Raw genomic sequence first — 57,671 nt, forward strand, 5'->3', positions numbered from 1 at the left:
GGCTGGCAGGGTGGCGACAACTTATCCAAGCCAACAGCGCGCTATTTGTTCGTACCTTACTATTGCTCTTTGCTATTGCATTCTTTACCTCTCAAGGCGCTCGCCTGGGCGAATTGACCCTTGCCGCCAATGCCATCCTGTATCAGCTAGTTGCTGCGAGTGCCTTCGCGCTGGATGCCTTTGCTCATGCTACCGAGAGCTTGGCCGGCAGATTCATTGGAAACAAGGACCAACGCGCTTTCAGGACCCACACGGGCGCAGCGCTAGTTTGGGCGCTGGTGTGTGCGCTAATAATCAGCCTAGTGTATTACTTAGCGGGCAGCGAGATCCTAAACCTTTTCACCCAGCAGGCAGACATCCTGGAAGTGGCGAACGAAGCGCTGCCCTGGGTTGTTTTGATACCACTGGTATCCATCCTCAGCTATCAACTTGATGGCTTATATATCGGCGCGGGTGAATACGCCGCGATGCGCAATATTATGATAGTTAGTGTAATCATTTATCTCAGCGTTTTTTACGTCAGCCAAACTTGGGGAAATGATGGCCTTTGGCTGGCATTTATCGCACTAAACGCTAGCAGAAGCGCGTTGATGACCGGGCACTGGCTTAAGGCTAGACAGAGATGGTTTTTCGTCGCTGAGGGCCGAGGGCTAAGGGCTAAGGGCTAAGGGCTAAGGGCTAAGGGCTAAGGGCTAAGGGCTAAGAAATCAGCATCAACCCAGAAAATGCCAAAATCCCCAGCACCGCAGCCAACAGTGTTCGCTTGGTTTTGAACGCCACGGCGGCGGTGACGAGCGCACCGACCAAGTAAGGATTGAAGAGCGAGACCACTAGCTGCTGCTCTTGAATAAAAACAATGGGAGCCCAAATAGCTGTCATTACCGCTGGAGCGGTGAAGGAGAGGAAACGCTGAGTTCTGGTTCCTAGCCGGATGGGTAGTCGAGGCTCCAGAAAGACGTATCGGCTGGCGAAGACAATAGCCAGCATGGCAAGGATGATCAGCCAAATCATTGCTTTCGCTCCCAGCTATCTACTCCGTAGGCGCAGGCCATTGCAAGCAAACTTGCCAACACAATAGCGGCAGGTATCGCGAAGAAACTAAATACTACCGATAGCACTAGGGAGACAATCACCGCGGTCATCGCAGCCCAAGTTTTTACCCCCGGCGCGACCATGGCGATAAAGATGGCAGCAATGGCAAACTCCAAGCCATACTCGGAGAGCTCCGGTACTTGAGAGGCCAAAACAATACCCGCCATGGTTGATAGATTCCAAGCAATATAGAAGCTCAATCCAGCACCTAGGGCAAACCAATGATTGAAATCTTCATCACGCTGCATACCACAGACTGCAAACAGCTCATCGGTTAGAAGAAAGCCCAGAGAGAGGCGCCACTTCAACGGCCTGTTAGCTATTTTTGATCGCATTGCCACGCCATAGAGGAAGTGCCGAGAGGTAATGAACAGCGTAGTGAGAAGGATGGTAAAGATCCCTGCGCCGGCTTTGATTAACCCCAGGGCTACCAATTGCGCGGCGCCGGCGAACACCAGCAGGCTCATCGCCGCGGCACTCAATTCGCTTAGCCCCGCATCCATTGCCAGTGAACCGGTAAGCACACCCCAAGGCAGCACAATGAGGCTTAGCGGCATCATCGCGAGTGAGCCGCGCTTAAACTGTTGCGAGTTGCTTTGCATTGATTCCCCGTTCGCCCTCGGTCTTAGACTTCAGTCAGCGGTGGTTGGCGATAAGCTGCGCTGCCCGCTATTTTTTCAATCCCGAGAGATCAATAATCTGCACCGCTGACTGCTTCTCTTCTTCGGTACGATTTACCCGTGTTTCTAACTCGCCACCGGCAGAATGTATATGCATCTCATCCTTAAAACCACACTCTATGCATTCGCGATAGTTAGTTTCATCCTCGCGATACATTACCAGTCGATCCTGCGCCTTACATTTAGGACACACGGCACCCGCAATGAAACGCTTATTTGACTTAAACATGAGCTTCCTCAATTCCGCTATGGCGAAGTAGGGCATCGATCGTTGCATCGCGACCTCTAAACTCTCGATAGAGATCCGCTGCTGGTTCCGATCCACCCCGGCTTAGAATGCAATTAAACAATTGAGCTGCGGCTGCCTCGCTAAAGATCCCCAACTCCTCGAAAAGCGAATAGGCGTCTGCTGACAACACTTCAGCCCACTTATAACTGTAGTAGCCGGCCGCATAACCACCGGCGAAAATATGCGCAAATGACAGCGGAAAAGCATTCTCCGCCACGGCAGGAACAATGGATAAGCGCGAGCGAATTTCCGCCAACTTTGCCATCGCATTTGGTGTTCCGTCAGCCCGCGTTTCTGCATGCAGCTCGAAGTCGTAAATAGCAAATTCCAACTGGCGTACCATGAACAGCGCCGACTGAAAGTTCTTCGCCGCGAGCAGCTTCTCCAGCAACGGTTGAGGTAAGGCTTCGCCACTCTCGTAGTGAGCTGAAATGAGCGGAATGACCTCTGGCTCCCAGCACCAGTTCTCAAGTAGTTGCGAGGGAAGCTCAACCGCATCCCATGCTACGCCGTTAATACCTGATACGGCCGGCACATCAATTTCGGTCAACATATGGTGTAAACCGTGGCCAAACTCATGGAATAGCGTGGTGACTTCGTCGTGCGACAACAGGCTCGGAATTTCATCACTTGGCGGCGTGAAGTTACAGGTTAAGTAGGCCACTGGAAGCTGTGTGCCGCTTGAGTCCACACGGCGCACTCGGCAATCGTCCATCCAGGCACCACCACGCTTACCTTCACGGGCAAAAAGATCGAAGTAGAAGCTGGCGATGGGCTGCCCCTGTTTAACGAGTTGGTAATAGCCCACGTCCTGGTGCCAAGTCGCTACGGTGTCGTCACGCTGGATATCCACATTGAACAAACGCTTCACTACTGCGAACAGACCACTTACTACCCGATCAACCGGGAAATAGGGGCGAAGCTCTTCCTGTGACAGTTGGTAGTTCTGTTGACGAATCTTCTCCGAAACGTAAGCCACATCCCAGGGTTGAACCGGCGTCAAGCCCAGCTCTGCCGCGAAATCTTCGACCTCGGCGAATTCTGTCTTCGCCTGCGCAGAAGAACGCTGCGCAAGATCATTTAGTAGGTTGAGCACCTGCTCCTCACTTTCGGCCATTTTGGTGGCCAGGCTGAGTTGCGCATAGTTGTCAAAACCTAACAGCTCAGCGAGCTCGCCACGGGCGGTTAGGATCTGCTGTACGTTGTCACTGTTATCGGTTTTAGCATCATGATGTGGTGCACTTGAAGCACGGGAAACAAAGGCTCTGTGCAACCTCTCGCGCAGCGCGCGATGGTCAGCAAACATCATGACTGCCATATATTGCGGGGCATCTAGAGTCAGGAGGTAGCCAGCTAATGATTTGGCTTCAGCCGCTGCCTTGGCTACTGCCAGGTTGGCCGCGGGCAGGCCCGCTAGTTCGCTAGCATCCTCATGGTGCTCGGTCCAAGCTTGGGTACAATCAAGCAAATTGTTGGAGAAGTCATTACTCAGTTGAGCCAAGTTTTGCTTAATCTGGGCAATGCGTTGCTGTTGTTCAGCGGGCAAGCCGATGCCCGAGAGCTTAAACCCACGAAGCGCATGCTCAACCGTGGTGCGTTGCGCCACGGTGCCGTCTGTCCGATCCGCCAACTGTTGATAACACTTGAACAGCTTTTCATTTTGACCGCGTTCGGTGTGCCAAGCTGTTAATGCCTGAATGCAGTTATCGTGAGCGCTACGTAGTTCATCGGTAGAACAGACATTATTGAGATGAGAGACGGGCGACCAAGCTCGGCTCAGTTCGTCATCGAGCGCCTCTATACGTTCCAACCAATGCCAATCAATGGTTTGCTCCACTTCAAACTTCGCTACCTGCGCGCGCGCATCGCTGAGCATTGCGTTAATAGTCGTCTCTACCTGATCAATTGGGAATTGATTGAAGGGAGGTGTTGCTTGCGGACCAATGAGTGGATTCGTCATAAACAGCCTTTTCAGTTTTTTGTCGTTTGCTTACAGGTTATTATGGGGGCAATTAGTCAGCTTACAATGGGTGCAGCATGAAAGAAGCCATAACTAGCCACAAAGGTAGCCAGCCCGTGTTGGGAGCACGTGTATTGGTTGATGATCGCTCACGAATTATCGGTGATGTCATACTCGGTGACGATTCCTCGGTTTGGCCGATGGCCGTTATTCGCGGCGATATGCATCGAATTCGTATTGGCGAACGAACCTCGGTTCAAGACGGCGCAATTCTGCACATCACCCACGCTGGGCCCTTTAACCCCGATGGTTACCCGCTTACTATAGGGAGCGACGTCACTATTGGTCATCAAGCGTGTTTACACGGCTGTACCATTGGCAATGAGGTACTGATAGGCATTGGTGCAACGGTGTTAGATGGCGCGGTGGTCGAAGATCAAGTGGTAATTGGTGCCGGTACCTTGGTGCCACCGGGGAAGCGACTTGAATCAGGCTATGTGTACATGGGGAGTCCCGCCAAGCAGGCGCGCCCCTTAACTGACAAGGAGCGTAAATTCTTCAAGTATACTGCCGGTAACTACGTCAAACTGAAAGATGACTACTTAAATGAGCTCGCTGCAGGTAATTAAAGCTTAAGTTCTTTGCGGATAATATCAAAGACAGGGCGAGTATCCGGTGCTTGGCGGTGCCAAATGTTGAACGATAATGCAGCCTGCTCAACCAGCATACCTAATCCATTGCTAACTTCATTCACACCACAACACTTCGCCCAAGACATAAATGGCGTCTCAGCACTCTGATATAGCATGTCATAGCACTGTGTATGTGCCGCCACGATGGTAGCCGACAATGAAATATCTGAACCGTCCAAACCGGCACTAGTGGCATTGATAATTAGGTCAAAACTTCCTTCAATCTGATCGATTGGCTGGGCGTATACGCCAAACTCAGCTGCCAACCTCTGCGCCTTTTCGAAGGTGCGGTTTACGATAATCACCTCTTCCGGGCTTGCCGACAGCAATGGCTGCAAAATCCCTCGCACAGCGCCGCCAGCGCCGACAATCAGGATGCGCTTGTCGCGCACTGACCAGCCTAAACGGTGAGTGATATCCTGAAGCATGCCTCGCCCATCAGTGTTATAGGCATGTAGCTCGCCATTTTTCATTTTTAAGGTGTTCGCCGCCCGAGCGGCCTTCGCACTAGGGCTAACAACATCGGCTAGGGCAAATGTTTGCTCCTTGAAGGGCAAGGTAACATTAAGCCCCTCGCCACCTTCGGCAAAGAAGGTTTTCACAAAGTTGGCGAAGTCATCAAGTGGCACTTCGGCTTTGTCATAGCTGATTTCCAACCCCAATTGCTGAGCAAACTGCTGGTGAATAGCAGGCGATTGCGAATGTTTGATTGGGTTTCCAAGAACAAGAAATTTTTTCATGACACCTTTAACCAATTTTGTGGTTTTAAGAAATACTCGGTTAGTTTCGCTTCCGCTGAGTCAGCTTCCGGCTGGTAATTATATTCCCAGCGAGCGAGCGGCGGTAGAGACATCAAGATGGACTCGGTTCTGCCGCCCGACTGCAAGCCAAACAACGTACCACGATCGAACACTAAATTAAATTCCACATAGCGCCCACGACGATACAGCTGGAAGTCGCGCTGGACTTCGGTGAATGGCATCATGGCACGTTTTCCGAGAATAGGTACAATAGCCGGGATATAGGCTTCGCCCACGGATTGAGTGAACGCAAAGGCCTGCTCAAACCCTCCTCGGGTCCAATCATCAAAGAACAACCCGCCGATTCCTCGGGTTTCGTCACGATGCTTTAAATAGAAGTAGTTATCACACCAGGTCTTCAATTCGGGATAAATGTCCTCACCGAACGGATCACAGGCATCTTTCGCCACTTGGTGCCAATGAATACAGTCTTCCTCGAAGCCATAGCTTGGGGTGAGATCAAAACCACCGCCAAACCACCAAACCGGCTCCTCGCCTTCCTTTTCAGCAACAAAGAAACGGACATTCGCATGTGAGGTGGGCGCTTTCGGGTTATGCGGGTGAATGACCAAGGAAACACCCATGGCCTGAAATGATCGTCCAGCTAATTCTGGCCGCGCTGCGGAAGCGGATGGTGGTAGGTTGTCACCAAATACGTGGGAGAAGTTTACGCCACCCTTCTCAATAATATTGCCGTCCGTAATGACACGAGTACGGCCACCGCCGCCGCTGGGCTTAGTCCAGGCATCTTCTTGAAAGGTCGCTTTTTGGTCGCAAACCTCTAGGCCTTCACAGATAGAATCCTGCAGGGCAAGCAGCCACTGCTTGACCGATTCAATGTTGATTGAGTTGTTCATAGGTCTCCTAACTCAGCTGCGTATAATCGCGCCGGATTGACTATCAATAATCTGTGACGGGCGGGGATCATCTCCCAGGCTGCCCCCCACGTAGTAATCTAAACCTTCACCGAAATAGGCCTTTGCCTCGGTTTCAGTCAATGCTTCTGCCAATCCAGCTGGATTGGCCGAGGTTGAAATGATGGGACCAGCCACGCTTTCACACAACAATTTTACTAGCGGGTGGGTGCTAAAGCGAACGGCTACTTGAGTGTGTGCGCCGCGAACCCAGTTTGGCATAGACGCCGAGCAGGGGACCAACCAGGTGGTTGAGCGCACCTGTGCAGTGGTGATGCGAGCTACGATTTCTGGCGTTAATTCAAGATGCGCCTCAAGCTGAGATAACTCGGCCGCCACAATAATTAAGCCCTTATCCACTGGGCGTTTTTTTAGTGCCAGAATCCGCTCCACCGCAGTACGACTGAAGGGGTTACATCCCAACCCCCAAACGGCTTCCGTAGGGTACGCGAAGACCCCATCAGATTGGTAGAGCTCAATAATTCTCGCCCGAGTAGAGGCGCTTAGTGGGGTGCTACTCATACTTGCTGTTGTCCGTCATTCTGGTACTCAATCTTCGCCGATGTGAGATTGTAACACCTGTTGCGGGTTTGTGGGCGATGGTCGAATTGCGTTTCATCGATGAACACACACGCGGTGCCGATCTCATCCGGGGTTCGGCGGTGAGCAAGCTGCTCATACGCTAGCCCACATGCGTTGGAAACCACAAACCGCTTCGATGCTCAACCTTCCCTTCGGCCTCTAATGTTGCCAACTCAGCGATGACATCAGGCATTGTTAAGGCAGTGTGATTGGCAATCTCATCGCTTGAAACACCACCAGAAGCCAAGGCGAGCAAGAGTTGTTGGGTGGGTTGATTGTTCCAATGCCCCTGCTCGATGACACTTTCAATTAGGCATTCTGGGGATAGCGCTGGGCGGGCGCCGCTCCGGATTAGTTCAAGACATCCTAACGCCGCGGCATCAAGTGGGCTGGCACTCACTGCCAGAACTTCTCGTCCAAAGCGCGCCGCCAGATCAGCAGTGATTAAACTACCGGATCGAAGTCTCGCCTCTACCACTAAGGTACTCGCCGCTAAGCCCGCAATAATGCGATTACGACGAGGGAAGTCAAAGTGCCGGGGAGGAACGTCACCCAGACGCTCACTCACCAGACAACCGGCTTGAATAATACGATGATAGAGATCCTGGTGCTGAGGGGGATAACAGTAATCGATGCCTGAGCCCATGACCGCGATGGTTGCCCCGCCGGCCGCTAACGCAGCTTGGTGAGCAAGACCATCAACACCTAGGGCCATTCCACTAGTGATAGCGATATTTGCCTGGCTGACCATCGGTAACCAGCGTCGGCAAACTGCCGCAGCATGGGCGCTGCAACGCCTACTTCCCACTACCGCTAACTGCGGCAGGCTTAGTAGCTCCGCATTACCTCTGACGAAGAGTGCTACCGGTGCATCACTAAGACGGGCTAACTGAGACGGGTAAGCTGGCTCACCCAAAAATAGGGCGCTCAGTGTTCTGCCAACTATCTCGTCAGCGGCTTTGCTTAGTAGTGGATAGAGCGGATCGTTTTCCGGGTTTCGCAGCCAGCCAAGATAGCGTTTCTTAAACGCGAGTGGGACGTAGGGCAAATAGCCCAAACGAAAAAATTCCCGACGCAGAGCATCGGGAATTTTGGGAACAGTGCACACCCAAAGCTTCGTTAGTAGTAAGTGGCTCATAATCTCTCCGAGCCACCTGCAACTAGAACCTAAGGGGTACGGACAAAATCACCCACCTTGAGGGGACGATCGGCCTCTAGCACTAGTGCGTAGCTCATTTTATCAAAGGGTTTAAAGATCATTAATACGCCAGCGTATTGCTCTGGAAGTTGGACAGCATCGCCGGTGACGGGATCACGAACTACTTCACCTGCTTTCCAAATTGCCAAAACATGACCTGGCTCTAAGCCTTCACGAGCACCTTTGTTCACCGTCACTACACTCATGTTACCTACCTGGCTTACACCGCCATCAACAGCCAGTATCATCGCGTCGATATCGGCATCGGGTGCTGTGGGATAGTAGAGTGGTGTCAGGTCTTCTTGGTTTAGCTCAATAACGCGATCTGCTGGGCGCATTTCCATCCGACTTCGCGTGACCTCTAGCCGCGCAATGTCATCACCTTCATCTAATACGCTTAGGGCGCCAATCTCTACTGCCTCAAAGCCTAGAATTTCTTCGGTGACTGGATCGATTAAAGTATTACCACCTCGATATACACCGTAATGCTGAGCTTCCGCCGCCCATCCCGATTCGCCGCGAGCAAATACCTGCTGCCCAACACCAACAATCAAGTTCTGTTGCGCGCCTTGAACCATGTAAGGCTCAGCTAGGAAGCTTTCCTCATCGGAAAATATCTGAGCTCCTTGAAGGAAGGCTTCAATGTGTTCGAGCGGGATAGTAGTCACTGGCGCCTCGGATTGAACAACACGAACTTCAGGACTCATTTTGATAGTTCGAACTACTTCAAGAACCGGTTTGCCATCACGATAAACCAAGCGCAACTGGTCGCCCGGGTAGATGAGGTGAGGGTTTTCAATTTGGTCATTGGCAACCCAAATCTCGGGCCACTGCCAAGGTTGATCAAGAAAAACTCCGGCAATATCCCAGAGCGTATCGCCCTTCACTACCGTGTAGGTGTCGGGGTGGTTATCAGCTAGATCTAACGCTGCGGCGTTAGCCCCTAGAAGAAAACCTGCTGCTAATGCTAATGCTTTCGCTTTCATTCAGTCATCCTGTTATTGCAATAGTCCGCGATGGTTGGGATTAGTGTATAATGCGGTAGAGACAATTAATGTCGTTTAATTCGCAATTCGCCAACTACATCTTGGCTTAATTAATACCATGTTAGCAACGCCAACGGCGTATTTACTAGGAGTTTGTCACAGAGTTTATGGCTATCTTAGATATTTTAACGTTTCCAGACCCTCGTCTACGGACTATTGCAGCGCCTGTTGAAGTTTTTGGCGAGGCATTAGAGACGCTTGTTCAAGACATGATCGAAACCATGTATGAAGCGTCGGGAGTCGGCCTTGCCGCCACTCAAGTTGACGTTCATCAGCGCGTAGTAGTCATCGATGTGTCGGATGAGAGAGATTCACCGCTGGTTTTTATCAATCCAACTATTGAAGTGATGGATGGCCCCGAAGCGCCCTATGACGAAGGCTGCCTCTCCGTTCCAGGTTTTTACGAGGAAGTAGAGCGCCCCGAGAATATCATAGTGAAAGCCTATGACGCTAAGGGAGAGCCCTTTGAAATCAAGCCGGATGGACTGTTAGCAGTCTGTATTCAGCATGAGCTTGACCACCTGAACGGTAAGCTTTTCGTTGATTATGTCTCCGCAATGAAGCGCAACCGCATTCGCAAAAAACTTGAGAAGCAGCAACGTTTGGAAGCTAACTAAGCATGCGCATTATTTTTGCCGGTACGCCGGATTTTTCAGCTGCGCATCTTCAAGCGCTACTTAATCTTAGTGACGTTGAGGTGGTGGCCGTCTACACGCAGCCCGACCGTCGTGCCGGGCGAGGAAAGAAACTGGTACCCAGTCCAGTGAAGGCGCTAGCTCTGGAAGCCGGCCTGCCCGTAGAACAGCCACTTAACTTCAAAGCGGATGAAGACGTCGCTCAACTGGCGGGATATCAAGCTGATTTGATGGTCGTTGTTGCCTATGGCCTGCTGTTGCCTCAGCGGGTACTAGATACGCCAAGATTAGGATGTATTAACGTGCATGCCTCACTCCTACCGCGCTGGCGCGGAGCGGCACCGATTCAGCGCTGCATTGAAGCCGGCGATCAGCAAACTGGCGTAACCATTATGCAAATGGAGGCCGGCTTAGATACCGGTCCGATGCTAAGTAAGTTAGTGGTGGATATATCCGCGACTGAAACGGCTGGGAGTTTGCACGACAAGCTGATTGCTGCGGGAACCGTAGAACTTCAGCACGTGGTAAACAAGCTATCGAGCTGCCCGCTGGCGGGAGAAGTTCAAGATGATACTCAGGCCAATTATGCTCATAAGTTAAGCAAGGAAGAAGGCGAGATCAATTGGCAATTTACCGCCAGGGAAGTTGAACTCAAGATCCGGGCCTTTAACCCATTCCCCATTGCTTGGACCTCATTTGAGGGCGAGGTTATTCGTGTCCATGCGGCCTCAATGCTAACCAACACTAGCTCCGAAACCGACATTCCCGGTACCGTGATCTCGGCCGATAAGTCAGGATTAGTAGTGGCCACGGGGCAGGGGAGGCTTAAACTTACTCAACTTCAGCGTGCCGGAAAGCGAGCTATGGCGGTAGCAGATATTATTAACGGCTCACCTGAGTTATTCACGGCAGGTAAACACTTTGGCTAAATCCTCGGTTCGGCTGCGCGCCGCGCGTATTATTAGCTCTATTTACCAACACAAAGGTTCACTTACTGGGCTATTAGCTAACGCGACAGGTGATTTAGAAGGGCGCGACGCCTCGCTACTGAAGGCCCTTTGCTATGGCACGCTTCGGCACTATCGAGAACTTAGCTACCTCATTAATCAGCGTCTCGATAAGCCACTTAAGCCGAAGGACTCAGATGTCCAGGCGCTATTAATGTTAGGCGTCTACCAACTACTTCATACCGATGTCCCCGCGCATGCGGCTATTGGCGAAACTGCTGGCGCTGCGAAAGCGCTGAAAAAGCCCTGGGCAACCGGCCTCATAAATGGGGTACTGCGGGGTATGCAACGCGACCCAGTGGCGGCCCCTAGCCGTGACAAGATGCCCGGTTTCTTCCACAATCATCCCAATTGGTTAGCCCAAGCTATCGAGGCCGATTGGCCATCACAGGTAGCGGACGTTTTCGCCGCCAATAATGGTAGAGCACCCATGACGCTAAGGGTGAATGTACGCCACTGCCGTCGTGACGAGTACCTCAAGTTGCTTTCAGAGGCCGAGATAGCGGCTGAGCCTGCTGAGCACTCTCCGGAGGGTATTTACCTCGCAAGCCCTGTTGGAGTGGAGCAACTGCCCCACTGGCATGATGGCTGGGTATCCGTTCAAGATGAAGCTGCTCAGCTTAGTGCCGCGTTGCTTAACGTGCCAGAAAACTCACGCGTCTTAGATGCCTGTGCCGCACCGGGTGGTAAGACCTGTCATTTGCTAGAACTGCAACCCAACCAACACCTTCAAGCTATTGAACTTGAGCCTCATCGCGCCGTACGGATTGATGAAAACCTTCGTCGGCTTGGCTTGGAAGCTCAAGTGAGCATCGCCGATGCTGGGGATCTGGATGCTTGGTGGGATGGTGAGGCCTTCGACCGAATCCTGCTTGATGCTCCCTGCTCGGCAACAGGTGTACTTCGCCGCCACCCCGATATCCGTATCCTCCGACGCAAGGCTGACATCCAAACACTCAACACGCTGCAGTTAACCATTCTCGAAAAAGTTTGGACTACATTGAAACCGGGCGGCAAACTCCTCTATGCCACTTGCTCGGTACTCAAAGCTGAGAATGAGCAAACTATTGCAACTTTCTTAAAGAAGGCGGATGATGCTGTTGAAGAGGCAATTATCGCCTCGTGGGGCGTCGCAGCTCGGCATGGAAGACAGCTATTTCCTGTCGATGGCGGCCACGATGGATTTTACTACTGCCTGTTACAAAAGTGTGCTCAGTAGGCTAGGCTACTAAATCATGAAAATTATCATTTTAGGCGGCGGTCAGGTTGGCGGTACTTTAGCCGAAACTCTGGCGAACGAACAAAACGACATCACCATTGTCGATACCAATGAAAAGCGACTTCAGGAACTGCAGGAGCGTTTCGATATTGGCGTGGTAATTGGCTGCGGCTCGCACCCTGACATCCTCCAGGCAGCCGGTGGCGCCGATGCAGAGATGCTAATTGCCGTAACTAATAGTGACGAAGTTAATATGGTCGCTTGCCAGATTGCTCATTCTCTTTACCGAACCCCGACAAAAATTGCGCGAATTCGCAGTACCGCCTATACCCTAAAAGATGAAATTTTTTCTGAGGCCAACATTCCAATTGATGTTCGTATTGCACCGGAAGATCTGGTCACACAGGCTATCCACCGCCTGTTGATTAATCCTGGAGCGCTGCAGGTACTCGATTTCGCCGACGGCATGGTCTCATTGGTGGCTGTAAAGGCTTATTACGGTGGTCCGCTAGTTGATCAGAAATTGCGTAGCATTCGCGATCACATGCCTTCCGTTGATACCCGTGTAGCAGCGATTTTCCGTCGCGGTGAAGCCATTATGCCAGAAGGCGACACCATTATTGAGGCGGACGATGAAGTCTTCTTTATTGCTGATGCGAAGGATATTACTGCCGTAATGAGTGAGCTACGCCGGCTGGATAAACCATACCGACGAATTACAATTGCCGGTGGCGGTAATATTGGCAAGCGCTTAGCTGAACTTATTGAGAAGGACTTCCACGTTAAGCTTATTGAGTTTGATACTGATCAGGCCTATAGCTTATCCGAAGACCTCTCCAAAACCGTCGTCCTTTCTGGTAGTGCTACCGACGAGAAGCTCCTCAAAGAGGAGCATATACAGGACACTGACGTATTCTGTGCACTAACGAATGACGACGAAGCAAATATCATGTCTTCCATGCTCTCCAAGCGTCTGGGGGTTGGGAAAACTATCACCTTAATCTCCAATCCATCCTATGTGGATCTGGTCCAGGGTGGTGAAATTGATATCGCCATCTCTCCACAATTAATCACGATTGGTAAATTGCTTCGTTATGTTCGCCGCGGGCACTTTGTAAATGTTCATAGTTTGCGCCGCGGGGCTGCTGAAGCCATTGAAGTGGTTGCTCACGGTGATCAGCACTCTTCAAAGGTTGTCGGTCGCAAACTCTCAGAACTGAAGCTTCCCCCTGGCACAACTATTGGGGCGCTAGTGAGAAAGATTGAAGGAAAAAAGGAGGTACTCATTGCGCATGATCACATTAGGGTGCAGTCTGAAGACCACGTGATCATGTTCTTGGTAAATAAAAAGAATGTGGCAGATATTGAAAAGCTCTTCCAGGTGGGCTTTAGCTTCTTTTAGGTGAATAGATGCGATTTGCAGTGATTGGACGTATTCTTGGTTTAATGATTTGGCTGTTTTCAGCCGTCGCCTTCCTTCCCGCAATCGTGGTTTCGGAACTTTATGATGAAAGTCATACCTCGCTTTCCTCTAGCTTCTACATCTCTATTTTTGTCGGCGGAATACTCTTTGGCGCCGCGTCAATCATGCGTCGCAGGATGAGAAAGCAAATTCAACGCTATGAACTCAGGGTTCGCGACGGGTTTATCATAACAGTACTCTTTTGGACCACTTTGAGCCTGCTAGGCACCCTGCCGTTCGCGTTATCAGAGGAGCTTAACATCTCCTGGGTGGACGCTATCTTTGAATCATTTTCTGGTTTAACCACAACTGGTGCTACGGTCATTTCAGGACTTGATACCATGGAACGCGGTCTACTTATTTACCGACAGCTACTTCAGTGGATAGGTGGTATAGGGATAATTGTAATCGCCGTAGCCGTTCTCCCTGCTCTTGGCGTGGGTGGACTTCAGCTATATAGAAGTGAAACGCCAGGGCCAGTCAAAGACTCCAAACTCACTCCACGTATTGCCGAAACCGCCAAATCGATGGCATCAATCTACATCGCTTTGACCGTCGCATGCGCGGTATCGCTTTATATTTCTGGCATGTCCAGCTTTGACGCTATCGCCCATGCTTTGAGCACCACTTCAATTGGCGGCTTCTCTACGCATGACGCGAGTATCGGTTTTTATGACTCCAATACCATTCTATGGGTGATGACCATTTTTATGGCGCTATCAGGCATGAACTTCGCGCTTCATTTTATCACCTGGCAAGAGAATAGCCTTCGACATTATTTCCAAGATAGCGAATGTAAGTTCTACCTCTCACTGTTAGCAGCAGGAACTGTCATTACGGTTTGGTACCTCTGGCTAACCGAAACGCTGCCGATTGACGATGCGTTTTACCATGGAGCTTTCATGTTGGTATCCATAGCGACCACTACAGGATTTGCCACCCAAGACTTTACAAGTTGGCCGCTATTCCTACCTTTCCTACTCTTTTTTATGGCCTTCGTCGGCGGTAGCTCCGGCTCCACCGGGGGGGGGATAAAAGCTATGCGCTGGGTCCTATTAGTCCGCCAAGGGCAGCGTGAGCTTTATAGGTTGGTGCACCCCAATGCTATTCGCCACATCAAACTAAACCGAAAAGTTGTTCCTACTCGGGTTTTAGAATCGGTGTGGGGCTTCATCGCAATCTACATGCTGACTTTTGTCATGACTTGGTTAGTTCTCATGGCCATGGGTTATGACTTCCTTACGGCCTTCAGCGCTGTGGCCGCATGCATTAATAATTTGGGTCCTGGCATGGGTGCTGTTGCAGCTAATTATCAGTCATTGGGAGATGGCGCTAAACTACTACTCTCGTTCACGATGTTACTGGGGCGCTTAGAGGTTTTCACCCTATTAGTGCTATTTACCCCAACATTCTGGCGGGACTAGAAATATCGCTGATAGGGGTATTTTGGAGTTTACGATAGCGTTTATATTCCCACTGGTACTGCTCCGGATGGTAATTCACTAGCTTCTCAATTGAGCGATTCATCGCGGCGACAGAGGTGTACAGATCATCACTGTAAATCTCAGGGTCGGCTTCTTCTAAGACAATATCCCAACCCTTGTCACCTTGAAATCCGGCAGCCATAACTACCTTACATCCCGTTCTAGTAATTAATCCAGCCGCGAGTTTCATTGTGAACGCATTGACATTAAAAAACGGTGCATGAATACCACCCGCGTCGGCGGGGACTTGGTCGGGAAGCATGAAGACGCTCTCATTATTCTTCAGAGCACGGGTAAGGCTAATCACACCTTTCGCTGTAGCAGGAACCATCTTCACCCCAAAACGCTCTCTAGCATTGCGAATTATTGGCTCAAGAAAATCCTGCTTAGGTGGCGAATACATGGCCGTCATGGCGACCTTAGTAGCAAGTACCTGGCCCATCGCCTCCCAATTACCTAGGTGCGGTGCCAAAATAATAACGCCTTTTCCTTTAGGGCAAACTAAGAGTTCCTCACCTTGAAAAGAGTGTACCTGACTGTTTAGCCACTCAGAGCTTGCATTCCAAGTGATAGCAAATTCAGATAACAAGCTAAACATATGCTGCAGCGAGCGCTTCGCCAATTGTTCCTTGGCTGTTTGATTCATAACGGGATAGGCGCGATCCAAATTTTCCAATGTAATCTTCTTTGGGCCACCATCGATTTGCCAAACTAGTGATCCTAAAATTCGCCCAAGCCATCGGGCTTGCCGTAAATTAAGCTTCGAGAGCAATTTAAGAAGTGTGTTTATGATTATTTTTTGTAATTTCATCACTTTACTAGCCGATAATGAGTCATTTATTAGGTGGTAGCTGCCATCCTAAGTATAATGGCATCACTTTTTCAAAACTATTTTACTAGGAGGCGGCGAAGTCTGTGTCTGCCAACAACCGCGTCGATAATAACACATTTCAAGGTTTAATCCTTGCCCTTCAACAATATTGGGCTCAGCATGGCTGCGTCATCATGCAACCTCTTGATATGGAAGTTGGAGCGGGAACATTCCACCCAGCTACCTTTCTTAGAGCAATTGGCCCCGAATCATGGAACGCCGCTTACGTGCAGCCATGTCGGCGACCAACTGATGGACGTTACGGTGAGAACCCGAATCGCCTCCAGCATTACTACCAATTCCAGGTGGTCATGAAGCCCTCGCCGGACAACATCCAAGAGTTGTACCTTGGCTCACTCGAGGCATTGGGCGTTGACCTAACTGAGCATGACATTCGTTTTGTTGAGGATAACTGGGAGTCACCAACTCTTGGTGCATGGGGCCTTGGCTGGGAAGTTTGGATGAACGGGATGGAAGTCACTCAGTTCACCTACTTTCAACAGGTTGGCGGTCTCGAGTGCTACCCCGTCCTTGGCGAAATCACCTACGGGCTAGAACGCATAGCGATGTATCTGCAGGGTGTAGATAGTGTTTACGACTTGGTTTGGACTGAGAGTGCCGAAGGCGTTGTGACCTATGGCGACGTGTTCCTACAAAATGAAGTCGAAATGTCGACCTACAACTTTGAGCACGCGAGTGTGGATAAGCTTTTTCAGCATTTCGATGATTATGAAGCCGAAAGTGCTAAATTAATTGAAGCGTCTCTGCCGTTACCAGCTTATGAATGCGTAATGAAGGCCTCACATGCGTTTAACCTTTTAGACGCTCGCCATGCGATCTCAGTTACCGAGCGCCAACGCTATATCCTCCGTGTTAGAACGCTAGCTCGGGCTTGCGCGGAAGCCTATTTCGCCGCCCGCAAAGCAGCGGGTTTCCCATTGGCTCGCCCGGATCTCCGTGACGAAGTGCTCGCCGCGCTAGAGGAGGGGAAATAGATGACTACCCAGAATATTTTACTTGAGCTTGGTACCGAAGAGTTACCGCCGAAGTCGTTAAAGGCGCTCTCCGTCGCCTTCACTCAAAGCATTCAGGACAGCTTAAAGGCTGCGGAGTTAAGCTTTGAACAGGTTGAAAGCTTCGCTGCGCCTCGCCGCCTTGGCATCCTAATTCACAACGTGCAAGCTACTCAAGCTGACACTGAAGTTGAAAAGCTCGGACCGAATGTAAAAGCAGCTTTCGACAAAGACGGCAATCCATCCAAAGCAGCTCAAGGTTTTGCTCGCTCCTGTGGTACTGAATTCGATCAACTGATTGAAGTCGATACACCAAAAGGTATCCGATTGGCTTTCCGTAGTACCCAACAGGGGCAGTCCACAACATCGCTACTACAGAGCTTTGTAGAAAAGGCACTGCAACAACTCCCTATTCCAAAACGCATGCGCTGGGGCGCTAGTCGCGCTGAGTTCGTTCGCCCAGTAAAATGGTTACTCGCCCTAGCTGACGACGCCGTTATTCCTATGAAAGTCCTTGGTATTGATAGTGATAACGTGACCCGAGGTCATCGTTTTCACTCCAAAACTGACCTTACTGTACCGACTGCGCTCGCCTACGAGAAGCTACTTCGTGATGACGGGCATGTCATAGCGAGCTTTGAGAAGCGTCGCCAGCTTATTAGCGATGGCGCCGAAGAGGTCGGCGCAGCCGCTCAGGGTAATACGGTAATTGGTGCCGAGCTATTAGATGAGGTGACGGGCCTAGTTGAGTGGCCGGTGCCCATGGCTGGCTCCTTTGAAGAAAAATTCCTTGAGGTTCCCGCAGAAGCTTTGATTTCTAGTATGCGTGAGCACCAAAAGTACTTCCATGTTGTAGACGACAATGGTGCTTTGTTGCCACTGTTCGTATTTGTATCAAATATAGTTTCGTCGAAACCATCGTCGGTAGTAGAGGGTAACGAGAAAGTTATTAGGCCAAGACTTGCCGACGCCGATTTCTTCTATAAGACAGACCTTAAGACAACGCTTGAGTCTAAGGCCGAAAAGCTTGCGAAGATTGTATTCCAGAAACAACTCGGTACCATCGCCGATAAGTGCGACCGTATCGCCTCTTTGGCCACTTCGATTGCCAGCGTGGTGGGTGCGCAGGTTTCGGATGTGCAGCGAGCAGCAAAACTTTGTAAAGCTGACTTAAGCTCCGAGCTAGTATTGGAATTCGACGATCTTCAAGGCCTTGCCGGTGAATACTACGCCCGTCATGATGGTGAAACGGATGAGGTTGCTAGTGCAATGAACGAGCACTACATGCCAAGGTTCGCTGGTGACCAGCTGCCTAAGAGTGCAACGGGCACCGCCATCGCTATCGCTGATCGGATGGATACCCTTGCGGGGATCTTTGCTATAGGTCAAATTCCTAGTGGTTCGAAGGACCCTTTTGCTCTGCGCAGAGCGTCTATCGGGCTGCTTCGCTTAATTGTAGAGAACAACCTCAACTTAGATCTACTAGAGTTGACGACGTCTGCGTTAAATGCGTTACAACATGTAGAGTTCGACCAACAGCAAGTGAGCAAGCAGATTGTTGAATATGTATTTGAGCGGTTTAAGGCTCGATACATTGAAGAGGGCATTAGTGCAGACGCTGTGAATGCCGTGCTGGAAAAGTCACTTACTAGCCCTGTGGATTTTAACGCTCGTGTGCTAGCCGTTACGGACTTCGCTAAGATTGACGCCGCTGAAGCGCTCGCCGCAGCCAATAAGCGGGTAGGGAACATTCTCGCTAAGGTCGATACGGTTAAGGACGAGATCGATGCTTCGCTAATCAGTGAAACTCCCGAGCAAGCGCTTTATGATGAATTGCTTCGTATTGAGCCGGTTGTCCAGCCGCTACTTGCACAGAAGCGCTATACGGAATCGATGCTAGCACTCGCTGAACTCAGAGGCCCGGTTGATGCATTTTTCGATGGAGTAATGGTGAATGCAGAGGATGAAGCCATTCGTGGCAATCGCCTAGCCATTTTGAAAAAGCTGTCGGGGCTGTTTGGCGCAGTCGCTGATATCTCTCGCCTAGTTTAAGCTTTGAAGAAGGGGGGGGGTTACCCCCCTTATTTTACCTTGGTTCTTACGTCAAAAAATGGCATTCTATGCCAATATAGAACTGATTGGTCACAAATTGAAAATTTAAGTTTGTGACTACTTACAAACCTCGTAAGGACTGATAATGCTGTTCCGATCTACCATTTTTTACATAGGCCTAGCAATAATAACTATTATTTACGGCACGGTCGCTCCTATCTCAGCACCGCTAATGAGCTATCGTATGCGATTGCGTGTTGGCTGTCTTTGGTGCTGGGCAGTAGTAGGTTGGCTTAGACTTTCCTGTAAGGTAAAACTTGAAGTGATCGGCAGGGAGAATATCCCAAATGATGGAAGTACAGTGTTGGTTATGGCTAACCATCAGAGTAGCCCTGAGACATTTGTACTTCAGTCGCTATTTTTTCCCGCTGTTCCAATATTGAAGAAGGAGTTACTCAAAATTCCATTCTTTGGTTGGGGAGCTTGGGTTAGTAAGCCAATTGGTATCGATAGAGCGAAACCAAGACAAGCATTAGCTCAGATGATGGATAAGGGTGAAAAGCGACTAGAATCTGGGACTTGTGTGATCATCTACCCCGAGGGCACTCGCAACGATTACCCGACCATCGGGAAGTTCGCTCGCGGTGGTGCCCAATTAGCCAAACGCGCAGGAGTGAGAGCTATCCCGGTTGCTCATAATGCGGGGTCAATTTGGCCAGCCCGCACATTTATAAAATCTCCAGGCGTATTTAAAGTCATTATCGGAAAGGCCATTGAGACCGACGAAGCCTCGGTAGCGGAGATAACTCAATCCGCGCGCGATTGGATTGTCGATCAAGACCTTTAACCCTGTCGCCTTCGACTAGCAGCTGCGTTCCGCTAGCGTCATATTGATGAGTGCCAGTTCTACTGTTTAACTCTCAAGCTAGTCGGTAATCATCTTAGCAATACCGCTGAGCGCTCGCTCGCCTGGGAGCTAAGCAGATAAGCAAAGACCTTGACTGCTATTAACAACGAAGCTTGTTAGGCCAGATGCTTATAACGCCTCGCGTCCATTATCTCCCCCTCAAAAAAAAGCCATCTACTCTAATGAGTAAATGGCTTTTTTATAGAAGACGCGGTGGTTTAGGCACTGCTATAAAGAAGTGTTAACTATTAAACGTCTAGGTTTTCTACCATCAGTGCATTCGATTCAATAAATGCTCGACGTGGCTCAACATGATCGCCCATCAAAGTATTAAACATTTGATCAGCGCCAATCGCATCGTCAATGGTGACGCGTAACATTCTACGAGTACTAGGGTCCATTGTGGTCTCCCATAGCTGCTCAGGGTTCATCTCACCCAACCCTTTGTAGCGTTGGATATATAAGCCCTTGCGAGAATCACCGAGTAGCCAATCGTAGACGTCGCTAATATGCTGAACATCGATGCGACGCTCACCACGCTTAACAAACGCTCCGCCTTCAATCAAGCCAGCCAAGCGCTCCTGTAGAGCAACCATCTCCCGATAGTCCTTACCCGATATAAATTCACGAGTAATAACATATTCACGATTAACACCATGCTCAAGAAGATCAATCACAATAAGGTGCTCGCTACGCTCCGCGTCAAGCCTGGTAGAGATACTCCAACGCACATTATCAGTGTTAGCAGAGAGCGCTTCCTCAAGTGATTCAGCCCACGCCGTCATGAATGCTTGATCCTTAAGCGCATCAAGGGTCAACGGAGCTTGATCGATCAGTTGCAGCAACATCTGTTCTGGATACAAACGGCTTAGTTTTTCTACACGACCCAAATTATTGCGATATGCCTTAACCAAGGACTCTAGCGCCTCGCCAGCAATAGCTGGTGCGTCTGCATTGACGAATAGCTCCGCGCCCTCAAGTGAGTTTTGCGTTAAATAGTCAGTTAACGCTTCGTCATCCTTGAGGTACTGTTCCTGTTTGCCTTTACCCACCTTATATAGTGGTGGTTGAGCAATAAAGATATGACCGCGCTCAATGAGCTCTGGCATTTGACGGAAGAAGAAGGTGAGCAGAAGCGTACGAATGTGCGCTCCATCCACGTCGGCATCCGTCATGATGATAATTGAGTGATAACGCAACTTCTCGATGTTGTAGTCATCTTTACCAATACCCGCACCGAGCGCAGTAATTAGCGTTCCGACTTCCACGGAAGATAGCATTTTATCGAAGCGAGCCTTCTCTACGTTAAGAATCTTACCCTTAAGTGGAAGAATCGCTTGTGTCTTACGCGCACGCCCCTGTTTTGCAGAGCCCCCCGCTGAGTCACCCTCCACAATGTATAGTTCAGATAACGCAGGGTCTTTCTCTTGGCAATCAGCCAACTTACCTGGCAGCCCGGCGATATCTAGCGCACCTTTACGACGGGTCATTTCCCGCGCTTTACGTGCAGCTTCTCGGGCTCGAGCAGCCTCAATCATCTTATTGATAATTTGTTTTGCCTCAGCGGGGTTTTCAAGGAGGTGATCGGCAAGGGCGCGCCCCATCTCCTGCTCTACAGCTGACTTAACTTCCGAGGAAACTAATTTATCCTTAGTCTGAGAGGAGAATTTTGGATCAGGAACTTTCACTGAGATGATTGCCGTCAAGCCCTCACGTGCATCGTCACCCGTAGCGGATGTAACTTTTGCATTCTTACCAAAACCTTCATTCTGAATATATTGGTTCAGCGTTCGTGTTAGCGCAGCTCGGAAGCCTGCCAAGTGGGTACCGCCGTCACGCTGTGGAATATTATTGGTATAACAAAGAATATTTTCTGCATAGCCATCATTCCATTGAAGTGCTACTTCAACGCCAACACCATCTTCATGGTCCGATTTAATATGTATAATTCGGTCATTAATGGTGGTTTTATTTTGATTGAGATACTCAACAAAGGCCTCTACACCACCTTCATATTCATAGGCTTCTTCCTTTCCAGTTCGCTCATCGTGAAGCACGATACGAACACCTGAATTAAGGAAGCTTAATTCACGTAGACGCTTAGCTAGGATGTCATAGTGATATTCAATATTCGTGAAGGTATCTTCAGAAGGCTCAAAATGAACCTTCGTTCCACTGTCAGTACATTCGCCAATAACCGCTAGCGGCGCTTGAGGTACACCGTGAACATAGGTCTGTTCATGAATCTTATTGTGACGCCTTACTGTTAGCGTTAGCTTTTTCGATAGCGCATTCACTACCGAAACACCAACCCCGTGCAAGCCACCAGATACTTTATAAGTGTTGTCGTCGAACTTACCGCCGGCGTGCAACACAGTCATAATTACTTCTGCCGCCGAGACACCCTCGTCATGGATATCGACAGGAATACCGCGACCATTATCCGAAACAGAAACACTGTTGTCTGGATGAATCGTTACACGTATTTCTGAGCAATGCCCAGCTAGTGCCTCATCAATCGAGTTATCGACGATTTCAAAAACCATGTGGTGAAGGCCTGTGCCATCATCGGTATCACCAATGTACATGCCTGGACGCTTGCGTACCGCATCCAAGCCTTTTAGTACCTTAATACTCGACCCATCATATTCTTGTTCGCTCATAGGAACCTCAATGTCGGTGCTTTCTCAGAAGCATTTAATTTATTATTTAATACTACCATGTTCCACGTGGAACACAGCTAGGTTTGTCTCGATATCAGACGACCTCAAACCTTCGGCAACAATCGATTCAAGCGACTCATCGACGCCAGTAAGAAAGATCTGTTCACCCAATTCGGCGAGAAGTGGTATGAGCTGCGAAAAATTTCGCGCATCAAGCTCACTCGACAGGTCATCTAACAGAAAAATAGGCTTCCTTTGATGCGCATCAAAGTAGACGCCCGCCTGTGCTAACTTCAACGCAATGATTAGCATCTTCTGCTGACCACGCGACAGTACCTTCTCTGCACCAAAACGTCCGCTCCGAAGCCTAATATCAGCTCGATGAGGCCCGACCGACGTATACCCTAACTGCCCATCTTTTTGTCTATTTGCAACAAGCAGCTCAGCTAAGTCTCCTCTATAACCCTGTGAGAAACTTATATTCGGCAAGTCCCAACCCGTAATGCGCTCAACAATTACCTGAAATCGCTCAAAGAGCTTTTCGAAGTAGGCCTCTCGAAGATCCGTTATAGAAGCCCCACAGGCGCTCATCTCAGCTTCCCACGGTGCGAGTTCTTGCTCGGATAGTATACCACTTTTAAGGAGCTTATTCCGCTGATTTAACGCCCTTTGATAGCGTTGCCATAATTTCAGGAATGTATGTTCCACGTGGAACACACCCCAATCTATGAAGCTACGTCGAACCACCGGCCCCCCATCCATCAAAACGAACAGTCCAGGTTCAATTAACAAAATAGGCAGCGTGCGTGCCAGCTCCGAAGGACTCCTAAAATTGACCTCATCAATCCGATAGAGTGACTCATCGGACCGACTCTTCTTAACAGCAAGTTTATGAACTCGATTGGCGTCTACAACAACCTCAGCAAAGCATACCGTCTCCGACTCTTCGTGCGCGATAACCGGCTTTATCTGCCTGCTTCGAAAACTTCGACCCGTTGAGAGAAGATGGCAAGCCTCAAGAAACGAGGTCTTACCCGAACCATTTGGCCCAATAATGAGATTAAAATGAGAAAAGCCCCGAACATCTGCGTTAGCGATATTACGGAGCCCCTGGATAATAAGACGATTTAAATGCATTAAGTGTCTTGCTTAAAGGCGCATTGGCATTACAACATACTGAGCGTCAGTCGAATCACCCGCCTGAATAAGGACGCTTGACGTTGAATCGGCCATGATAAGCTTAGCTTCGTCGCTACCCAACACCGCCAATACGTCAAGAACATAATTAACGTTGAAGCCAATCTCAATAAAGTCGCCATCAAAATTAACTTCTTCTTGAACCTCGGCCTCTTCTTGCTCTGGGTTGTTGGCCACCACCGTCATAAGGTTATCTTTAACGCTCACTCGAACCCCTCGATACTTCTCGTTCGATAGGATGGCAGCGCGAGAAAAGACCGAACGGAGTGATTCACGATCTCCCAACACAATATTCGTCCCACCCTTAGGCAGCACACGGTTATAATCAGGGAACTTTCCATCGACCAATTTAGAAATAAAGGAATACTGATCTGAAACCATGTGAATGTGCGAAGCGCTAAAATACAATTCAACAGTCTCATCCGAGTGATCAACAAGGCGTACTAATTCCATTACACCCTTGCGAGGAAGAATACATTGAGACTCTTCACTCATACCTGTCGACATAGGCTCTGTCGCGACCGCCAAACGGTGCCCATCAGTCGCAACAGTTCGAATGAACATAGGTGTTAACTCAAACAACATACCATTGAGGTAGTAGCGAACATCCTGCTGCGCCATAGAAAATGCCGTCGCGTCAATAAGTCTGCGAAGCACGCGTTGCGCTATGACCAACTTACTCCCATCTTCTCCCGCTTCCACCTTCGGAAACTCCGAAGCAGGCAACGTAGACAGAGTAAAACGACTTCGACCGCAACGAACAACAACTTTAGCGTCATCTTCAGCGAAGTGGATTAACTGATCATCGGGAAGAGCCTTACAGATATCGAGTAGTTTTTTGGCGGGAACCGTCACCGCGCCAGCCGCCTCACAACTCTCGATTTCCACTCTACCACTCATCTCAACTTCAAGGTCCGTACCAGTAAGTGAAAGCGATTGTCCTTCAGCCGAAAGCAAAACATTTGCAAGTATCGGCAACGTTTGGCGCTTCTCGACAACACTTGCAACCTGCTGAAGTGGCTTAAGTAAAGCATCACGCTGAACTGTAAATTTCATTTAAATGAACTCCCCTGTGAATCTATTCATACTTAAAGCTTTAACTTGTTAAACTGCGATGAAGCGTCTCAAAATCATCCCGTACATCCGAATCAGATAACTTCAGCTCTTTAATTTTTTTACAGGCGTGCAAAACGGTAGTGTGATCACGCCCTCCGAAATATTCGCCGATCTCCGGAAAACTATGACTAGTGAGCTCTTTAGCTAGTGCCATAGCTAGCTGTCGTGGTCTGGCAATCGATCTAGTACGACGCTTCGACAACAGCTCCGATAACTTCAATTTATAGTACTCAGCGACGGTCCGCTGAATATTATCAACGCTCACCTGCTTATCTTGAATAGCTAAAAGATCTCGCAGGGCATCGCGAATAAGCGCTATAGATATCGGCTGACCAACAAAGCGGGCGTGAGCCACGACACGAGTCAGCGCTCCCTCAAGTTCACGCACATGAGAGCGTATTCGCTGAGCGATAAAGAACGCAGCGTCATCGGGAAGAACCATTTTCTGCAGGGCCGCTTTCTTCATTAAAATAGCAACGCGAGTCTCAAGCTCTGGAGGCTCTACCGCAACCGTCAAACCCCACTCAAAACGACTCTTCAAACGCGCCTCGAGACCACTGATTTCCTTAGGGTAGCGGTCGCTCGTGACGATAATTTGTTGACCGCCTTCAAGTAACGCATTAAAGGTGTGAAAGAATTCTTCCTGAGTTCGATCCTTACCTGCGAAAAACTGAATATCATCAATCAGTAGTGCGTCCATTGAGCGGTAGTAACGCTTGAATTCGGACATTGCGTTCAACTGAAGCGCCTTCACCATATCAGCAACAAAGCGCTCTGATCGGAGGTATAGTACTTTTGCATTAGGCTTTTGACGAACAATCTCGTTACCCACAGCTTGCATAAGGTGAGTTTTCCCCAAGCCGACATCGCCGTAAATAAACAATGGGTTATATTGGCCAGCAGCCCCAGGGTTCTCGGCCACCTGTCTCGCTGCTGCTGCTGCCAGCTGGTTAGATTTACCAATAACGAAACTATCGAAATCAAATAGCGGGTTAAGTAATGAATTATGTGAGTCAGGAGTTGTCTTCGGCGAAGGTATTGTCACTGAAGCGGATGGTGTTAGCTGGAAGACATCGGCTTCCGGTAGAATCTCTTTCGGCTCATTGACCTCACCAAGCTCCAGTAAACCTCTACTAATGGCGGCCACATCTAAATCTGAACTTAACGGTCCGATACTAGGTGATAAAACCACCTTTTCCTGCTTGAGCTCTAAGCTAGACTCACCGGGTTGGTTATCGCTAACTAACCCCGATAACCGCTTCTTAAGGGCACTCTTACCTCGGTTTCTCCTAAAAACAGGTCGTTTACTCGACGATTTTTCTATCGCTGCAACAGTAAAAATCACCTGTTTAGGCTGTCCCAAAGAAATCAAAACAGCCTCAACGTGAGCACTAAACTGTTGTGTTGCCCAATCCTTAACAAAACGATTAGGCGCCGCTAAAGTTAAGGTGTCGTCGGTGGAAGAGACACAGGCAAGCGGAGCCAACCAAGTTGTGTACTGCTGTTTGGGTATCTGTGCCTGCAATTGTTCCAGGCATGACGCCCACAAAGAAGAACTCACTTAACAACACCTTAATTATTATTCTGGAATAACTTACCCACAATTGTGCCACAAATGTTCAGGTTTATACACATTTAATACGGTAAAAAAGGGCCCAAGATAAGGGGTTTGCGCTACTGTTATCCACAACCACTTGTGAGTATACTGTGGGGATTCTGTGCACGAGTTGTGCATGAAATATTTGCTGTTTTTATCAACAAAGTCGTTGCGCTGGTCGGTAATCTGCCATACAATGCGCGCTCAATTTTTGAGCTTCGCGTGATTCGCAACTATAGGAATCTATTATGAAACGCACATTTCAACCAAGCGTTCTGAAGCGCAAGCGTACTCACGGTTTCCGTGCTCGCATGGCAACAGCCAACGGTCGTCAGGTTATTAACCGTCGCCGTGCGAAGGGTCGCAAGCGTCTCACTGTCTAATTTCTTTAGACATTTTAATCGCTAATTGAGTAGGTAGAACAGTGGCCGAATTAAACTTTGGTAAGCAGCTCCGTCTACTCAATTCAGCCGATTATCAATCCGTTTTCGATACTGTAAAACACAAAGCCTTTACTAAAGAGGTGATGTTGCTTGCAGCCGAAAACGGTTTTGATACTCCCCGCTTAGGTATCATCATCTCTCGAAAAGTCTCTAAACGCGCGGTTGATAGAAACCGAATAAAGCGTCAGATTCGTGAACACTTCCGCTTAAAACAACATGAATTGCCCGCAATGGACGTCATTGCGTTGGTTAAGCCACCTGCTAAAGGCGCTGATAATGCCTTTCTTCAACAGCAACTTAACTATCTTTGGCGAAAGTTGAACAAAAATGTGCAAAAAGAAGTCAAAACACCGCATAATTAAGCGCTTGTTCGCGCTCTATCGCTATCTATTTAGCCCCTGGGTTGGGAACAGCTGTCGATTCTATCCTACATGTTCTGCTTATACAGAACTTGCAATAGACCGCCACGGCCTAATAAAAGGCAGTTACTTGGGTTTTATAAGAATCCTAAAATGTAACCCTTGGCACCCTGGCGGATTCGACGAAGTACCAGATAACAAAAAACTCACTAACAAAGAGCAGTAGTATTTTATGGATTGGTTACGTAACACTTTACTAATCGGCATGGTTGGCGTTGTCATGGCACTGGTTTTCCAGTGGTCAAACTTCACCCCGCCTGAATCAGCCGTAGCGCAGTCGACCAATAGTGCAGCAATGCCTAGCGACACCCCAGCGACCAATAGCGCTAGCGATGTGCCAAGTGCCATTAGCAATGAACAACAACCTGAGATTCTGGTATCAACGGACCTCATTAAAGTAACTACTCCTCAGCTTTACGTGGAAATCAACCCCGTAGGTGGTGATATTGAAACGGTCTCCCTGATTGACCATACCCTGGATCAAGAAACTGGCGATCCATTGCCTCTGCTTCTTAACCGCCCGGGGAATGTTTATATCGCTCAAAGCGGTTTAATTGGTGCTAATGGTACCGATGGCGCTGGCGCTCGCCCCACTTTTGATAGTGAAGCGCGCGAGTACACATTAAGTAGTGACTCACTCTCAGTTGATCTGACGTTTGAACAGGCATCAGGCGTTACCATTATTAAGCGATTCACCTTCACTGAAGGTGAGCACACGATTGATGTTAACTATCTAGTCGATAACCGAGCTTCCACGGAATGGCGCGGTTACTTTTATGGCCAGATAAAACGCGATACCTCAGCACCGTTAATCGACAATGATGGCGCGATGCAGCCCTTCTTAGGAATGGCGACGACTAAACAGGATGAGAATTTCGTTAAACGCGACTTCGAAGACCTTAGCGAAACCAAATACAGTGCCAATGTTAATGGTGGTTGGGTTGCTATGGTTCAGCACTATTTCATTAGTGCTTGGGTACCAACAACGGAAGGGACTAATCGTTTCTATGGCGAGCCGATGGCCAACGGTTTCTATCGCTTAGGGTTCACTAGTGATCAGCAAATCATCGCTGCCGGTGAATCCGCTACTTTTGGTGCTACCTTCTATGCTGGACCAAAAGATCAGGAAAAGCTCTCTGAACTTGGCGAATACCTTGATCTCACCGTGGATTATGGTTGGTTGTGGTGGATTGCTAAGCCGTTATTCGCAGCATTGGACCTATTCCATGACTTACTTGGCAACTGGGGCTTCGCAATTATTGCGCTAACTATCCTGATTAAGGGCTTGTTCTACTACCCGTCAGCAATTAGTTACCGGTCGATGGCGACCATGCGTAAGTTCACCCCTCGTATTCAAGAAATTCGTGAACGCTACTCCGATGACCGTCAGCAACAGCAAAAAGCTATGATGGAGCTATACAAACAAGAGAAGATCAACCCGATGGCTGGTTGCTTGCCCATTCTCTTGCAGATGCCCGTATTCATTGCCCTATATTGGATGCTTGCGGAGAGTGTCGAGCTTCGACATGCACCGTTTGTACTTTGGATTCAAGATTTATCAATTAAGGACCCTTACTTTGTATTGCCAGTAGCAATGGGCGTAGTCATGTTCTTACAGCAACGCTTAAACCCAACTCCTCCTGATCCGATGCAGGCAAAGATTATGCAATTTATGCCAATTATCTTTACCTTCTTCTTTATGTTCTTCCCAGCGGGTTTGGTGCTTTACTGGCTGTTCAATAGCTTGATCTCAATGTTGCAGCAAATCTACGTCTATCGCGGCATTGAAAAGGACGCTGCGAAGACATAGCGGTATCAGCTACACTGAACGAATAAATATAAAGCCGCTTCATTAGCGGCTTTTTTACACAGGTACCAAAGTTAACTATGAATTTAGATCACGACACTATCTGCGCTATAGCCACGCCACCTGGACGAGGTGGAGTGGGCATTGTTCGATTGTCAGGTCCCCATGCAAGGGAGATTGCCTCTGAACTAGTGGATCATGACCTCAAGCCTCGACACGCCCACTACGGCCATTTTAAAGACGATGAGGTACTCGATACCGGCATCTGCATTTTCTTCCCGGGACCTAATTCGTTTACCGGAGAGGATGTCGTGGAGTTTCAGGGGCATGGCGGACCAATCCTGCTAGATAGGGTCATCCGAGCACTTATAAAGCGGAATGCTAGAGTGGCTCGCCCAGGTGAATTTAGTGAGCGTGCGTTTTTGAACGGTAAACTCGACTTAGCTCAAGCTGAGGCGGTAGCTGATCTAATCAACGCTTCAACCGAACAGGCTGCTCGAGGAGCATTACAGTCATTAGACGGCGTGTTCTCCAATAGAATTAATGCCCTGGTAGCGCAGCTCACTTATCTTCGCGTTTACGTTGAAGCTGCCATCGATTTTCCCGATGAGGAGATCGACTTCCTAAGTGATGGAAAAATACAGGGTATGGCCGAAGCGCTTCGCGATGAATTTAATAGTGTGTTAGCTACAGCGAGGCAAGGCGCGCTGCTACGTGATGGCATGACGGTTGTGATAGCCGGCCGACCCAATGCTGGGAAGTCCAGCTTACTCAATGCGCTCACCGGCAAGGATAGCGCCATTGTAACGAACATCGCAGGGACTACCCGAGACGTGCTCCGCGAAGTAATCGACCTTGATGGTTTGCCGGTGCATGTTGTTGATACTGCAGGACTCCGCGATGCACCAGATGTGGTTGAGAGGGAGGGGATTAAACGCGCCTATGACGAAATTGAGCGAGCTGACCACATCCTCCTAGTTCGTGACCTAACTACCCCTAGTGAAGAGCCTGACTGGCCTAGCGACATCCCTCAACCTCAGCATATACCGCTAACAACCGTTCTCAATAAGTGTGACCTAGCAGGAATTCAGCCTGGCATCGAATATAACAACCAGCAAGCGGAGGTTACCCTCTCGGCTGCAACAGGTGGAGGTGTTTCTCTGCTCCGCCAGCATCTCAAAGACTCAGTTGGCTTTCAAACGGCTGGAGAGGGCGCTTTTATGGCTCGACGACGACATATCGACGCACTAGAAAGAGCATTACGAAGCGTTGAAGACGGACTATTCCAACTCTTTGAAGCGCATGCTGGTGAACTGCTCGCCGAAGATCTTCGTTTAGCTCAGAAAGCACTCGGGGAAATCACCGGCCAAGTGACGAGCGACGACTTACTGGGCCACATATTTGGTTCGTTCTGCATCGGAAAATGATGGGATAAGCCAGGTATAACTCGGTCGTTTAGCTGTGAACTAAGCGAGGATGAAAATGTGCACAACTTCTGGGTCTCGCAAGGTTGTGTATAACCCCCCATTCCATCCCCAGCTTGTACCCGCTTATCACCAGTTACTCAGATAGATTAGCAACAGGGTAAATAGCGCTGAAGGAATCTATATTGTTAGCTTTTAGTTAATTATCCACAGAAAAAGTGCCCCTTAATAACAACAACAATAAAAACTAATCAATAATCCTTAAAAATAATCTTACTTAATAGTGTATTTACAGATTATGTGCATCTTCGAGCTTAGCGTATAATGAAATCCCAAAACCTCATGGATTGATATCGTGATACACCCAAAGTCATTTGACGTTATAATCATTGGCGGTGGCCACGCTGGCACCGAAGCCGCTTTAGCTGCCGCCCGAATGGGCTGCGCTACGCTGCTCCTAACCCATAACATTGAAACGCTGGGTCAGATGTCCTGTAACCCAGCCATTGGTGGGATTGGCAAATCACATCTGGTCAAAGAGGTCGACGCACTCGATGGCGCCATGGCGTTAGCTACCGACAAGGCGGGTATTCAGTTTCGCGTGTTGAATTCACGCAAGGGTCCAGCGGTTCGTGCTACTCGTGCGCAAGCGGATAGAACCCTCTATCGAAACGCCATTCGCGAGCAATTAGAAAACCAAGAAAACTTAACGATTTTCCAGCAGGCGGTTACTGACCTAAGAATGGATGGTAATCGTGTCGTGGGCGTTGAGACTCAAATGGGGTTGAGTTTCAACGGTAAGACCGTTGTGTTAACAGCTGGGACCTTCCTCGGCGGAACAATCCATATTGGTCTTCAGAATCAATCGGGTGGTCGCGCGGGAGATCCGCCATCCATAGCCTTGGCTGAACGTTTACAGGCAATGCCGCTGCGAGTGGATAGACTCAAAACGGGTACACCTCCACGGATAGATGCCAAGACTGTCGATTTCTCAAAAATGGCTCAACAGTGGGGCGATACACCAACGCCAGTTATGAGTTACATGGGAAATCGTGGCATGCAGCCAGAGCAAATTTGCTGTTACATCACTCATACCAATGAGCGTACTCACGAAATTATCCGTGATGGACTTGACCGCTCTCCCATGTACACAGGGGTAATTGAGGGTGTAGGACCACGCTATTGCCCGTCAATTGAAGATAAGATTATGCGTTTTGCGGACAAGGATTCGCATCAGGTATTTGTTGAGCCAGAAGGGCTTACGACGCACGAACTTTACCCGAACGGGATATCAACTAGCCTGCCGTTTGATATTCAGTTGGCTGCAGTTCAGAGTATGCTCGGTTTCGAAAATGCACATATTACTCGCCCAGGTTATGCCATTGAATATGACTTTTTTAACCCGCAGGACCTCAAGCCAACGCTAGAAACCCGCTGTATTGAAGGTTTGTTCTTCGCGGGGCAAATTAACGGTACCACCGGCTATGAAGAGGCTGCCGCCCAGGGGCTTCTCGCTGGCGCTAACGCAGCGGGGCAGGTGAAGGGCTACCAGCCATTGATTTTCCGTCGGGACGAAGCATATACCGGGGTGTTGGTAGATGATTTGATTACCCAGGGAACTCGCGAGCCGTATCGTATGTTTACCTCACGGGCAGAATATCGATTACTGCTGCGCGAAGATAACGCCGATCAGCGTCTAACCGATATGGGAAGGCAATATGGGTTAATTAGTGACGCCCGTTGGGATGCGTTCTCGCGCAAGCGCGATGCAGTTGCTAGCGAGATGGAACGTCTTAGAACGACTTACGTTCACCCCAATACGCCAGCTGCCACCGATCTTGCTGAGCGTGGTGAGGCAATTCAGCGAGAGCAGAGCCTACTCGATTTGTTAAAGCGCCCCAAGCTTAACTATGCGGCTGTCGGTTCCCTAAGCGGTGAGTCGGTTACCGACGAACAGGTTGCAGAGCAAGTCGAGATTGGCGCTAAGTATGCCGGTTATATTGCGCGCCAACAGGAAGAGATAGATCGCTTACATCGTTCGGAGGACATTAAGATTCCTGTGGAATTTAATTATGATACTGTTGATGGGCTTTCGAATGAGATTCGGCAGAAGTTAAATGACGTCAAGCCGTTAACCTTAGGGCAAGCTGGACGAATATCTGGCGTAACCCCTGCTGCGGTTGGCTTGCTGTTGATTTACATAAAGCGTGGAGCAAAGCGCAGTGCGTGATGTGATTCAGCGTCAAATCGAGGTGGGTCTAGACCATCTGAAACTAGCCGTACCTGCCACTGACAAGCTCGCTCAGTTTGTGACATTAATGGATAAGTGGAACAAAGCTTATAATCTCACTTCGGTGCGAAATGCTGAGGCAATGGTGCCGAGACATATTCTCGATTCACTTGTGGTAATGCCCCACTTAGAGGGTGCTCGATTTATCGATGTTGGCACGGGCCCGGGCCTCCCTGGGTTACCGCTTGCGATTGCTATGCCTGATAGCCACTTCACTTTGCTTGATAGTAACGGTAAGCGCACTCGATTCATGTTTCAAGCGGTGTTGGAATTAGGATTGAAGAACGTCGAGATTGTAAACTCGCGAGTGGAGGCGTATCAGCCGGAAGTGCCCTTCGATGGCGTATTGAGTCGCGCCTTTGCAAGTTTGAGTGATATGTTACGGTGGTGTGCCCACTTACCCGCTCCCGATGGTAAGTTTTTCGCCCTAAAAGCACATTTAAGCGAAGATGAGTTGAGTGAAGTTCCGAAAAGCTTTAAGGTCAATAAACAAATTCAGTTGTCAGATTACGATACCGATCGCACCCGTCAGATGGTTGTGCTCGAGTCGCTTTAGGGAGTAGTGTTTGGCTAGATTATTTGCGATCACCAATCAGAAGGGCGGTGTTGGCAAGACGACCACCAGTATTAACTTGGCTGCGTCGCTTGCGGCCACCAAAAAACGCGTACTGTTGGTTGATATGGATCCGCAGGGTAACGCCACCATGGGAGTGGGCGTGGATAAGTACGACTTATTTCTCTCTGTCCTCGATGTGCTTGTTGGTGAATGCGATGCCAAAGAGGCTATCCAGCGTGATGGTTCGAAGCAGTTTGATGTGTTGCCTGCCAATGCTGATCTGACGGCAGCAGAGGTCGAGTTGCTAGATATTGACCATAAAGAAACACGTCTAGCCAGAGCACTTACCGGTATTCAAGCAGACTACGATTTTATCATTATTGATTGTCCACCGTCGCTGAATATGCTGACGGTTAATGCCCTGGCCGCTGCAGATTCGATTCTCGTGCCAATGCAGTGCGAATACTATGCACTAGAGGGATTATCCTCCCTCGTTGATACCATCAACAAAATACAGCGCGTCATTAACCCGAACCTCCATCTTGAGGGGATTCTGCGGACCATGTATGACCCAAGAAACTCGCTGACTAATGAAGTTTCTCAGCAGTTAAAAGATTATTTTGGCGATCGTTTGTATCGAACAGTCATACCGAGGAATGTCCGCCTGGCCGAGGCGCCGAGCTATGGCCTTCCGGTGTTGAACTATGATCGGCAGTCAAAGGGGGCGATAGCCTACCTCGCGTTAGCGGGAGAAGTTATCCGAAGGGCTGAACAAATAGCGATGAGTGCATAGGATATGGCGCAAAAAAAAGCAAAACTTGGACGTGGTTTGGATGCCCTATTAGCGGTGAAGTCTGCAGTGGATCAGCCTGTAGAGGATGCCACTGAGCCCACCATTGCGAGTGAGCTAAAGCAACTTCCTATCGAGATGATATCGCGATCCCCCTATCAACCTCGTAAAGAATTCGACGAGCAGGCGCTTGAAGAGCTTGCAATGTCAATCCGTGAGCAGGGGTTAATGCAGCCAATTGTGGTTCGCAAAACCGCAACGCAGTATGAGCTAGTAGCTGGCGAACGCAGATGGCGCGCTTGCCAAGCGTTGCAAATGGCCACCATTCCCGCACTAGTTCGCAATATCGACGACAACGAAGCGGCCGCGATGGCGCTCATTGAGAATATTCAGCGCGAAGACCTTAATGCGATGGAGCAGGCGGTTGCCTTCAATCGACTCAAAGACGCCTTCGATTTGACTCATGCCGAAGTGGCTGAAGCGGTAGGTAAGAATCGCGCTACGGTAACTAATTTACTTCGCCTTCTGACCTTGGCCGGAGATGTACAAACCTTTTTAGAGAATGGTGATCTAGAAATGGGTCATGCCAGAGCATTACTCGCATTGGATGTTGATAAACAACGCGATGCTGCAGAGTTTGTTATCGCTAAACGCCTCTCGGTTCGACAAACTGAGGATCATGTCAGAGGGTTGTTAGCGGGGAAGTCTGTTAAGTCAGTTGAAGTAAAGTCGGATCCCGACGTGATACGTTTAATGGAGTCGCTGTCGGAACGCATTGGTGTTCCTGTGAAAATCACTCAGCGCAAAGGTGGTAAGGGTAAGCTTGAGTTAAGTTATGCGAGTTTAGATGAGCTCGACGGTATTCTAGCGCGCATAAAATAGTCCGTTGGTCGAAAAGCATAATCTTGGTTCGCTTTACGGTTGAATCGCATTCGCGACTCACCTATAATTTGCGCGCTTTGAGCGCAATTACCCACACAGATTAGGTTCGACTTAAGTGGTATTTACAAATAGCAAGAAAATTCGCGAGTTCCCTTGGCGACAATGGCTCGTCCTGCAATCTGTAATAATCACTCTGGTTGCCGCTGTGAGTATTGTTCTCTATTCGGTCGGTCACATGTTGGCCGTCCTTGCTGGCTTATTAATTGCTTTGGTACCCAATGCGATTTTTATCTGGTTTGGTTATCGATTTCAGGGAGCAAAAAACGCCCAGCAAATGGTTGGCTCGTTTTATCAGGGTGAGAGCATAAAGTTCATCTTAACCGCAGTGCTTTTTGCGGCAGCATTTATGTTGGTAGACGGCATCTATGCAATACACATCATCGTTGGATTTATTATTGGCGTTGTTGTGGGATGGGTTGGTTCTATTCGGTTGTAATCCAACTGGGTAGGTAAATAACGGTGTGAGAGAGTACAACATGGCTGGTGAAAACCAAACTCCGCAAGAGTATATACAACACCACTTGCAAAATATGACCTATGGCTTGTTAGAGCCTGGTGCATGTGAGGAAACCTCAGTAAGTTGTGTTGATGGTGTCGAGCCTTATGTTCGCGCTGATGGCACGGTCATTACTGAGCCTACCTGGACGATGGCGCATAGCGCGCAAGAGGCCAAAGACATGGGCTTTAATGCCATTCATGTCGATTCAATGGCTTGGTCTTGGGTGTTGGGATTGTTGTTCATTTTTGCATTTCGAAGTGTCGCTAAGAAAGCAACGACGGGTGTTCCGACGGGCTTTGTTAACTTCGTGGAGATGTGTGTAGAGTTTATTGACTCAACCGTGAAAGATACCTTCTATTATCGCAATCCTTGGATTGCTCCAATGGCGCTTACGGTGTTTTTCTGGATTTTGCTGATGAACACGATGGACTTGGTTCCGGTTGACTGGTTGCCTGGCTTAGCTATGGCGATTGGTGGTGAGCATACCTTTTTCAAGGTTGTGCCAACAACGGATCCTAACGTAACACTAGGTATGGCACTGGCAGTATTCGCTATGGTGATTTACTACAGTATTAAGGAGAAAGGCATTCTTGGCTTTGCTAAAGAATTGGGCCTGCATCCGTTCAACCATATCTTAATGATCCCAGTAAACCTTGTACTTGAGCTAGTGAACTTAATAGCAAAGCCTATTTCTTTGGGCTTGCGTTTGTTCGGTAACCTCTATGCAGGTGAAATGATCTTTATTCTGATTGCTATTATGTTTGGTGCAGGCCTGTTTATGGGTATCTTCGCCGGTGTATTGCAGTGGGCGTGGGCGGTTTTCCACATCCTAGTTATTGTGCTTCAGGCGTTTGTATTCACGGTGCTAGCCGTGGTTTACCTCGCAATGGCGCACGACAGCGAAGAACATTAATTTTTTAACGATAACCTAGCGTCATATATACGCTTAACACTCTACGGGAGTTTTTTTATGGGTCTTCTATACATTGCAGCAGCGCTAATGATTGGTTTGGGTGCTTTAGGTACCGCAATCGGTTTTGGTATCTTGGGTGGTAAGCTACTTGAAGGTGCTGCACGTCAGCCAGAAATGACACCAATGTTACAGGGTAAGATGTTCCTTATCGCTGGTCTGCTTGATGCGGTACCAATGATCGGTGTAGGTCTTGCTATGTACTTGATGTTCGCGGTTCAGATTTAATCTTTGTTAGCAATGAATAAATCTGTCACCAATTTAATGAGAAATGGGGTGGCCCTGTGAATATCAATTATACAATTATCGGTCAGACGATTACTTTCTTCATTTTCGTGGCTTTCGTATTCAAATACGTATGGCCGCCAATTATGGAAGCGATGAAAGAGCGTTCTGAAAAAATTGCCAATGGCCTTGAAGCTGCAGATCGCGCCGAGCGTGATTTGGAGTTGGCACAAGAAGAAGCTGGTAAGAAGTTGCGCGCTGCTAAGCAGGAAGCGCAAACTATTATCGACTCTGCGAATAAGCGCGCTAACCAGATCCTCGATGAGGCGAAGGAAGACGCGCTAGCTGAAGGTGCTCGCCTTAAGGCAGCAGCGGCAGCTGAAGTGGAGCAGGAAGTGAATCGTGCACGTGAAGAGCTTCGCGCTCAAGTGGCTACTCTAGTCATGCAAGGTGCCGAGGCGGTTCTTGGATCTTCAATTGACGCCAAGGCTCATAACGAGCTTGTCAACAAATTGGCTGGTGAGCTGTAAGCGAGGGACAACATGGCAGAACTAAGTACCCTAGCACGCCCATATGCCCGCGCAGCTTTCGAGTTTGCGCAGGAACAGGGTGATTTGGCTGGTTGGGAAGCCATGCTTAACCAAGCGGCCGCGGTTGCTCAAGAAGATGTGGTGGTAAAGCTTTTCAGCTCGCCATCACTTCCGAGTGACCAAATTGCCAAGCAGTTTATCGAGCTTTTAGATAGTGAGCTCAGCGACAAAGGTCAGAATTTTGTTTCGACACTTGCCGCCAATAAGCGTCTTGGTTTGCTACCTGAAATTGCTGCGTTGTTTGCAGTGATGAAAGCGAATATCGAGCGCGCAGTAGATGTTAATGTTAATTCAGCTTTTGAACTAACAGACGATATCAAAGCTAAGCTCGAGAGTGCGTTGGCTACGAATTTAGACCGCCAGGTTCGAGTAACTTCTGACGTCGATCAATCTTTGATCGGTGGTGTTGTTATTAGAGCTGGTGATACCATTATTGACGGTTCCGTGCGTGGGCGTTTAGCTAAGCTCGCCGAAGCGATGAACTCCTGAAGCGTTTAGGACTGAGGGAAAGAGCATGCAGCAACTGAATCCATCTGAGATCAGCGAAATTATTAAGAAGCGCATCGATAGTCTTGATGTTGCAACCGAAGCCCAGAATGAGGGCACAATTGTCTCGGTATCTGACGGTATCGTACGTATCCACGGTCTACAGGACGTGATGTACGGTGAGATGATTGAATTTGAAGGCGGTATCTATGGTATGGCACTTAACCTGGAGCGTGACTCCGTTGGTGCAGTAATCCTAGGTAGTGCAATGAGCTTGGCCGAAGGCCAGCGAGCTCTTTGTACTCGTCGTATTTTAGAAGTACCTGTTGGTACAGAATTACTTGGTCGTGTTGTTGACACGCTAGGTAACGCTATCGACGGTAAAGGTCCAATCGATGCTAAGCAGACATCACCTGTTGAAAAAGTTGCTCCGGGCGTCATTGCACGTGAGCCAGTAGATCAACCTCTACAGACAGGTTTGAAAGCTGTTGATGCAATGGTTCCAATCGGTCGTGGTCAGCGTGAGCTTATCATTGGTGACCGTCAGATTGGTAAATCAGCTGTTGCGATCGATGCGATCATTAACCAGAAAGGTACCGGCGTTAAGTGTATCTATGTTGCGATTGGCCAGAAGCAGTCTTCGATTGCCGCGGTTGTTCGTAAGCTAGAAGAACACGGCGCTATGGACCACACCATTATCGTTGCCGCAGGTGCAGCGGATCCTGCAGCAATGCAGTATCTTGCGCCTTATGCAGGTTGTGCGATGGGTGAATACTTCCGTGACCGCGGTGAAGATGCACTAATTGTCTATGATGATTTGACTAAGCAGGCTTGGGCCTACCGTCAGATTTCATTGCTATTGAAGCGTCCGCCGGGCCGTGAGGCTTACCCTGGTGATGTTTTCTACCTTCACTCACGTCTACTAGAGCGTGCTGCTCGTGTAAACGCGGATTATGTAGAACAGCTAACCAATGGTGAAGTTAAAGGTCAAACGGGATCATTAACAGCACTACCGATTATTGAAACACAAGGTGGTGACGTTTCGGCGTTCGTACCAACTAACGTGATTTCGATTACCGATGGTCAGATCTTCCTTGAGACAAGCTTGTTCAACTCTGGTATTCGTCCGGCAATTAACCCAGGTATCTCGGTATCTCGAGTGGGTGGTGCAGCGCAGACCAAAATTGTTAAGAAATTGTCTGGTGGTATCCGTACCGCTCTAGCACAGTACAACGAACTTGCAGCGTTCTCTCAGTTTGCGTCTGACCTCGATGAGGCTACACGCTCGCAGTTAGAGCATGGTGAGCGAGTTACTGAGCTTATGAAGCAAAACCAGTACTCTCCAATGTCAATTGCAGATATGGCTGTATCGCTATTTGCGGCTGATAAAGGCTATTTGAAAGACGTACCTGTCAACAAGGTATTGGCTTTCGAAGCGGCGCTTCTATCGTACATGGGTACTGAGCATGGCGAGCTAATGGCTCAGATCAACCAGAAGGGTGATTACAACGGCGAGATCGAAGCACAGTTTAACGCGGCGATCGAGAAGTTTAAGGCTACCCAAACCTGGTAATGTGATAGGGGCGAAAGCCTCTATCCCTGATTAAGGAGCAAGGTAACGACATGGCAGGCGCGAAAGAGATTCGTGGTAAAATTGCTAGTATCCAAAGTACGCAAAAAATTACGAGCGCAATGGAAAAAGTTGCCGCAAGTAAAATGCGTAAGTCGCAAGACTTAATGGAACGAAGCAAGCCCTACGCAGAGCGTATTCGATCTGTTATTGGTCACTTGGCCAATGCAAATCCAGAATATAAACATGTTTACATGCATGAACGTGAAGTAAAGCGTGTCGGTTACATCGTGGTATCTTCAGATCGTGGTTTGTGCGGTGGCTTAAACGCTAACGCATTCAAACAGACGATCAAATCGATGCAAGCTTGGTCTAACCAAGAAGTCGAAGTAGATATCTGTGTAGTTGGCGCGAAAGCACAGGCGTTCTTTAAAAGCGTTGGTGGCAACACTGTTGCCTCTGTACGCGACCTGGGTGATGAGCCGGACGCCGCTAACTTAGTTGGTAGTGTTAAGGTTATGTTAGATGCTTATAAGGACGAGAAAATTGATCGTCTATTCATAGTTTCTAACCGTTTCATCAACACAATGACGCAGCAGCCTTATGTTGCGCAATTGGTTCCGCTTGAAAAAGAAGAGTCGGATCAAATGGCGCATCACTGGGATTATATCTATGAGCCAGACGCACAGGCGTTGTTAGATGGCTTATTGGTTCGCTACGTTGAGTCTCAGGTTTACCAGAGTGTTGTCGAAAACAAAGCGTGTGAGCAGGCATCTCGAATGCTGGCTATGAAGAACGCGACCGACAACGCCGGTGGATTAATTGATGATTTGCAGCTGGTGTATAACAAGGCCCGTCAGGCTTCGATTACACAAGAGCTTTCAGAAATTGTTGGTGGAGCGGCTGCAGTTTAATCTGCGGCAGCATTAAGAATTCAGGTTTTGATAAGAGGAAACGGATAATGAGCAGCGGACGTATCGTTCAGATTATCGGTGCCGTGATCGACGTGGAATTCCCGCGTGATTCCGTACCGAAGGTCTACGACGCATTGTTAGTCGAAGAAACTCAATTAACAATCGAAGTTCAGCAGCAGCTTGGTGACGGTGTAGTACGTGGTATTGCCATGGGATCGTCAGAAGGTTTGCGTCGCGGACTAGTAGTTACAAACACAGGTGAGCCGGTATCGGTACCTGTTGGTTCGGCCACACTTGGTCGTATCATGGATGTATTAGGTAATCCAATCGATGAGAAGGGACCTATTGGCGAAGAGGAGCGTTGGGCAATTCACCGTGACGCACCTTCCTATGCTGATCAGTCTTCTTCTGCAGAGCTATTGGAAACTGGTATCAAAGTAATTGACTTGGTTTGCCCATTCGCTAAAGGTGGTAAAGTTGGTCTATTCGGTGGTGCTGGTGTTGGTAAGACCGTTAACATGATGGAGCTTATCCGTAACATCGCAGCTGAACACAGTGGTTACTCTGTTTTCGCCGGTGTTGGTGAGCGTACTCGTGAAGGTAACGATTTCTACCACGAAATGACTGAATCTAACGTTATCGATAAGGTATCGTTGGTTTATGGTCAGATGAATGAGCCACCAGGTAACCGCCTACGTGTTGCACTAACTGGCTTGACCATGGCGGAGAAATTCCGTGACGAAGGTCGTGACGTACTGTTGTTCGTTGACAACATCTACCGTTACACCCTAGCGGGAACTGAGGTATCGGCACTATTGGGTCGTATGCCATCGGCGGTAGGTTACCAGCCAACATTAGCTGAGGAAATGGGCGTTCTTCAGGAACGTATTACCTCAACTAAGACAGGCTCTATTACGTCTGTTCAGGCGGTATACGTACCTGCGGATGATTTGACCGATCCATCTCCAGCAACAACCTTCTCGCACTTGGATGCAACGGTAGTACTTAGCCGTAATATTGCCTCTTTGGGTATTTACCCTGCGGTTGATCCATTGGATTCAACTTCACGTCAGCTTGATCCTCAGATCGTTGGTAACGAGCATTACGAAGTTGCCCGTGGCGTTCAGCAGACTCTTCAGCGTTACAAAGAGTTGAAGGACATCATTGCGATTCTAGGTATGGATGAGCTATCTGAAGAAGATAAGATGGTTGTAGCCCGAGCACGTAAGATTGAGAAGTATCTTTCTCAGCCGTTCTTCGTTGCAGAAGTATTTACTGGTTCACCCGGCAAGTACGTTCCGCTGAAGGAAACAATTCGTGGATTTAAAGGCATTCTCGATGGTGAGTTTGATCACCTTCCAGAAGGTTCTTTCTACATGGTTGGTTCTATCGACGAAGCTGTTGAGAAAGCAGCTAAAGCATAAGCCGATCGGAGGGCTGGAACATGGCAATGACAATCCACCTCGATATCGTCAGCTCCGGTGAAGCTATCTTCTCTGGACTGGTGGAATTGCTAGTTGCTTCGGGTGAGATTGGTGATTTGGGGGTGATTTATGGTCACGCCCCATTACTTACTAGTCTTAAGCCGGGTCCGGTTCGTGTTGTTAAGCAGGGCGGTGAAGAGGAAATTTTCTTCCTAACAGGCGGCTTCTTAGAAGTTCAGCCTCACACTGTAACCGTCCTTGCTGACGTAGCGACTCGTGCAGCAGATCTTGATGAATCAGAAGCGGAAAAAGCCCGTGATCTGGCTCGTGAAGAGATGTCCGGAACAGCATCTGGTGTTGATTATCAGTTAGCGGCTAACCGCCTTGCGAATGCAGCTGCGCAATTGCGCACTATTGAGCAAATTCGTAGCATGAAACGCTGAGACTGATTTCAAGATCTCAATAAAAAAAGGGTAGCTTAGCTACCCTTTTTTTATTTGCGTAAACAACTAAATGCTATAAAATTCTAACTACGAGTCAGTTAGTTATTACGAATGAAGGATTTATCGCCATGCCTCTTGATATCGTTGTGCTTGCTGCCGGTAAGGGCACGCGAATGTGCTCCGACCTTCCGAAAGTTCTTCATCCCATTGCGGGTAAGCCGATGCTCGAGCACGTGCTTGACGTTGTCGTCGATATAGAAGATGCCAAGACCACCATTGTCGTTGGTCACGGCTCAAAATCCGTCCGTGCCGCGTTTAGTGATCTGAACGTTAATTGGGTCGAGCAATCTGATCAGCTTGGTACCGGCCATGCAGTCATGCAAGCCATACCGCATTTGCGTGATGATTCAACGGTGTTAATTCTCATGGGCGATGTACCGCTAATTAAGAAACAGACTTTAGTCGACTTATTAGAACGAGCTAACGCAACATCGTTTGGTTTATTAACCCTGAAGATGGAAGACCCTACCGGTTATGGTCGCATAGTTCGTAACGCGAATGGCAAGGTCGAAGGTATCGTTGAACAGAAAGATAGTTCAGCTGAAGAGCTTTTGATCGACGAAGTAAACACCGGTGTCATGGCAATTAACGGAGCTAAATTAAAACGTTGGCTATCGTCCTTGTCTAACAACAATGCCCAAGGTGAATACTACCTCACTGACGTCGTAGCGACCGCAGTAGATGAGGGGATTGAAATAGCCACCCAGGCAGCACAATCACTCCACGAGGTGATGGGGGTGAACAACCGAATTCAACAGGCAGAGTTAGAGCGAGCCTACCAGACAGGCTACGCTTCAAAGCTGCTTGCAGCAGGGTTATCTCTCGCGGATCCTGCGCGTATCGATGTACGGGGCAAACTGCTTCACGGCAAAGACTGTTTCATTGATATAAACAGTGTATTCGAAGGCGAAGTGGTTATTGGTAATAGTGTTGTTATTGGCCCTAACTGTCATCTTAAGAATGTCACGATTGGTGATGATGTTGTTATTAAAGCTTTTACGAGTATTGAGGATAGTAATTTAGCGGGTGAGAATGACGTGGGCCCATACGCTCGGCTACGTCCTGGAACAGAGCTCGGAACGGGTGCAAAGATCGGTAACTTCGTAGAGACTAAAAAAGCTCAAATCGGTGACGGTAGTAAAGTTAACCATTTGTCTTATATCGGTGATGCGGTGTTAGGTAGCGGCGTTAATATTGGAGCTGGAACGATCACCTGTAACTACGATGGCATCAATAAACATCGAACCGAGTTGGCAGATGACGTTTTCATTGGCTCTAATAGTACTCTTGTAGCGCCGATTAGCGTTGGTAAAGGTAGCTTCGTAGGTGCTGCTTCGGTTATTACTAAAGCAGTTGATAAGAACTCTTTGGCTATTTCTCGGTCAAAGCAAAAGAATTTATCCGGATGGCTACCCCCTAAAAAGCGTAATTAACCCACAGGAGTTAATAGAATGAAGAAATATATCCTCTTACTCATTGCGACGGTCGTGATATCGGGTTGTAGTAACACTAGTCAGATGACCAACACTGAAGATGAAGTTGGCCGAGTGCAATCTATGTACGAGTCACTCCCTGAGCGCTATAAAGTCCCAGGATTGGAACCCTTGGAGCGCGTTAATGCAATGAATATAAGTGGTTGGGCAGCGATTGATCAACGTTCTTTTATTCTCACTATGGGCCCATCTACTCGTTACTTGGTCGTGCTTCAACGGCAATCATCCGAGCTACGCTTTGCTAACGCCATTACCATTGATAACTTCAGCAGCTCTATCCGCCCTGGCTTTGATAGCGTGAACGTAGTGGGTGATACACTTGCGGCACCTTACCAAATTGAAGCCATGTTTGAATTAGAGGATAGAGAGGCGGCGAATGCTGCTCGCGACTACATACGGGATTGGCAAGAGCCGGAAGTGGTTGAGTAAGGTCAGGAGTAGTAATTTCCTATTCCAAGAAGCAAAAAGCGCCAACTAGGCGCTTTTTTATTGTCGATCAGTTGCCAAGCTTTCAGATTCTAATTACTTGGAATACTTGGCTCGTGATAGTTAATCCGATGGCCTCTGAGGCTCTGCTTGAGTTTAGCAATATGCGTTTTACCTCCGTCACCCATGTGCTGGGCAACCCCCGCAGCAATAGCATCAATGATGACAAGATGAGCGATTCTCGATGATAGTGGCGAGTAGACATCAAAATGATCGTTGACATCAATCTTGATCTGTACGTCGCCCTGGCTCAATACTGGGGTATCGCTTGGAGAAAGAGAAATGATTTTTGCGCCGCGGCGTTTCACCTCTCGAAGACTATCTAATAACGCTTTCGTTCGACCACTTTGTGATATCGCAATAACTACATCGTTACTACGCAAACTCATTGCCGCCATGGTTTGAATATGAGGATCACTATAGGTGTGCGTGGCCAATCCTAGGCGTAAAAGGCGATGTTGAGCGTCCGCGGCAACTGGGGCGGAGCCTCCGAATCCAAAGAAGTCCACCCGCCGTGCATTGAAAATGAGCTTAACCGCTTCATCGATGACAGCCGCATTAATTTGATCTCTCACCTTAATTAACACATCAATCGAGGTATCAAAAACCTTGTTAGTATAGGCCGACGATGAATCACTATCGGTTACCGCTATCTGGCCAATGGTCGGGCTGGAGGCAAGTTGCTGTGCAAGTTTTAGTTTGAAGTCCTGGAAGCCATCGCAACCTATCGCCCGACAAAAACGGACAACCGTGGGCTCAGACACTTCAGCTTCTGTGGATAAGTCCACGATGCGCATTTGAATAACCGATGTTGCATTGGCTAAAACGTAGTCGGCAACCTTGCGCTCCGAGCGTCGGAGCTTATCAAGATTATCTGAAATATGTTGCGTGAAGCTAGTAGCCATTAATATCCCTAAAAAAACCAATAACAGAGGTCTCGTTCTACTGTAGGTGATGTTAAACTGATTAACCCAATAATAAAAGTAAGCCTGCTTTGGATTTAGTATGGACGTTTCGCAATTACTCGACAAATTAAATGATGCTCAGCGCCAGGCCGTCTCCGCCCCCCTGCAAAATATGTTGGTATTGGCAGGCGCTGGTTCTGGTAAAACGCGTGTCTTAGTTCACCGTATAGCTTGGTTATTGCAAGTAGAGGGAGTGTCACCTTACGGAATTCTGGCAGTCACTTTTACCAATAAGGCCGCCAAGGAGATGCGAGGTCGAGTAGAAGAACTTGTCGGGCCCAGTGAGAGAGGGATGTGGATCGGCACCTTTCACGGTATCGCTCACCGACTACTTAAGCAACATTGGTTAGAAGCAGGTTTGAAGCAGAACTTTCAGGTCATTGATAGTGATGATCAAGTCCGACTCCTCAAGCGAATCCTCAAAGAACAGGGAATCGACGAAGCGCAGTTCCCGCCAAAGCAAATGGCCTGGTTTATTAACGGCCAAAAGGATGAGGGGCGCCGTGCCGAGCATATGAGTGCACGAGATCCGATTTCGCGAACCCAGCAGAAAATCTATCTAGCCTACGAGGATGTTTGTCAGCGGAGTTCACTGGTAGACTTCGGCGAGTTACTACTGCGAGCCCATGAACTGTGGCTCAAAAAACCCGAATTATTGAGTCATTATCAACAGCGGTTCCAAACCATATTGGTAGACGAATTCCAAGATACCAACACTATTCAGTATGCCTGGTTAAGGGTATTGGCTGGAGATAAAACTCCGATTATTGCGGTGGGCGATGATGATCAATCTATTTACGGTTGGCGTGGCGCAAAAATTGAGAATATCCGACAATTTGATCGGGATTTTTCCCCAGTAGAAACCATCCGGCTAGAACAGAATTATCGCTCAACCAGTACCATCCTGAAGGGTGCGAATGCGGTGATTGAAAATAATGGTGATCGCCTAGGAAAGTCACTATGGACCGACGGTGATGCGGGTGATGATATTACGGTGTTCGCAGCTTACAACGAGCAGGATGAGGCGAGCTTCATCAGTGATCAGCTTCGAGACTGGAAGGCATCAGGTCGAAAGTTGGCCGAAGCTGCCGTTTTATATCGTTCTAACGCTCAATCACGCACACTAGAAGAAGCACTCCTACGCTCGGGCACACCCTATCGTATCTACGGCGGACAGCGCTTCTATGAGCGTCTTGAGATCAAAAACGCGCTTGCGTACCTTCGTTTAATCCAAAGTAGGGGTGACGACCAAGCCTTTGAGCGGGTCATCAATATTCCAACCCGCGGAATTGGTGAGAAAACCATTGAGAAAATACGACTAACAGCAAGAGAAGAGGGCTGTAGTTTCTGGGAGGCGGCGGGACTAATGGTTGAGCGAAAGTTGCTCCCAACTCGAGCAAATAATCTCGTACAATCGTTTTTAGACCTGGTTGATGAGGCGTCAGTGGGTGACGAGGAATTACCGTTATTTGAACTCTGTGAGCAGGTCATGCATCAGACTGGTCTTATTGAGTTCCACCAAAAGGAACGTGGTGAAAAGGGCCAAGCTAGAGTAGAAAACCTGAAGGAACTTATCACCGCGACGAAAAACTTTAGCCTTGATGAAGATGATGAAACCCCAGCGCTTAGCCAGTTCTTAGCCTCAGCATCCTTAGATGCCGGTGATCGCCAAGCTAGTGAAGATGAAGATGCGGTGCAGTTAATGACATTGCACTCCGCAAAGGGCCTGGAATTCCCTTTAGTCTTTATTGCTGGGATGGAAGAGGGCTTGTTTCCCCATAAAATGTCACTCGATGAGGGGCGCGGTATTGAGGAAGAGCGCCGCTTGGCGTATGTAGGTATGACTCGAGCGATGGAAAGGCTGGTATTGTGTTGGGCGGAAATGCGCAGACTTTACGGCAATGAGAACTACACGGTGATGAGCCGCTTTATTCGTGAAGTCCCTGATGAGTTACTGCATCATGTAAGGTTGAAGGCGACGGTATCTTCGCCGCTATTTCAAAAAACATCACCGTCACCACGTTTACGACAGAATGTAGAGCCGCAAAGCGGGATAACTTTGGGCCAGTCCGTGGTTCACCCAACCTTTGGGGATGGTGTGGTACTTGCCGTCGAGGGAGCAGGTGCTCGCGCTCGTGTACACGTTAATTTTGATCAAGTGGGTGCGAAATGGCTGATGCTCGCACACGCTAATTTACAGGCACTATAGGCAAAAAAATGACAAATAAAAAAGCCTCTGTTCAAACCTTAGTGATTATCGGGCTATTAGCACTACTCGTATTAGTGTTCTATTTAGCGGCCTTCAATCAGGTTAATCGTAATACTTCTCAGGATATTGCCGCCGATAGGGAGGAGACCTTCAATTGGCGGTTGGTGACCACTTGGCCAAAGGGCTTTCCTGGCTTAGGAACGGCGCCCGAGAATTTTGCTAAATTGGTACAGGATATGTCAGGTGGGCGATTGAACATCACCGTCTACGGCGCAGGTGAAATTGTTGGTGCGCTTGAAGTCTTTGATGCAGTCTCTGCTGGATCAGCTGAGATGGGACATGGTGCAGCCTATTATTGGAAAGGCAAGGTGCCTGCGGCGCAATTCTTTACTTCAATCCCCTTCGGTATGAATGCTCAAGAATATAATGGCTGGTTACACCATGGCGGCGGACTTAGCATGTGGAGAGAGCTTTACGAACCCTTCAACCTGGTGCCCTTTGCTGGGGGAAACACTGGAGTTCAAATGGGCGGTTGGTATAACCGTGAAATCAAAACGATTGACGACTTAAGTGGTTTAAAGATGCGAATTCCTGGCTTGGGGGGCGAAGTCCTCAATCGTGCCGGCGGGACCACTGTTAATATTCCGGGTGGCGAGCTCTACACCTCACTTAAGACCGGTGTGATTGATGCAACGGAATGGGTTGGCCCCTATAATGATTTAGCCTTCGGTTTTCATGAGGTAGCGGAGTTCTATTATTATCCAGGCTTTCATGAGCCAGGTGCCTCACTTGAATTTATTGTGAATGCTAATGCGCTCGCTACCCTTCCAGCTGACTTGCGTTCTATCGTGGAAGGTGCTGCCAGAGCAATCAATCAAGATATGCTAGATGAGTACACGGCGAGTAATAACGCTGCTTTACAGGAGTTGGTGGAGGTTCATGGCGTAAAATTACGTCGGATGCCAACCCCGGTGTTCAACCACCTCTACCAAATTGCGCAAACGGTCTACGCGGAAACCGCCGCAACGGATCCAGAGTTTGCTCGAGTTTGGGAAAGCTATCGTGATTTCCAACTGAGCGTTGAGCGTTATCACGCAATTTCTGAAGAAGCCTACTACGAGCAGCGCCGAGCAGCAGAGCGACAATAACAGCCACTCGGTGTCGGAAGCTGAAATCTCTCTATTAGCGGGGGATTCGCCTCGTCTTCCCTTCGTCGCTAATGGCAACAAAATAGAAGCGTCCATCAGCAACCTTTTGCTGAAATGGACTTTTCCCTTTAGATGTCACCCATGCCTCGACATTAATTTCTATCGATGCATGACCAATGGCCACGATATCGCAGTAACAGGACACATTGGCCCCGAGTGGCACGGGGCGGAGAAAATTAATTGCCTGGACGGCAGCGGTTACTACTCTCCCTTCGGCCGTTTCCTCTGCCAACACGCCGCCTGCTAGATCCATTTGCTGCATCAGCCACCCACCATAAATATCACCGTAACCATTGGTATCTTTGCTGAGAGCTGTTAAACGCAAACAGAGCTCACCGGTCGGTTTTAGATCATCATCTAAATTGTTTTCTTGGTTCATCAGGCCGTGCCTTTTAGGTAATTAGGGAGGAAAGTAGCAATTTCCGGAACGAGCGCCAATAGGCACAGGACGAAAAGTTGAAGTCCAATAAAGGGTATTACACCGCGATAGATCTCTTTGGTAGGAATACTATCAGGTGTTACACCCCGTAAATAGAAGAGGGCAAAGCCGAATGGCGGCGTTAAGAAACTTGTTTGCAGGTTAATCGCTAAGGCAATTCCAAGCCAAAGAGGATCGACGCCCATGCCAAGCAAAACCGGTCCGACGAGTGGTATCACGACGAAGCAGATTTCGATAAAGTCGAGGACAAACCCCATTAGAAAAACAACCAGCATCACCATTATCGTAGCGCCGATGACACCGCCGGGTAGGCTATAGAGAAAATCAGCGATCAATTCCTCCCCGCCAAAACCTCGGAACACTAACGAGAACATTGACGCACCCAATAGAATTAAAAATACCATCGCAGTGATCTTCGCAGCCTGCTGCGAGGCATCCTTTAATAGCTCAATGGTTAAAACTCCGTTGAGGTAGGCAAGAAAGATAGCACCTATGGCACCCACACCAGCGGCTTCAGTAGGGGTAGCGGCACCGCTTAAGATAGACCCCAGTACTAGCACGATCAATAAAATAGGAGGCAATAGGTGTTTAAACAATACCGCCTTCGAGGTTTTTTGCTTGGTTGTTAAGCGTGGCGTGTGCTGTGGTTTTATTAGTGCATAAAAGCCAACGTACAACATATATACCGCTACTAAGATCAACCCTGGGATAATTGCGCCAACGAATAAGTCCCCAACAGAAAGTGTTTCGGGGTTGTAGATCCCCTGTCGGAGCTGAGCTTGTTGATAGGCGTTGGATAACACATCTCCAAGCAGGACTAGTGCAATCGATGGCGGAATAATCTGCCCTAATGTACCCGTAGACGCGATAACGCCCGTTGCGAGCGACGGCTTGTAGCCCATTTTTAACATCGTAGGTAGCGATATTAACCCCATTGTGACGACCGTTGCACCGACGATACCTGTGCTTGCTGCCATCAGCGCGCCCACGGCAATTACAGCGAGCGCAAGCCCACCAGGAACATGCCCCCACATACTACCCAGTGTTTCAAGCAGCTTTTCCGCAATCTTTGATCGTTCGAGTAAAACACCCATTAGAACAAAGAGCGGAACGGCCATTAAAGTACTATTGGTAATGGTGCCGAATACACGATTTACGTAAGCACCAAGCAGCTGTTGGTCAAAGACGCCACCGAGAATTCCGCCAACGGCGAATGTTAGCGACACCCCTGCTAGGGTTAACGCAACCGGATAGCCAGAAATCAGAGCAATGCAAAGCACCACGAACATTAGTACCGCTAGCCACTCCATTAGCGGGGCTCCTCTAGCGGTGCTAAAACGGCCTTAATGTTGGTAACCAATAGAGCGACCCCTTGAATAGCGAGCAGTAAGAAACTAATTGGAATGATACTTTTTAAGAGATATAGCGCTGGTATGCCGTTAGCTTGAGGAGAGTCCTCAAGAATTGACCAGGAGTCTATGACGAACGGGAGCGCAGAGATTGTACTGTAAATACAGAACGGGAGTAGGCAAACGATAGCGCCAACAATATTAACCCAATGCTGTGATTGTGGTCGCATGCGTCGGTAAAAGATATCAACTCGAACGTGATCTTCAGTTTGTAACGCCCAGGGAATAACCAGCATCAGAGCAAACGCGTGTAAATACGTGACTGATTCTTGCACCGCGATGGAGCTCCAGTCGAAACCGAAGCGCAACAGGACAATGAATGTTGTGATTATCGCCATCGCCAGGATGAGTAAGCTAGCCCATTGGCCGATCTTTGCTATGAGGTGATTAACCCTATTGGTATGCACAGTATATCTCTTATTGTTTTCCTCGATTATACCTTAAGCGGGAGGAGTGTTAAGCATTTGGAGTCGTTGTAAAGGATGTTTTTTCACGAATATGACAAATAAATTACTTTGTAACATTACTGTCATAAAGTGTTCGTAGACTGGCTTTAGTTGAAAAAATTGCCTAGGAGCATAACTATGAAACTTAAAGCATTATTAGCCATCAGTCTTATTGCTAGTGCGGCCCAAGTATCGGCCCGCGAGCACATTGAAATTGTAGGTTCTTCTACCGTTTACCCTTTTACCACAGTTGTGGCAGAGCGCTTCGGTAAAGCGACGCAATTCCGTACCCCAACTGTAGAATCTACCGGCACTGGCGGTGGTATGCAGTTGTTCTGTGGCGGTGTTGGTGTTGGTACTCCAGATATGACTAACGCTTCACGTCGAATTAAGTCGTCAGAAGTTGAGTTGTGTGCGAGTAATGGCGTTACTGAAATTGTTGAAGTTAAAGTCGGCTACGATGGTATTGTGATGGCAAATTCAGTTGCCGCTCAGCAATTTGATTTAACGCCACGTGAAATCTTTTTGGCGCTAGGAAAGTTGGTTCCAAACCCAGATGGTAGCGAGACATTGGTAGAAAACCCTTACCGTACATGGAATGAAGTAAATAGCTCGCTTCCTGAGGTGCGAATTGAGGTTCTTGGTCCACCACCCTCATCAGGTACTCGAGATGCTTTCGCTGAATTAGCGATGGAATCAGGTTGTAAGTCCTTCGACTGGATTGCTGCAATTAAATCGGAAGATAAGAATCGTTTTAAAGCGGTTTGTCACGGCATTCGTGAAGATGGCGCCTACGTTGAAGCTGGTGAAAACGACAACCTAATTGTTCAAAAGCTAGCGGCTAACCCCAACAGCTTAGGTGTGTTTGGTTATAGCTTCCTAGAGTCAAATGCAGATGTTGTCCACGGCGCTATGATCAACGGTATCGCTCCTGAGTTCGAAGCGATTTCAGATGGTAGCTACCCGATCTCACGCGCACTTTTCTTCTACGTGAAGGCAGCGCATGTCAATGTTGTTCCGGGCATCGAAGAATTCCTTTCGGAATTCACCAGCGAAGCGGCGTGGGGTGATGATGGTTACTTGACCGATCGCGGCTTGATTCCAATGCCTGAAGAAGAGCGTACTCAAGTTGGAACAGCGGTAAGAAGCTTAGAAGCAATCTAAGTTCAGATTATCCCATGAAGTTTGCACAACCCACTTGCGTTATGCGTAAGTGGGTTGTTCTTGTTATAGTATGACCTGTTTTTATATCGGTTGATTGAGTTATTTATGTCTCCAAGTGTGATTTTATTTTTGATCGTCGGCCTTGGTTTGTTTTCGTGGTTCACCGCCACCGGACGAGCTAAGAAGAAGTCGACAGGTACCAGTCGACTTCCGGCGTTACCCCATTACTACGGCCTCTGGGCGGTTTTGTGGACGGTTGTACCAGCTCTATTTTTGGTGTTGATTTGGGTGCTACTAGAGCAAAGTGTAATTAGAGCCATTGTGGTCGCAGATATCCCGCAATCCTACCTATCTGGGGCTAACTCGGACCCAGCGCTCATCTTTTCAATGATCAAAAATCATGTTCAAGATGGTGTTATCGCAGAATCCTTGGCGACTGAGTTGATTCCAGCAGCTGAGGCTTATGTTTATCTTGCTGGGGCTGCGAATAGCGCACTCTTCGGTGCTGTTGCATTGATTAGTGTAGCGGGGCTGTTGTTCTCGGTGGTGAAATTCTCTAGCAAGCTGCACGCTCGAGTGTCGGTAGAAAAATGGATTCGTGGCTTTCTGTTTTTGAGTAGCCTGATTGCCATCCTAACTACCCTAGGGATCCTGCTATCGGTCATCTTTGAATCGATGCGATTCTTCCAGATGGTTTCACCCATGGAGTTTCTATTTGGTACACATTGGAGCCCTCAGGTTGCCCTCCGTGCCGATCAAACCGCTTCATCCGGTAGTTTCGGAGCGGTTCCGCTCTTTGCGGGCACGCTATTAATCGCCGCAATCGCGATGAGTGTCGCGTTACCCGTAGGCCTCTACTCAGCCATCTTTTTATCTGAATACGCCACAACGCGAGTGCGCAACATTCTTAAGCCGGTGCTTGAGGTTTTGGCAGGTATCCCAACTGTTGTTTACGGCTTTTTCGCCGCGTTAACGGTGGCACCGAATGTGCGAAATTTCGTTGAATGGCTATCTGAAAAATTTATCGCCATGGGGTTGATGGATACGCCTTTCGAGATTAGCTCAGAAAGCGCCCTCGCTGCGGGTGCGGTAATGGGGATTATGTTGATCCCGTTTATCTCCTCGATGGCCGATGATGTCATTCGAGCGGTGCCAACCTCACTGCGTGACGGATCGCTGGGTTTGGGTGCTACCCGCAGCGAAACCATCACCAAGGTAACACTGCCTGCGGCATTACCAGGCGTAGTGGGCGGCATCATGTTAGCCATCTCGCGAGCGATTGGTGAAACAATGATCGTGGTCATGGCCGCCGGGTTGTCGGCAAAAATGACGGCAAATCCATTTGAGTCGGTGACCACGGTTACCGTTCAGATTGCCACGCTATTAGTAGGTGACCAAGAGTTCGATAGTCCGAAAACCCTCGCCGCATTCGCGCTTGGTTTAGTCCTCTTTGTAGTGACCTTAATTCTTAATATGATTGCGCTGCACGTAGTAAATAAGTATCGAGAGCAATATGACTAATTCAAATTTAGATCTTGTAAGACAGTCGCTGAAAAAGCGTCATCGCCGTGAGCGTCGCTTTAAGCGCCTGGGTATGCTCGCGATCCTTTTTGCGGTCAGTGCGCTAGTTATTTTGCTGAGCGACGTCTTTCTCAAGGGTTATAAGGCGTTTATCCAAACAGAGGTTCGTATCGAAGTAAGCTTCGATCAACGCCTACTTGGGGTAGACGAACTGAGTGCCGAGTCTCTTCGTGGAGCAAATTGGAACAGCGTCATCAAATCAAGTTTGCGGGAAATGTATCCCGATGTAACTAGCCGAACGGATAAGCGCGCGCTGTATGCCCTCGTTTCGGAAAGTTCACAGTGGCAGTTGGCGGAGCAGCTTGAGGCCAATCCTCAATGGTTGAACGAGACGCACTCGGTTTGGTTGCGCGCCAGTTCCGATGTGGATATGTGGTACAAGTACTTTCAAGAGGAGTCGGTTGGTACTCGCCTCAATGAAAAGCAGATTGCCTGGACCGAGGGGTTGATTGATCAGGATAGTATGCGTTCGGTGTTTAACCGCATCTTCTTCCAAAATGGTGCCTCGCGCAATCCTGAGGAAGCGGGTATCCGGGGAGCTTTAATTGGGTCTTTACTCACCCTCTTGGTGACCTTTAGTGTGTCCTTCCCTATCGCCGTGGCAACCGCGGTTTATCTTGAGGAGTTTGCACCTAAAAACCGCTTCACCCAATTTGTTGAAGTTAACATCAACAACTTGGCCGCGGTCCCGTCAATAACCTTTGGTTTGTTAGGCTTAGCAGTATTTCTACAGTGGTTCGGTATGCCACGCTCGGCGCCGCTAGTTGGTGGTCTAGTATTAAGTCTAATGACCTTGCCCACCATCATTATTGCGGCTCGAGCGGCCATTAAATCAGTGCCGCCGTCCATTCGTGATGCGGCGCTAGGACTGGGGGCGTCAAAGACACAGGTGGTCTTCCATCACGTCGTGCCACTTGCGATGCCAGGAATCCTAACCGGTACGATTATCGGCCTGGCTCAGGCCTTAGGTGAAACGGCGCCGCTTATGATGATTGGTATGGTGGCATTTATCGTTGACGTACCGTCGACGATCACTGATCCATCGGCAGTTCTGCCAGTACAGATCTTCCTTTGGTCTGATGCGCCGGAACGTGGGTATATGGAGAAAACCTCAGGGGCCATTCTCGTCCTTCTGATGTTCTTGATGGTAATGAACGCCTTCGCGGTATGGCTTCGTAAGCGCCTCGAAAAGCGTTGGTAACAGTTTTAGATTAATAAGTTGGAAATATTTTAATGTCAGATAATTATGTAACAGTTGGCGCTCCAACGAGCGCTGACCCAAAGATTACCGCCGACGGTGTAAGTGTTTTCTATGGCGATAAGCAAGCCATCTACGATGTGAGCTTGGATATAGGTAAGAATGAAGTGATTGCATTTATCGGGCCATCAGGTTGCGGTAAATCCACCTTCTTACGCACCATCAATCGCATGAACGACACGATTGATACCTGCCGAGTTTCTGGGAAAATGCTTCTGGAAGGTCAGGATATCTATGGCGCGAAGGTTGATCCGGTTGAGTTAAGAGCGCGTGTGGGGATGGTGTTCCAGAAGCCAAATCCATTCCCTAAGTCCATCTACGAAAATGTGGCGTACGGTCCGAAGATTCATGGGCTAGCTCGTAACAGGATTGAATTGGATGAAATGGTAGAGAGTAGTCTGCAGAAAGCCGGACTTTGGAATGAAGTTAAGGATCGTCTTCATACTCCAGGAATCGGCCTCTCGGGCGGTCAGCAGCAGCGTCTGTGTATTGCCCGCACCATCGCGGTTAACCCTGAAGTTATCCTCATGGATGAGCCCTGCTCTGCACTAGACCCTATTGCTACAGCACGTATTGAAGAGCTTATTGCTGAGTTATCGAGCAACTACACGATTGTAGTGGTCACTCATTCAATGCAGCAGGCGGCGCGTATCTCGAATCGCACCGCTTACTTCCATTTGGGTAAATTGATTGAAGTTGACGATACCAATACGGTATTTACATCGCCCGGTCATAAGCTAACAGAAGATTATATTACTGGTCGTTTCGGTTAAGGAGAACGCAAATGATGAAGCTTGATGGACACATTTCACAGCGCTTTAATCAGGATTTGGAAGATATTCGCAGCCGTCTACTCGAGATGGGTGGTTTAGTGGAACAACAGCTAGTCAAAGCGATGTCGGCATTTGAAAGTGGTGATAGTGAACTTGGCCTAGCTGTGGCGAAGGATGATGTAGAGGTTAACCGTCTAGAGGTAGAGACGGAAGATCTCTGTACCAAAATCTTGGTGAAGCGTCAGCCTGCCGCGAGTGACTTGCGAATGGTACTTGCGGTATCGCGAATCGTCCGTGACTTGGAGCGAATGGGTGATGAAGCGGCAAAAATTGCCGATCTAGGGGTCCGTCTAGCCGAAGAGGGAAGCTCTCCAATCGGTTATGTTGAGTGTAGAAATATTGCGATTCGCGTTCGTGAAATGATCAATGCATCGCTAGATGCCTTCGCTCGCTATGATGCAGAGAAGGCTCGTGAAACGATGCGTGTAGATGAAAAAGTTGATGATGAGTATGCCAGCGCTTTGCGTAGCTTAGTGACCTATATGATGGAAGATCCTCGTTCAATTAAACGAGTGATGAATGTTATGTGGACGCTTCGAAGCCTAGAGCGAATCGGCGATCACGCTACCAACGTTTGCGAGCAGATTATCTACTTAGTAGAAGGCGAAGATATGCGCCACAGCTTTAAGTAATCTCGCTATCAGGTGGCCAATCGGCCACCTGATCTTAGCCTTTTACCATTATCTTGCATCTCATGGTAAATAACGGGTTGTACTCTACCAATTCAGGATTTAATGTAAGGCTAAATTAACCATTTGTAGTCCTTATTATGATGCTAAGTGCCCGTAAAACCTTTCTCCTTATTGCTCTTTATACGCTCACCATGATGGCTGTCGCAATCATCTATTTCCAAAATTACCTTGGCTATGAACCCTGTGTTTTATGTGTTGCGCAACGCATTGCAACGATAACCATCGGCATTATCGCTCTGATTGCATTTGCCCATGGTAAGGCTACAAAGGTCTATGCCAGCCTGCTTGTCATTGCTTCCGGAGCCGGAGCGGCGATTGCTGGACGCCATGTATGGATTCAGAGCCTCCCTGAGGATGAAGTTCCTTTATGTGGTCCTAGCTTTGATTACATCGTGGACGCATTTCCTTTGCGCGATGCACTAGAGATGATCCTATTAGGTGATGGTAGCTGTGCCGATGTACACTGGAATTTACTTGGGCTATCAATTCCGGCGTGGACGCTGATTGCGTTTTTGGGGTTATTAGGACTCGCTATTTTTCAGCTCATTCGCCGTTCAAAATAAATGGTATAGGTGCGGTATTCGTCTAAACTCATTGTAATGGATTTAACAAGGGGGAAAGCCGTATGTTAGTAAAGAGTCAAACAGCATCAGAGCGCTTTGGTGGGGTAAGCAACATCATTGATAGTTGGCTTCAAGAGCGCCAGCAGTTGGTAAAAATATACTGTCAGCTGACAGGCTTACAGCCAGCACAGCCACGCCCTATTTGGGAGAGTATTCAGCGATTTTGCCAATTGCTCGTAGACTATGCGTCAAAGGGGCATTTTGAAGTTTACGAACAACTCATGCTTGAAGGGCAGGATTTTCAAGACGGCAGCGATGAAATTGCCGGAGTGCTAATCCCGAAGTTAGAGCAGAACACGCAGCATCTCATGGATTTCCATGATTTCGTGAATGAAAAGTGTAATCTTCATGAGCTAGCCGATAAGGTTGTCGGGCTTGGTGAGCATCTTGAAGCGCGTTTCGAGATGGAGGATCAGATGATCGAAATTTTACACAACGCACATCGAGATCTGGTTAAAAGCTAACTCGTAATAAGCTTGATGGACTCGCATTGACAAATAAAAAAGGCGCGAATGATTATTCATTCGCGCCTTTCTT

The 57,671-nt window shown here is 48.6% G+C and carries 57 protein-coding genes (1 of these 57 cut by a window edge); 39 read left to right on the forward strand and 18 right to left on the reverse strand.

Annotated features, from left to right (window positions below; translation table 11 throughout):
• A protein-coding gene (locus Q0698_RS02290) for an MATE family efflux transporter (protein WP_298633302.1) crosses the window boundary here: on the forward strand, positions 1-668 show its 3' portion. Its footprint begins 664 nt before the window's first position; only the last 668 of its 1,332 coding nucleotides appear in the window; its start codon lies beyond the left edge, outside the window; it ends in the stop codon at positions 666-668.
• Between the two features lie 31 nt (positions 669-699).
• Here the strand turns inward: Q0698_RS02290 and Q0698_RS02295 are convergent, their stop codons facing one another.
• From Q0698_RS02295 to Q0698_RS02310, 4 genes are all read right to left on the reverse strand, one after another.
• Positions 700-1,011, reverse strand: coding sequence for an AzlD domain-containing protein (locus Q0698_RS02295; RefSeq protein ID WP_298633304.1), 312 nt, complete (start codon positions 1,009-1,011; stop codon positions 700-702).
• On the reverse strand, positions 1,008-1,694 hold the full coding sequence (locus tag Q0698_RS02300) for an AzlC family ABC transporter permease (protein ID WP_298633306.1): 687 nt from the start codon (positions 1,692-1,694) through the stop codon (positions 1,008-1,010). Before Q0698_RS02300 ends, Q0698_RS02295 begins: the two co-directional genes overlap by 4 nt.
• Positions 1,695-1,761: 67 nt before the next feature.
• Positions 1,762-2,001: a YheV family putative zinc ribbon protein gene (locus Q0698_RS02305; RefSeq protein ID WP_298633308.1), complete on the reverse strand. Its 240-nt coding sequence runs from the start codon at positions 1,999-2,001 to the stop codon at positions 1,762-1,764.
• On the reverse strand, positions 1,994-4,021 hold the full coding sequence (locus Q0698_RS02310) for a M3 family metallopeptidase (protein ID WP_298633310.1): 2,028 nt from the start codon (positions 4,019-4,021) through the stop codon (positions 1,994-1,996). Before Q0698_RS02310 ends, Q0698_RS02305 begins: the two co-directional genes overlap by 8 nt.
• Positions 4,022-4,098: 77 nt before the next feature.
• Between Q0698_RS02310 and Q0698_RS02315 the strand changes: the two genes are divergently transcribed.
• Positions 4,099-4,650: a gamma carbonic anhydrase family protein gene (locus Q0698_RS02315; protein ID WP_298633312.1), complete on the forward strand. Its 552-nt coding sequence runs from the start codon at positions 4,099-4,101 to the stop codon at positions 4,648-4,650.
• On the opposite strand, the gene aroE is transcribed toward Q0698_RS02315, so the two are convergent.
• The 5 genes from aroE to Q0698_RS02340 all read right to left on the reverse strand — a co-directional run bounded on the left by aroE (position 4,647) and on the right by Q0698_RS02340 (position 9,193).
• Positions 4,647-5,453, reverse strand: a complete 807-nt coding sequence (gene aroE, locus Q0698_RS02320; RefSeq protein WP_298633314.1) for a shikimate dehydrogenase — start codon at positions 5,451-5,453, stop codon at positions 4,647-4,649. The two genes, Q0698_RS02315 and aroE, sit on opposite strands and share 4 nt — an antisense overlap.
• On the reverse strand, positions 5,450-6,370 hold the full coding sequence (gene hemF, locus Q0698_RS02325) for an oxygen-dependent coproporphyrinogen oxidase (protein WP_298633316.1): 921 nt from the start codon (positions 6,368-6,370) through the stop codon (positions 5,450-5,452). The genes aroE and hemF overlap by 4 nt, the downstream gene beginning before the upstream one ends.
• Before the next feature lie 12 nt (positions 6,371-6,382).
• Positions 6,383-6,949 carry a Sua5/YciO/YrdC/YwlC family protein gene (locus tag Q0698_RS02330; protein ID WP_298633318.1) on the reverse strand — a complete coding sequence of 189 codons (567 nt, stop codon included), beginning with the start codon at positions 6,947-6,949 and terminating at the stop codon, positions 6,383-6,385.
• Positions 6,950-7,109: 160 nt separating this feature from the next.
• Complete coding sequence (gene dprA, locus Q0698_RS02335; RefSeq protein WP_298633320.1) at positions 7,110-8,147, reverse strand: DNA-processing protein DprA; 1,038 nt, start codon at positions 8,145-8,147, stop codon at positions 7,110-7,112.
• A 29-nt stretch (positions 8,148-8,176) separates the two neighbouring features.
• Positions 8,177-9,193, reverse strand: a complete 1,017-nt coding sequence (locus tag Q0698_RS02340; RefSeq protein WP_298633321.1) for a LysM domain-containing protein — start codon at positions 9,191-9,193, stop codon at positions 8,177-8,179.
• A gap of 167 nt (positions 9,194-9,360) precedes the next feature.
• On the opposite strand from Q0698_RS02340, the gene def reads away from it, so the two are divergent.
• The 5 genes from def to Q0698_RS02365 are packed head-to-tail and all read left to right on the forward strand — an operon-like array spanning position 9,361 to position 15,000.
• Positions 9,361-9,870 (forward strand): peptide deformylase, encoded by a 510-nt coding sequence (gene def, locus Q0698_RS02345; RefSeq protein WP_298633323.1) that lies wholly within the window; start codon positions 9,361-9,363, stop codon positions 9,868-9,870.
• A 2-nt stretch (positions 9,871-9,872) separates the two neighbouring features.
• Positions 9,873-10,817, forward strand: a complete 945-nt coding sequence (gene fmt, locus Q0698_RS02350) for a methionyl-tRNA formyltransferase (protein WP_298633326.1) — start codon at positions 9,873-9,875, stop codon at positions 10,815-10,817.
• Entirely contained in the window at positions 10,810-12,114 is a 1,305-nt protein-coding gene (gene rsmB, locus Q0698_RS02355; RefSeq protein WP_298633328.1) for a 16S rRNA (cytosine(967)-C(5))-methyltransferase RsmB, read from the forward strand. The genes fmt and rsmB overlap by 8 nt, the downstream gene beginning before the upstream one ends.
• A 16-nt stretch (positions 12,115-12,130) precedes the next feature.
• Entirely contained in the window at positions 12,131-13,516 is a 1,386-nt protein-coding gene (gene trkA, locus Q0698_RS02360; RefSeq protein WP_298633329.1) for a Trk system potassium transporter TrkA, read from the forward strand.
• 8 nt (positions 13,517-13,524) lie between these two features.
• Positions 13,525-15,000 (forward strand): TrkH family potassium uptake protein, encoded by a 1,476-nt coding sequence (locus Q0698_RS02365; RefSeq protein ID WP_298633330.1) that lies wholly within the window; start codon positions 13,525-13,527, stop codon positions 14,998-15,000.
• Here the strand turns inward: Q0698_RS02365 and Q0698_RS02370 are convergent.
• The gene (locus Q0698_RS02370) at positions 14,975-15,871 is read right to left on the reverse strand and encodes a lysophospholipid acyltransferase family protein (protein ID WP_298633332.1); all 897 of its coding nucleotides are present in this window, start codon (positions 15,869-15,871) and stop codon (positions 14,975-14,977) included. The two genes, Q0698_RS02365 and Q0698_RS02370, sit on opposite strands and share 26 nt — an antisense overlap.
• 104 nt (positions 15,872-15,975) lie before the next feature.
• Here Q0698_RS02370 and glyQ point away from each other — a divergent pair, with 104 nt between their 5' ends.
• From glyQ to Q0698_RS02385, 3 genes are all read left to right on the forward strand, one after another.
• Positions 15,976-16,926, forward strand: a complete 951-nt coding sequence (gene glyQ / locus Q0698_RS02375) for a glycine--tRNA ligase subunit alpha (RefSeq protein ID WP_298633334.1) — start codon at positions 15,976-15,978, stop codon at positions 16,924-16,926.
• Complete coding sequence (glyS, locus tag Q0698_RS02380) at positions 16,927-18,996, forward strand: glycine--tRNA ligase subunit beta (protein ID WP_298633336.1); 2,070 nt, start codon at positions 16,927-16,929, stop codon at positions 18,994-18,996.
• Between the two features lie 244 nt (positions 18,997-19,240).
• Entirely contained in the window at positions 19,241-19,843 is a 603-nt protein-coding gene (locus Q0698_RS02385) for a lysophospholipid acyltransferase family protein (protein WP_298633338.1), read from the forward strand.
• A 308-nt stretch (positions 19,844-20,151) separates the two neighbouring features.
• On the opposite strand, the gene gyrB is transcribed toward Q0698_RS02385, so the two are convergent.
• From gyrB to dnaA, 4 genes are read right to left on the reverse strand one after another with little or no spacing between them, the layout of a single operon-like run.
• Complete coding sequence (gyrB, locus tag Q0698_RS02390) at positions 20,152-22,566, reverse strand: DNA topoisomerase (ATP-hydrolyzing) subunit B (protein WP_298633340.1); 2,415 nt, start codon at positions 22,564-22,566, stop codon at positions 20,152-20,154.
• 42 nt (positions 22,567-22,608) lie between these two features.
• Complete coding sequence (gene recF, locus Q0698_RS02395) at positions 22,609-23,703, reverse strand: DNA replication/repair protein RecF (RefSeq protein WP_298633342.1); 1,095 nt, start codon at positions 23,701-23,703, stop codon at positions 22,609-22,611.
• 12 nt (positions 23,704-23,715) lie between these two features.
• On the reverse strand, positions 23,716-24,819 hold the full coding sequence (gene dnaN, locus Q0698_RS02400; RefSeq protein ID WP_298633344.1) for a DNA polymerase III subunit beta: 1,104 nt from the start codon (positions 24,817-24,819) through the stop codon (positions 23,716-23,718).
• Between the two features lie 40 nt (positions 24,820-24,859).
• Positions 24,860-26,440 (reverse strand): chromosomal replication initiator protein DnaA, encoded by a 1,581-nt coding sequence (gene dnaA, locus Q0698_RS02405; RefSeq protein WP_298633346.1) that lies wholly within the window; start codon positions 26,438-26,440, stop codon positions 24,860-24,862.
• A gap of 284 nt (positions 26,441-26,724) precedes the next feature.
• On the opposite strand from dnaA, the gene rpmH reads away from it, so the two are divergent.
• From rpmH to Q0698_RS02505, 20 genes are all read left to right on the forward strand, one after another.
• Positions 26,725-26,859 (forward strand): 50S ribosomal protein L34, encoded by a 135-nt coding sequence (rpmH, locus tag Q0698_RS02410; RefSeq protein ID WP_121875478.1) that lies wholly within the window; start codon positions 26,725-26,727, stop codon positions 26,857-26,859.
• 41 nt (positions 26,860-26,900) lie between these two features.
• The gene (gene rnpA, locus Q0698_RS02415; RefSeq protein WP_298633349.1) at positions 26,901-27,281 is read left to right on the forward strand and encodes a ribonuclease P protein component; all 381 of its coding nucleotides are present in this window, start codon (positions 26,901-26,903) and stop codon (positions 27,279-27,281) included.
• Positions 27,247-27,504, forward strand: coding sequence for a membrane protein insertion efficiency factor YidD (gene yidD, locus Q0698_RS02420; RefSeq protein ID WP_298633351.1), 258 nt, complete (start codon positions 27,247-27,249; stop codon positions 27,502-27,504). The genes rnpA and yidD overlap by 35 nt, the downstream gene beginning before the upstream one ends.
• 6 nt (positions 27,505-27,510) lie before the next feature.
• Entirely contained in the window at positions 27,511-29,148 is a 1,638-nt protein-coding gene (gene yidC / locus Q0698_RS02425; protein ID WP_298633352.1) for a membrane protein insertase YidC, read from the forward strand.
• Positions 29,149-29,225: 77 nt separating this feature from the next.
• Positions 29,226-30,572: a tRNA uridine-5-carboxymethylaminomethyl(34) synthesis GTPase MnmE gene (gene mnmE / locus Q0698_RS02430; RefSeq protein WP_298633354.1), complete on the forward strand. Its 1,347-nt coding sequence runs from the start codon at positions 29,226-29,228 to the stop codon at positions 30,570-30,572.
• Between the two features lie 352 nt (positions 30,573-30,924).
• Positions 30,925-32,799, forward strand: a complete 1,875-nt coding sequence (mnmG, locus tag Q0698_RS02435; protein WP_298633356.1) for a tRNA uridine-5-carboxymethylaminomethyl(34) synthesis enzyme MnmG — start codon at positions 30,925-30,927, stop codon at positions 32,797-32,799.
• Positions 32,792-33,415, forward strand: a complete 624-nt coding sequence (gene rsmG, locus Q0698_RS02440; RefSeq protein WP_298633358.1) for a 16S rRNA (guanine(527)-N(7))-methyltransferase RsmG — start codon at positions 32,792-32,794, stop codon at positions 33,413-33,415. Before mnmG ends, rsmG begins: the two co-directional genes overlap by 8 nt.
• 10 nt (positions 33,416-33,425) lie before the next feature.
• Entirely contained in the window at positions 33,426-34,208 is a 783-nt protein-coding gene (locus tag Q0698_RS02445; RefSeq protein WP_298633360.1) for a ParA family protein, read from the forward strand.
• A gap of 3 nt (positions 34,209-34,211) precedes the next feature.
• On the forward strand, positions 34,212-35,087 hold the full coding sequence (locus Q0698_RS02450) for a ParB/RepB/Spo0J family partition protein (RefSeq protein WP_298633362.1): 876 nt from the start codon (positions 34,212-34,214) through the stop codon (positions 35,085-35,087).
• 115 nt (positions 35,088-35,202) lie between these two features.
• Positions 35,203-35,583 carry an ATP synthase subunit I gene (locus Q0698_RS02455; protein WP_298633364.1) on the forward strand — a complete coding sequence of 127 codons (381 nt, stop codon included), beginning with the start codon at positions 35,203-35,205 and terminating at the stop codon, positions 35,581-35,583.
• A 40-nt stretch (positions 35,584-35,623) separates the two neighbouring features.
• Positions 35,624-36,559: a F0F1 ATP synthase subunit A gene (gene atpB, locus Q0698_RS02460; protein ID WP_298633366.1), complete on the forward strand. Its 936-nt coding sequence runs from the start codon at positions 35,624-35,626 to the stop codon at positions 36,557-36,559.
• 57 nt (positions 36,560-36,616) lie between these two features.
• Positions 36,617-36,844 (forward strand): F0F1 ATP synthase subunit C, encoded by a 228-nt coding sequence (atpE, locus tag Q0698_RS02465; protein WP_121875468.1) that lies wholly within the window; start codon positions 36,617-36,619, stop codon positions 36,842-36,844.
• A 56-nt stretch (positions 36,845-36,900) separates the two neighbouring features.
• Positions 36,901-37,371, forward strand: a complete 471-nt coding sequence (locus Q0698_RS02470; RefSeq protein WP_298633368.1) for a F0F1 ATP synthase subunit B — start codon at positions 36,901-36,903, stop codon at positions 37,369-37,371.
• Positions 37,372-37,383: 12 nt separating this feature from the next.
• The gene (locus tag Q0698_RS02475) at positions 37,384-37,920 is read left to right on the forward strand and encodes a F0F1 ATP synthase subunit delta (RefSeq protein WP_298633370.1); all 537 of its coding nucleotides are present in this window, start codon (positions 37,384-37,386) and stop codon (positions 37,918-37,920) included.
• Positions 37,921-37,945: 25 nt separating this feature from the next.
• Positions 37,946-39,490 carry a F0F1 ATP synthase subunit alpha gene (atpA, locus tag Q0698_RS02480; RefSeq protein ID WP_298633372.1) on the forward strand — a complete coding sequence of 515 codons (1,545 nt, stop codon included), beginning with the start codon at positions 37,946-37,948 and terminating at the stop codon, positions 39,488-39,490.
• A gap of 50 nt (positions 39,491-39,540) precedes the next feature.
• A complete protein-coding gene (gene atpG / locus Q0698_RS02485; protein ID WP_298633374.1) occupies positions 39,541-40,401 on the forward strand; it encodes a F0F1 ATP synthase subunit gamma in 861 nt (286 codons plus the stop codon).
• A 47-nt stretch (positions 40,402-40,448) separates the two neighbouring features.
• Entirely contained in the window at positions 40,449-41,825 is a 1,377-nt protein-coding gene (gene atpD / locus Q0698_RS02490; protein ID WP_298633376.1) for a F0F1 ATP synthase subunit beta, read from the forward strand.
• 20 nt (positions 41,826-41,845) lie between these two features.
• On the forward strand, positions 41,846-42,268 hold the full coding sequence (locus Q0698_RS02495) for a F0F1 ATP synthase subunit epsilon (RefSeq protein WP_298633378.1): 423 nt from the start codon (positions 41,846-41,848) through the stop codon (positions 42,266-42,268).
• A gap of 128 nt (positions 42,269-42,396) precedes the next feature.
• Positions 42,397-43,761, forward strand: a complete 1,365-nt coding sequence (gene glmU, locus Q0698_RS02500; RefSeq protein WP_298633380.1) for a bifunctional UDP-N-acetylglucosamine diphosphorylase/glucosamine-1-phosphate N-acetyltransferase GlmU — start codon at positions 42,397-42,399, stop codon at positions 43,759-43,761.
• Between the two features lie 18 nt (positions 43,762-43,779).
• Complete coding sequence (locus tag Q0698_RS02505; RefSeq protein ID WP_298633382.1) at positions 43,780-44,250, forward strand: DUF6491 family protein; 471 nt, start codon at positions 43,780-43,782, stop codon at positions 44,248-44,250.
• Positions 44,251-44,339: 89 nt separating this feature from the next.
• Here the strand turns inward: Q0698_RS02505 and Q0698_RS02510 are convergent, their stop codons facing one another.
• Complete coding sequence (locus Q0698_RS02510) at positions 44,340-45,212, reverse strand: MurR/RpiR family transcriptional regulator (protein WP_298633384.1); 873 nt, start codon at positions 45,210-45,212, stop codon at positions 44,340-44,342.
• Positions 45,213-45,312: 100 nt separating this feature from the next.
• Between Q0698_RS02510 and uvrD the strand changes: the two genes are divergently transcribed.
• Both uvrD and dctP read left to right on the forward strand, forming a co-directional pair.
• On the forward strand, positions 45,313-47,481 hold the full coding sequence (uvrD, locus tag Q0698_RS02515; protein WP_298633386.1) for a DNA helicase II: 2,169 nt from the start codon (positions 45,313-45,315) through the stop codon (positions 47,479-47,481).
• 8 nt (positions 47,482-47,489) lie between these two features.
• Positions 47,490-48,629, forward strand: coding sequence for a TRAP transporter substrate-binding protein DctP (dctP, locus tag Q0698_RS02520; RefSeq protein WP_298633388.1), 1,140 nt, complete (start codon positions 47,490-47,492; stop codon positions 48,627-48,629).
• A 34-nt stretch (positions 48,630-48,663) separates the two neighbouring features.
• Here the strand turns inward: dctP and Q0698_RS02525 are convergent, their stop codons facing one another.
• From Q0698_RS02525 to Q0698_RS02535, 3 genes are read right to left on the reverse strand one after another with little or no spacing between them, the layout of a single operon-like run.
• Positions 48,664-49,068 carry an acyl-CoA thioesterase gene (locus Q0698_RS02525; RefSeq protein ID WP_298633389.1) on the reverse strand — a complete coding sequence of 135 codons (405 nt, stop codon included), beginning with the start codon at positions 49,066-49,068 and terminating at the stop codon, positions 48,664-48,666.
• Positions 49,068-50,438: a TRAP transporter large permease subunit gene (locus Q0698_RS02530; protein WP_298633391.1), complete on the reverse strand. Its 1,371-nt coding sequence runs from the start codon at positions 50,436-50,438 to the stop codon at positions 49,068-49,070. Before Q0698_RS02530 ends, Q0698_RS02525 begins: the two co-directional genes overlap by 1 nt.
• A complete protein-coding gene (locus Q0698_RS02535) occupies positions 50,438-50,944 on the reverse strand; it encodes a TRAP transporter small permease subunit (RefSeq protein ID WP_298633393.1) in 507 nt (168 codons plus the stop codon). Before Q0698_RS02535 ends, Q0698_RS02530 begins: the two co-directional genes overlap by 1 nt.
• A 177-nt stretch (positions 50,945-51,121) precedes the next feature.
• Here Q0698_RS02535 and Q0698_RS02540 point away from each other — a divergent pair, with 177 nt between their 5' ends.
• From Q0698_RS02540 to rsd, 7 genes are all read left to right on the forward strand, one after another.
• A complete protein-coding gene (locus Q0698_RS02540; protein WP_298633395.1) occupies positions 51,122-52,147 on the forward strand; it encodes a substrate-binding domain-containing protein in 1,026 nt (341 codons plus the stop codon).
• A gap of 105 nt (positions 52,148-52,252) precedes the next feature.
• Positions 52,253-53,668, forward strand: coding sequence for a phosphate ABC transporter permease subunit PstC (gene pstC, locus Q0698_RS02545; protein WP_298633396.1), 1,416 nt, complete (start codon positions 52,253-52,255; stop codon positions 53,666-53,668).
• A complete protein-coding gene (gene pstA / locus Q0698_RS02550; RefSeq protein ID WP_298633397.1) occupies positions 53,661-54,929 on the forward strand; it encodes a phosphate ABC transporter permease PstA in 1,269 nt (422 codons plus the stop codon). The genes pstC and pstA overlap by 8 nt, the downstream gene beginning before the upstream one ends.
• A gap of 32 nt (positions 54,930-54,961) precedes the next feature.
• On the forward strand, positions 54,962-55,759 hold the full coding sequence (gene pstB, locus Q0698_RS02555) for a phosphate ABC transporter ATP-binding protein PstB (protein ID WP_298633398.1): 798 nt from the start codon (positions 54,962-54,964) through the stop codon (positions 55,757-55,759).
• Positions 55,760-55,770: 11 nt separating this feature from the next.
• Positions 55,771-56,451, forward strand: a complete 681-nt coding sequence (phoU, locus tag Q0698_RS02560) for a phosphate signaling complex protein PhoU (protein ID WP_298633399.1) — start codon at positions 55,771-55,773, stop codon at positions 56,449-56,451.
• A gap of 137 nt (positions 56,452-56,588) precedes the next feature.
• Positions 56,589-57,074 (forward strand): disulfide bond formation protein B, encoded by a 486-nt coding sequence (locus Q0698_RS02565; RefSeq protein WP_298633401.1) that lies wholly within the window; start codon positions 56,589-56,591, stop codon positions 57,072-57,074.
• A gap of 62 nt (positions 57,075-57,136) precedes the next feature.
• Complete coding sequence (gene rsd, locus Q0698_RS02570; RefSeq protein ID WP_298633403.1) at positions 57,137-57,598, forward strand: sigma D regulator; 462 nt, start codon at positions 57,137-57,139, stop codon at positions 57,596-57,598.
• Positions 57,599-57,671 lie beyond the last annotated feature (73 nt).

It is taken from the genome of uncultured Umboniibacter sp., assembly GCF_947497555.1.
In the GTDB taxonomy this organism is placed as follows: Bacteria; Pseudomonadota; Gammaproteobacteria; order Pseudomonadales; family DSM-25080; genus Umboniibacter.

What these genes read in the sequence shown, in the direction of transcription:
- Q0698_RS02340 (WP_298633321.1), bottom strand. Translation starts at nt 9,193, where the DNA reads ATGAAAGCGAAAGCATTAGCATTAGCAGCAGGTTTTCTTCTAGGGGCT.
- phoU (WP_298633399.1), top strand. Translation starts at nt 55,771, where the DNA reads ATGATGAAGCTTGATGGACACATTTCACAGCGCTTTAATCAGGATTTG.
- Q0698_RS02475 (WP_298633370.1), top strand. Translation starts at nt 37,384, where the DNA reads ATGGCAGAACTAAGTACCCTAGCACGCCCATATGCCCGCGCAGCTTTC.
- Q0698_RS02505 (WP_298633382.1), top strand. Translation starts at nt 43,780, where the DNA reads ATGAAGAAATATATCCTCTTACTCATTGCGACGGTCGTGATATCGGGT.
- atpE (WP_121875468.1), top strand. Translation starts at nt 36,617, where the DNA reads ATGGGTCTTCTATACATTGCAGCAGCGCTAATGATTGGTTTGGGTGCT.
- gyrB (WP_298633340.1), bottom strand. Translation starts at nt 22,566, where the DNA reads ATGAGCGAACAAGAATATGATGGGTCGAGTATTAAGGTACTAAAAGGC.
- rsd (WP_298633403.1), top strand. Translation starts at nt 57,137, where the DNA reads ATGTTAGTAAAGAGTCAAACAGCATCAGAGCGCTTTGGTGGGGTAAGC.
- Q0698_RS02310 (WP_298633310.1), bottom strand. Translation starts at nt 4,021, where the DNA reads ATGACGAATCCACTCATTGGTCCGCAAGCAACACCTCCCTTCAATCAA.
- dnaN (WP_298633344.1), bottom strand. Translation starts at nt 24,819, where the DNA reads ATGAAATTTACAGTTCAGCGTGATGCTTTACTTAAGCCACTTCAGCAG.
- Q0698_RS02530 (WP_298633391.1), bottom strand. Translation starts at nt 50,438, where the DNA reads ATGGAGTGGCTAGCGGTACTAATGTTCGTGGTGCTTTGCATTGCTCTG.
- Q0698_RS02450 (WP_298633362.1), top strand. Translation starts at nt 34,212, where the DNA reads ATGGCGCAAAAAAAAGCAAAACTTGGACGTGGTTTGGATGCCCTATTA.
- Q0698_RS02370 (WP_298633332.1), bottom strand. Translation starts at nt 15,871, where the DNA reads ATGAAATTACAAAAAATAATCATAAACACACTTCTTAAATTGCTCTCG.
- uvrD (WP_298633386.1), top strand. Translation starts at nt 45,313, where the DNA reads ATGGACGTTTCGCAATTACTCGACAAATTAAATGATGCTCAGCGCCAG.
- rpmH (WP_121875478.1), top strand. Translation starts at nt 26,725, where the DNA reads ATGAAACGCACATTTCAACCAAGCGTTCTGAAGCGCAAGCGTACTCAC.
- hemF (WP_298633316.1), bottom strand. Translation starts at nt 6,370, where the DNA reads ATGAACAACTCAATCAACATTGAATCGGTCAAGCAGTGGCTGCTTGCC.
- Q0698_RS02295 (WP_298633304.1), bottom strand. Translation starts at nt 1,011, where the DNA reads ATGATTTGGCTGATCATCCTTGCCATGCTGGCTATTGTCTTCGCCAGC.
- fmt (WP_298633326.1), top strand. Translation starts at nt 9,873, where the DNA reads ATGCGCATTATTTTTGCCGGTACGCCGGATTTTTCAGCTGCGCATCTT.
- glmU (WP_298633380.1), top strand. Translation starts at nt 42,397, where the DNA reads ATGCCTCTTGATATCGTTGTGCTTGCTGCCGGTAAGGGCACGCGAATG.
- Q0698_RS02525 (WP_298633389.1), bottom strand. Translation starts at nt 49,068, where the DNA reads ATGAACCAAGAAAACAATTTAGATGATGATCTAAAACCGACCGGTGAG.
- atpA (WP_298633372.1), top strand. Translation starts at nt 37,946, where the DNA reads ATGCAGCAACTGAATCCATCTGAGATCAGCGAAATTATTAAGAAGCGC.
- mnmE (WP_298633354.1), top strand. Translation starts at nt 29,226, where the DNA reads ATGAATTTAGATCACGACACTATCTGCGCTATAGCCACGCCACCTGGA.
- glyS (WP_298633336.1), top strand. Translation starts at nt 16,927, where the DNA reads ATGACTACCCAGAATATTTTACTTGAGCTTGGTACCGAAGAGTTACCG.
- Q0698_RS02365 (WP_298633330.1), top strand. Translation starts at nt 13,525, where the DNA reads ATGCGATTTGCAGTGATTGGACGTATTCTTGGTTTAATGATTTGGCTG.
- atpB (WP_298633366.1), top strand. Translation starts at nt 35,624, where the DNA reads ATGGCTGGTGAAAACCAAACTCCGCAAGAGTATATACAACACCACTTG.
- pstC (WP_298633396.1), top strand. Translation starts at nt 52,253, where the DNA reads ATGTCTCCAAGTGTGATTTTATTTTTGATCGTCGGCCTTGGTTTGTTT.
- Q0698_RS02565 (WP_298633401.1), top strand. Translation starts at nt 56,589, where the DNA reads ATGATGCTAAGTGCCCGTAAAACCTTTCTCCTTATTGCTCTTTATACG.
- Q0698_RS02315 (WP_298633312.1), top strand. Translation starts at nt 4,099, where the DNA reads ATGAAAGAAGCCATAACTAGCCACAAAGGTAGCCAGCCCGTGTTGGGA.
- dprA (WP_298633320.1), bottom strand. Translation starts at nt 8,147, where the DNA reads ATGAGCCACTTACTACTAACGAAGCTTTGGGTGTGCACTGTTCCCAAA.
- pstA (WP_298633397.1), top strand. Translation starts at nt 53,661, where the DNA reads ATGACTAATTCAAATTTAGATCTTGTAAGACAGTCGCTGAAAAAGCGT.
- def (WP_298633323.1), top strand. Translation starts at nt 9,361, where the DNA reads ATGGCTATCTTAGATATTTTAACGTTTCCAGACCCTCGTCTACGGACT.
- recF (WP_298633342.1), bottom strand. Translation starts at nt 23,703, where the DNA reads ATGCATTTAAATCGTCTTATTATCCAGGGGCTCCGTAATATCGCTAAC.
- Q0698_RS02305 (WP_298633308.1), bottom strand. Translation starts at nt 2,001, where the DNA reads ATGTTTAAGTCAAATAAGCGTTTCATTGCGGGTGCCGTGTGTCCTAAA.
- yidC (WP_298633352.1), top strand. Translation starts at nt 27,511, where the DNA reads ATGGATTGGTTACGTAACACTTTACTAATCGGCATGGTTGGCGTTGTC.
- trkA (WP_298633329.1), top strand. Translation starts at nt 12,131, where the DNA reads ATGAAAATTATCATTTTAGGCGGCGGTCAGGTTGGCGGTACTTTAGCC.
- Q0698_RS02495 (WP_298633378.1), top strand. Translation starts at nt 41,846, where the DNA reads ATGGCAATGACAATCCACCTCGATATCGTCAGCTCCGGTGAAGCTATC.
- Q0698_RS02300 (WP_298633306.1), bottom strand. Translation starts at nt 1,694, where the DNA reads ATGCAAAGCAACTCGCAACAGTTTAAGCGCGGCTCACTCGCGATGATG.
- atpG (WP_298633374.1), top strand. Translation starts at nt 39,541, where the DNA reads ATGGCAGGCGCGAAAGAGATTCGTGGTAAAATTGCTAGTATCCAAAGT.
- dctP (WP_298633388.1), top strand. Translation starts at nt 47,490, where the DNA reads ATGACAAATAAAAAAGCCTCTGTTCAAACCTTAGTGATTATCGGGCTA.
- Q0698_RS02330 (WP_298633318.1), bottom strand. Translation starts at nt 6,949, where the DNA reads ATGAGTAGCACCCCACTAAGCGCCTCTACTCGGGCGAGAATTATTGAG.
- Q0698_RS02540 (WP_298633395.1), top strand. Translation starts at nt 51,122, where the DNA reads ATGAAACTTAAAGCATTATTAGCCATCAGTCTTATTGCTAGTGCGGCC.
- pstB (WP_298633398.1), top strand. Translation starts at nt 54,962, where the DNA reads ATGTCAGATAATTATGTAACAGTTGGCGCTCCAACGAGCGCTGACCCA.
- atpD (WP_298633376.1), top strand. Translation starts at nt 40,449, where the DNA reads ATGAGCAGCGGACGTATCGTTCAGATTATCGGTGCCGTGATCGACGTG.
- aroE (WP_298633314.1), bottom strand. Translation starts at nt 5,453, where the DNA reads ATGAAAAAATTTCTTGTTCTTGGAAACCCAATCAAACATTCGCAATCG.
- yidD (WP_298633351.1), top strand. Translation starts at nt 27,247, where the DNA reads ATGTGCAAAAAGAAGTCAAAACACCGCATAATTAAGCGCTTGTTCGCG.
- Q0698_RS02510 (WP_298633384.1), bottom strand. Translation starts at nt 45,212, where the DNA reads ATGGCTACTAGCTTCACGCAACATATTTCAGATAATCTTGATAAGCTC.
- Q0698_RS02385 (WP_298633338.1), top strand. Translation starts at nt 19,241, where the DNA reads ATGCGATTGCGTGTTGGCTGTCTTTGGTGCTGGGCAGTAGTAGGTTGG.